Below are 57,671 nucleotides of genomic sequence, written 5' to 3' on the forward strand. Positions count from 1 at the left end.
TGCCGTGTCCTGGCGGCCTCCGTCCACGCGAGGCTCCGCCATCATCGCGTGGACTTTGGTCTAGCGCGGGTCGAGGCGGAAGACGCGCAGGACGCGGCCGCCGCCGAGCGAGGGGTCGTTCATCTTCGCGTAGGCGGCGTAGCCGGGCCAGAAGGTGGTCAGCCGAGGCCAGGCCTCGTCGCGCTCCGCGCCGTCGACGAGACGGGCCCGCAGCTCGCGCCGCTTCCCCTTGTGCACCACGGCGACATCCGGGTGCGCCAGCAGGTTCGCCGTCCAGGCCGGGTGCCCAGACCGGCCGTAGTTGCTGCCGACCAGCCAGAAGCCGTCGCCGTCGGGCATCGTCGCCAGCGGCGTGCGCCGAGGCTGACCGGTCCGCGCCCCGGTGTGTTCCAGCATCACCATCGGCAGCATCATCTGCCCGATCATCAGCCGTCCACCGCTGACCTTGTGCAGCGCCCGGTCGATCGGCGGCACGATCGACGGCCCGAACCGCTGAAACAGTGGATTCAGTGAAAACCGCTGCGCAAGACGTCCTGTCCGGGTTTCCGGCCCGATCTTCATAGCGCGAATGGTAACGACTCGGGTCCGGCTGGCGGCCGGGCAGCGGCCCCACCCCGCCAGTCGGCCTCCGGACAAGCGCCACACACGGGATCAGGCTCGCCGCCAGTCGTGCTGGCGGGGCCGCGATTCGACGATCGGCCGCTTGGAAGCAACACGGTTCGGCACACGGCGGCACTCACGTAGCCGGCCGGTACTAGCCTTGCCAGACGTGAAGGTGACGGCTCTGGCTGGGGGCATCGGCGGCGCGCGGTTCCTGCGTGGGGTGCAGGCGGCGCTCCCGGATGCGGACATAACCGTGATCGGCAACACCGGCGACGACATCATCCTGCATCGACTGAACATCAGCCCCGACCTCGACACGGTGATGTACACCCTCGGCGGCGGCATCTCGGCCGAACGGGGCTGGGGACGCGAGGACGAGACCTTCACCGTGCGGGCCGAGCTCGCCGAGTACGGCGTCGGCCCCGCCTGGTTCGGCCTCGGCGACCGGGACCTCGCCACCCATCTGGTCCGCACCCAGATGCTCGCCGCAGGCTTCCCGCTGTCCGACGTCACCGCGGCGCTCTGCCAGCGCTGGCGGCCCGGCGTCCGGCTGATACCCATGAGCGACGACCGGGTGGAGACGCACGTCGTCATCACCGACGAGGCGGGCCGACGAGCCATCCACTTCCAGGAGTGGTGGCTGCGGCTGCGCGCCGAGGTGCCGGCCGAGGCGATCGTCTCGGTGGGAGCGGCGGACGCGAAGCCGGCACCCGGCGTGCTCGACGCGCTGGCCGAGGCGGACGTCGTGCTGCTGCCGCCGTCGAACCCCGTGGTCTCGATCGGCTCGATCCTGTCGGTGCCCGGCATTCGGGACGCGCTGCGGGAGACGCCGGCCCCGGTCGTCGGGGTGTCGCCCATCATCGGCGGGAGCCCGGTGCGCGGGATGGCGGACGCCTGCCTGCGCGCGATCGGCGTCGAGACATCCGCCGAGGCCGTCGGGCGCCACTATGGGGCCCGGCGGGCCGGCGAGGGCACCCCACCGGGCTCGGCCGACGGCCTGCTCGACGGCTGGCTGGTCGACACCGTCGATGCCGGCGTGACCGTGCCGGGGGCCCGGGTGGCGGCGTACCCGCTGCTGATGACCGACCTGGACGCGACGGTCGCGATCGTGCGCGCCGCGCTGGAGCTGGCCGGTGTCTAGCACGCGGGCGGGCGCCGTCGACCCGGAGCGGAGCGGGTTGCGGATCATGCCGGTGCCGGGCATCGGCGAGATCCGCCCGGGTGACGACCTGGCGGCCGCGATCGCCACCGCCGTGGCCGCCGCCGGGATCGTGCTCGTCGACGGCGACGTGCTCGTCGTCACCTCGAAGATCGTCTCGAAGGCGGAGGGCCGGATCGTCCGGGTGACGGGTGACCGGGAGGCCGCTCGCCTCGCCGCCGTCGAGGCCGAGACCGTCCGCGACGTCGCCAGCCGCGGTCCCACCAGGATCGTCGAGACCAGCCATGGCTTCGTGCTGGCCGCGGCCGGGGTGGACGCCTCGAACATCTCCAAGGACAGCCTCGCCCTGCTGCCGCTCGACGCCGACGAGAGCGCGCGGCGGCTGCGCGCCGGGCTCGCCGCCCGTACCGGCGCCGAGGTGGCCGTCGTCGTGAGTGACACCGCCGGCCGGCCCTGGCGGCGTGGCGTGGTCGACCAGGCGATCGGGCTGGCCGGGATGGCGGCGCTGCGCAGCCACATCGGCGACGTCGACGGCTACGGCAACGAGCTCGGGATGACCGAGGTCGCCGAGGCCGACCAGCTCGCCGCGGCGGCGGAGCTGGTGAAGGGCAAGCTGACCGGCACCCCGGTCGCGCTGGTGCGTGGCTTCGCGGCCGTGCCGGACGACGGGCGGGGCGTGCGGTCGGTCGTCCGCCCGCCGGCCGAGGACCTGTTCCGGCTCGGCACCCTCGAGGCCCGGCGGGCGGCGCTGACCGAGCGGCGCACCGTCCGGGCGTTCACCGACGCCCCGGTGGACCCGGCGGCGATCGAGCGGGCCGTCGCGGCGGCCGTGACGGCCCCGGCGCCGCATCACACCACCCCGTGGCGGTTCGTCGTCGTGGCCGAGCGGCGGGCCGAGCTGCTCGCCGAGATGCGGGCCGCCTGGGCCGACGACCTGCGCCGCGACGGCTTCGACGAGGCGGCCGTCACCCGTCGGCTGCGCCGCGGCGACGTGCTGGCCGCCGCCCCGGTGCTGGTGGTGCCCCTGATCACCGACGATGGCGCGCACGCCTACCCGGATGCCCGCCGGGCCGGGGCGGAGGAACGGATGTTCACCGTCGCCGGCGGCGCCGGGGTGCAGAACTTCCTGGTGGCACTGGCGACGGAGGGGCTCGGCTCGGCGTGGGTGTCGAGCACGATCTTCTGCGCCGAGGTGGTCCGCCGGGTGCTCGACCTGCCGGCGGGCTGGTCTCCGCTGGGCGCCGTGGCCGTCGGGCACCCGGCCGCGCCGGCCGCGCCACGGCCGGCGCGAGACGCTGGAACCTTCCTCCTCCACCGCTGACATTTGGCAGTTCGTAGGATTCGACCGTGGCTAAGAAGACCGCCGAGCGCAACGCCCGCCTCGAGGCGCTGCGCCGCGAGCAGAAGCGCAAGGAACGCCGACGCGCCATCCTCATCTACGGCACGGCCGGCACCCTCGCGGTGGTGCTGCTTGCCGTGGTCCTCACCCTCACGATCTCGAGCAACCACAAGGCGGCGGCCACCCACAAGGTGGGCTACGTGGCCGCGGCCTCCGCGGCGGCGAAGGCGGCCAGCTGCACGGGCGTGCTCAACCAGGCCCAGCAGGGCCAGACGCACGTGACCGCCGACCAGACCGTCAACTACAAGCAGACCCCGCCGTCGTCCGGCAACCACGACGGTGACCCGCTGCCGGACGCGATCCGCTTCTACAACCCGAACTCGGGCATCCGCATCGAGCGGGCGGTGCACAACATGGAGCACGGCTTCGTGATCGGCTGGTACGACTCCAAGCTGCCGAGCGACCAGATCACCCAGCTGAAGAACATCGCGACCGCCGCCGGCAGCCGGTTCATCGCGGTCCCGTGGACCCGGTCGGTCTTCGCCGACAACCAGCACTTCGTGCTCACCGCCTGGGACCGCACCCAGCGCTGCGGCACGGTCTCCTCGGACGCCGTCTTCGAGTTCGTGAAGAAGTACTCCAACCCGGGCCTGGACGGCGCCACCTGGGACTCGCCGACAGCGCCCGAGTCCGGCGCCTCCGGCGGCACGCTCGACGTCACCGAGGACGGCCCCATCGCCGCCCTCAACGGTGCCAACACCCAGATCCCGTCGGCATCGCCGACGATGGGCGGCACCAGCCCCTGATCCAGATCGTTTCTCTGATCGTCTCGAAGCGCCTCGCGACCCTGGGTCGCGAGGCGCTTCTGGCTGTGGCGGCTGTGGCGCGTCCGTCGGTCATCCCGGGGACAACGGCCTCCGGGTGTGCGAAAGAAGATCATTTTCGCACGCCCTTTGGCCCTTTAGACGGCGAGCGCGGCTAGCAGGTAGCGGACGAGGAAGCTGGTCGGGCGGGTGGGCGCCGGGTTGGCGAGGCCGCCCTCGATCGTCGCGACGACGGCGTCGGCCGCGGTCTCCTGGTCGGGCGCCGGCACCAGATGGGCGACGGCGGCCAGCGCCAGCCCGTGCAGCCATTCGTGCAGCCGCTCGTGGTACTCCATCACCGGCGGGGCATGTGGTGCTCGCTCGGCCACGCAGGGGTGCAGCGTGCGGCGGCGCTCGACCGAGTCCAGCGCGGCGAACAGCCGGTCGGCCGGCTCGCCCGGCAGCTGGCCGATCCGGTCGATCTCCCMGTCGAGCAGCCGGTTGAGCACGGCCGCGAATGCGTGGTCCTTGGTGCGGAAGTACCAGTACACGGAGCCCGGCTCGATGCCGGCGGCACGCGCGATCTCCGCCACCGACGTTCCGGCGAAGCCGCGGGCGAGGAACTGTTCCTCAGCGACGGCGAGGAGCGCGTCAATCCGTTCCTCGCGCGGGACCTCCTGGCGGTTACGTGGCACCCGATCAGGGTAACGACACCCAGCCCGGGCAGAGGCCGTATATGGAGAGTGCCGCGTGCCTGTCCGTCCGGGCCTGCGCGAGTTGACGTGGACGCCGGAGGTCGGTTGTACGCGCTGGCTGGCGGCTCGACCCGGTTGGGCCGGTTGGGCTGCTTTGCCATTGTGGTCACAATCCTCTTGATTCTTCCCCGAGAGACCTGTGAAAGTGGAGCTGAATCCAACAGTCATGTCGGCGCGGCTCCACCGATCTCCACTGGAACGACCCGGGCCAGTGCCCGCCATGGGCCCACCCGGGCTCGGTGGGTGAGCGACACCATCACGACTCTTCGCGGCAGTGGGGCCGGCGCCGGGTTCGCTGAAGGGATTGCCATGTCCGAGAGCCGGAACGCCAGGACCAGTAACTCCAGCACCGCCAGTAGCTCCAGCACCGCCAACAGCGGCGCGAAGAGCCTCGACTCCCTGTCGGCATCCATGAACCGCGCCCTGGCTGGCGCCCGCGCCCCCCAGGTGGCCRCGGAGCGTCGGGAGCAGATCCACCGCGACCTTTCCGACGCCGGAGGCCGGCGCGCCGCGGCCCGCAGCGCCGCCGTGGCCGCGAGACGGCGGACCAACTTCCTGCTCGGCACCCTCGACGGCCTGCGCCGCGGTGCCGGCGCGCCCGCGAGAGCCCGCGACGCCGGCCGCTCGCCCGCCTAGCCCAGCACCGCGGCGCGTATGGGCTGCTCGCGCGCCGGGGTGTCCCGGTGCTGTTCTCTGGCGCGGGCGCCGGTGTGTGTTGCACAGTCCTGACCGCACCCGACGCCTCGGCGGCGCCCGCCCGGCCACCCGCCGGTGCTGGGCGCGGCCGACCGAGCGGGCCGTTCGATCATCAGGTGGACGCATTGACCAGTACCGGTTCCTCCTCTCGTACCGACGCCCTGCCGGCCCTCCATGTCGGCTCGCCGGAACCGCCGCCGCCCGCGTCCGCGCTGCGCCGGGCGCTGCGCCGGGCGCGGGACGGGGCGACGCTGGACGTCGTGGAGGCGGCGGTGCTACTCGCCGCCCGGGGGGAGGACCTGCGCGACCTGGCGGCCTCCGCGGCCCGGGTCCGCGACGCCGGGCTCGCGTCGGCCGGCCGTCCCGGGGTGGTCACGTACTCGCCGAAGGTGTTCATCCCGCTCACCCGGCTGTGTCGGGACCGTTGCCACTACTGCACGTTCGCGACGGTCCCGCACCGGCTTCCCGCGGCCTACCTCGAGATCGAGGAGGTCCTCGAGATCGCGCGCGCCGGCGCGGCGGCCGGCTGCGCCGAGGCGCTGTTCACGCTGGGCGACCGGCCGGAGGACCGCTGGCCGGCGGCCAGGGAGTGGCTCGACGAGCGGGGCTACGACTCCACCCTGGCCTACCTGCGGGCCGCCGCGGTCGCGGTGCTGGAGGAGACCGGCCTGCTGCCGCACCTGAACCCGGGGGTGCTCAGCTGGGCCGAGCTCGCCCGGCTCAAGCCGGTCGCCCCGTCGATGGGGATGATGCTCGAGACGACCGCCCGCCGGCTGTTCACCGAGCAGGGCGGCCCGCACTTCGGCTCCCCGGACAAGGACCCGGACGTCCGGCTGCGGGTGCTGGAGGATGCCGGGCGGCTCAACATCCCGTTCACCACCGGCCTGCTGCTCGGCATCGGCGAGAACAGGACCGAGCGGGCTGAGACGATCTTCGCGCTGCGCCGCGTCTCCCGGGCCTACGGCTCGATCCAGGAGGTGATCGTCCAGAACTTCCGGGCCAAGGACGACACCGCGATGCGTGGCGAGCCGGACGTGGGCGCCGAGGAGCTCGCCGCGGCGGTCGCCGTCACCCGGCTGGTGCTCGGCCCCGGCGCGCGGGTGCAGGCCCCGCCGAACCTGGTCGACCCGGACGAGTGCGCGTTGCTGCTCTCCGCCGGCATCGACGACTGGGGCGGTGTCTCGCCGGTCACCCCGGACCACGTGAACCCCGAGCGGCCCTGGCCGGCGCTCGACGTCCTGCGCGCGGCCACCGGCGCGGCCGGCTTCGAGCTGCGTCCCCGGCTGACCGTCTACCCGCCGTACCAGGCCGAGCCGTGGCTCGATCCGCGGCTGGCCGCGCACGTCGGGGCGCTCGCGGGGCCGGACGGGCTGCTCGCGCCCACGGCGGCGCCCGTCGGCCTGCCCTGGCAGGAGCCGGACGGTGGCTTCGCCGACAGCAGCGGGCGGGCCGACCTGCACACCGCGATCGACTCCGCCGGCCGGGAGACCGACCGGCGGGCCGACTTCGACAGCGTGTACGGCGACTGGGCCGCGCTGCGCGCCCAGGTCAGCGCCGCCGGCACCGGCGTGGACGGCGTCGTCGGCACCGGCTCGCGCGCCGCGCCGCCGAACGGCGAGGACGCGACGTGGGCGGCGGCGAGGCCGGCGGTGACCGCCGAGGTGGGGGCTCCCGAGGTGGGGGCCGCGACCGCCCTGGAGGGGCCGGCCAGGCCGACCTCCCGGCGGGGCGACCCGGAGGTGCTGGCCGCGCTGCGGCACGCCGCCGTCGACCCGGCCGGGATCTCCGACCCGGAGGCGCTGGCGCTGTTCGGCGCGGCCGGGCCGGAGCTGGACGCGCTGTGCGCGCTCGCCGACGACCTGCGCCGCGACACCGTCGGCGACGACGTCACCTACGTCGTCAACCGCAACATCAACTTCACCAACGTCTGTTACACCGGCTGCCGGTTCTGCGCGTTCGCGCAGCGCCGCGACGACGCCGACGCGTACACGCTCTCGTTCGCCGAGGTCGGCACCCGCGCCACCGAGGCCTGGGAGGTCGGCGCCACCGAGGTGTGCGTGCAGGGCGGCATCCACCCGGATCTGCCGGGGACGGCCTACTTCGACCTCGCCCGCGAGATCAAGCGGGCCGCGCCGGGGCTGCACCTGCACGCGTTCTCGCCGATGGAGGTGATGAACGGCGTCAGCAGGACCGGCCTGTCGGTGGCCGACTGGCTGACCGCGGCCAGGGAGGCCGGCCTTGACACGATCCCCGGCACCGCGGCCGAGATCCTCGACGACGAGGTCCGCTGGGTGCTGACCAAGGGCAAGCTGCCCACCTCCGCCTGGGTGGAGGTCGTGACGACGGCGCACCGGGTCGGGCTGCGCTCGTCGGCGACGATGATGTACGGCCACGTCGACACTCCGGCGCACTGGCTCGCGCACCTGCGGCTGCTGCGCTCGATCCAGGAGGAGACCGGCGGGTTCACCGAGTTCGTCGCGCTGCCGTTCGTCCACCACAGCGCGCCCATCTACCTGGCCGGCGTCGCCCGTCCGGGGCCGACCGTCCAGGAGAACCGGGCCGTGCACGCGATGGCCAGGATCCTGCTGCACGGCGCGATCGCCAACATCCAGTGCTCGTGGGTGAAGCTCGGCACCGAGGGTTGCCGTTCCGTGCTCGCCGGCGGCGTCAACGACATCGGCGGCACGTTGATGGAGGAGACGATCAGCCGGATGGCCGGCTCCCAGCACGGCTCCCGGCGTTCCATCGAGGAGCTCGAGGAGGTGGCGGCATTKGTTGGCCGCCCGGCCAGGCAGCGGACCACCACCTATGGGGAGGTCCCGCAGGAGCGTCTGGACACGGCCAGGGCGGAGCCACGCCGCACCGCCCTTCCCCTCGTCGTCTGACAGCGGGGAACCCGGGCGGGGGCGCTCCGCGCTCCCCCCTCTGGCCACCCACCGGAGTCACTACATCCCGTAACTGACTGCCGGCTGTGCCGTGTGGTTGCAAGGTGGTCCGGGAGGGTACGCGCCTGATGCCCGTCGCTGAACGAAGTCCGATTTCCCCGCGTATATGGGGAACTACGGCTCGGTGATGGCCTGGTGATCCTGAGTGGGTCGCCACTGCTGCGCGTAACGGGGTGCCCGGAAGAGGGGACCCTCCGTCACGGCGCCCAGTGACTGTGAGCTATGGTCATGTCGCTGGTTGTAGAAGATGTTGCGCCGGTAGGGTTGACGCGGGTCGACTTCGGCACGTGTAATTACCGGCGTGTCATTCCCMCCGCCGACGGGGTCGCTTTGGTAATGGCGGCCTGGTCGGTGTGGACACCAGTTACCTGCGCGCCGGCGCCCGGGGGGTGACCGACCGCACCGCGACGGGTCTGGAGGGGTCCCTGATGGAACACACCGACGCGGGTGTCCGTACGACGCCGCCCGTGGGCCTGCGGACGCGCGCCGACGAGCACGCGCCCGACCCTGTCTTCGCGGATGTCGCACGTCCCGTCGACCATCTGACTGGCGGCCACGACATCGTGGTCGCGCCGCCCGCGCCCTCGATGGCGCAGCGGTCCAGCGTCCCGGGCATGCCGCGCCCGCCGGCGCCCAGGCCGCCGGCGGACTCGCGTGCCCGCGCAGAGCTGCGCGTGCCGGCGGCCCCTGCGACGGCCTACACCGGACGGGTCGCGCCCGAGCCTCCGGACATCCCACGCGCGCCGGGCGGCGTTCCGCGGCCCGCCCCGGTCGGTCTCGCGTACGCGGCTCCCCGCCGCGTCGACGAGTCCGCCGCGCCCAGGGACTCGTCCGGGGCCGACGCCCTGGACGCTGACGACGAGAACGTGGAAGACGTGGACGGGGAAGCCGACATCGAGGACGACGACACCGACGACACCGACACCGACACCGACGACGTACTGACCGCGGTCGGTGGCGGCGAGGTCCAGAATCCGTTCGCCGCCACCGACGGCGCCGAGCGTCCGATTCTCGCCGAGGTGATCGACATCGGGCTGGGAGACCTGCTCGGTGAGGTCATGGAATGGCAGGAGCGCGCGCTGTGCGCCCAGACCGACCCGGAGGCGTTCTTCCCCGAGAAGGGCGGCTCGACGAGGGAGGCCAAGCGCATCTGCTCCGGCTGCGAGGTCCGCGCCGAGTGCCTGGAGTACGCGCTCGCCAACGATGAGCGGTTCGGCATCTGGGGCGGCATGTCCGAGCGCGAACGGCGCAAGCAGCGCCGCCGGGCCGTCTAGCGCGGTCGCGGGTACCCGGTGGAGACCGCGGTGGGCCAGACCGGCCCGACCGAGCCTCCACCGGGCGCGGCCCGTAAGGGCGATTCGTCGCCATCGCGCCGAACCGCACGCTCGGGCGGCTTGAGCCCCTCGACCGGTTTGGGCACCCCTGCCGGCACGGACGCCGCGACCGGCACGACCGGCTCGGAGGGCTTGGGGGAGCCCTCCGGAGGGCCGGGCACGCCGCCGGTCGTCGTCGCGGTCGTGACGGTGTCCGCCGCTTCCCGAGGGCGCGGCACCGTCCTGCCGGTCCAGCGCGGACCGGCCCAGGAACCCATCCCGGCGGCCGCCCTCGCGGCGGTCGCCGGCCAGGTCCGCCCGGTGGACCGCATCGTCGCCGTTCCGGTCGCCGGCCCCTCGCCTGCCGGCGCGATCGTCCAGGCGCTGCGCCACGGCGGCGCCGCACCGCCCGACAGCGGGTTCATCTGGCTGCTCGACGAGTCCACCCGGCCCGAGCCCGACGCGCTCGACCGTCTGCTCGCCTGCGCCGTGCTCGACCCGGGGGCCGCCGTGCTCGGCCCGGTCGGCGTCACCGTGGACCGCGCCGGGCGGCGCCGGCCCGCGCCGGGCGACGCGTTCGCGGTCCGCGACGTCCTCGCCGTCGAGCGGACCGGCGCGCTGGTCCGCGCGCACGCCTGGCGGCTGCTCGACGGGCCGAACCCGCTCGCCGGCCGCGCCGACGACCTCGACCTGTGCTGGCGCGCCTGGCGCGCCGGGATGCGCGTCGTCGCCGTCCCGTCAGCCCGTCTCCTTCCACCCGCACCCGCCATACCTCCCGCGCCGCCGGTAGCGCGCGCCGCCGCCCCCGCCCCCGACGGCTTCGACGGCTTCCACGGCGCGGCTGGCCCGCCGGCCCGCGCGCGCGGCGACCACGTCGAGCGGGCGGACGCCCTGCGGGTCCGGCTCGCGCAGTCCGGCGCGCTGGGTGTCCCGGCCGCGGTGGCCGGCCTGGTCGCCGCCGCCTGCGGCCGGGCCGCGCTCGCGCTCGCGCACGGCCGGGGACGCGCCGCGGTGACCGAGGTGCTCGTGCTCGCGAGCGTGCTCGCCGACCCGGTACGGCTGTGGCGGCTGGCTCGGCGCCGCGAGGCCCGCCAGGTGCCCGCCCGCGCGCTGCGCGGGCTGTTGCCCCGCCCCGGCGAGGACGGCAGAACGGGCGGGGCCGAGACGCGCCCGGCCGGGATGAGCCTTGCCGGGGCGCGCCTTGCCGGGACGGACCCGGGCGGGAGGGACCCGAGGCCGGCGGCGGCCGACCGCGCGCCTGGCCAGCCGGCGGTCTTGTTCGCGCTGCTCGCCGTCGCCGCGGGCTGGGCGCTCACCGGGATGGGCCGGATCGGCGGGCGGGGAGCGCCGCTGCCACCCGGCGCGGCCGACCTCTGGACGGCGGTGTGGTCCGGCTGGGTCGGCCCGGCCGGCGGGCTTCCCGGCGGACCGGGCCCCGCGCCCTCGTGGACCCCGCTGCTCGCCACCCTGTCGTCGGCGCTGGGTGGGCGTCCCGAGCTCGCCGCGCGTGCCCTGCTCGTCGCCGCGCCGGCGCTCGCCGGGCTCGCGGCCTACCGCGCCGCCCGCACTGTCGGCGTGCTGACCCCGTGGGCGCGGCTGGGCCTGGCCGCCTGCTACGCGTTCGCGCCCCCGGTCACCGCGGCGGCCCTGGCCGGCAACCTGGCGGCGCTGGGTGCGTCCGTGGCGGCTCCGCTCATCCTCGGGGGCGCCGTCCGGCTGCTCGCCCCGTCCTACGGTGCCGCCGCGGCGTCCGGAACCCGGAACGCCGGCGGGGCGGCCGGAGGCTGGTCAGGCGTGTGGGCGCTCGCCGCGGCGCTGCTCGTGGGCGTCGCCTGCTCGCCGCGGCTGCTGGTGGTCGCCGCCGTCGGGCTCGTCGCCGGCGCCCTGGCCGCGCGCCCACCCGCGGCCGCCGCCGGCGGCCGCGGGCCCATGGCTGTGGGCGCGACGACCGTGGGTGCGACGGCAGGGGGTGCGACGACAGGGGGCGCGCACCGCGCCTGGCGGCCCGCCGGGCGCGTCGCGGTCGTCGTCGCGGCTGGCTGCGTGCCGCTGCTGCCCGCTCTGTGGGTGGGTACGCGCACCGGGACGGTCGGCGCGCTGTCGGTGCTGGTCGACGAGCCGGCGCCGCGCGGCGGCGACGGGTACGCGCTCGCCGCGTTCGTGCTCGTCTGCGGGCTGGCCGCGGTCGCCGGCGGGCGCCCGGCGCGCCCCGCCGTCGGCGCCTGCTGGCTGGTCGCCGCCGCCGGCTGGGTCACCGGCCAGGACGGGCTCACCGCCGCCGCGCTGCTGGGGGCTGTCGCGGCCGCCTGGGCGGTGTTCCTGGGCCCGCGCACCCGGCGAATGGCCGCCCAGGCCGCCGGAGCCGCGCCGGCGGGGCGGCTCGCGGGGAGCCGCGCCGCGGCGTTCACCGCCCTTGTCGTCCTCGCGCCGGCCCTGCTGTTCGCGCGCGCCGCGGGTGCGCTCGGCACCCCACCCGACCCCGGCGGCTGGGTCGACGCCGGCGCGACCGGTCAGGTCGGCGCCCTCGCGGCCAGCGGCGACGCCATGGCCGCCGCGGCGGCTGGCGCGGGCCGCACCCTCGTGCTGCGCCCGTCGGCCAGCGGCGTGACGTACACGTTGACCGGCGGGCACGGCCCGACCATCGTCGACGCGGCGGGCGGTCCGTCCCGGCCGGCGGCCGAGTTCCTCGCCGCCGTCGTGGCGGACCTGACGGTCGGCGGCGGGTGGGGTGCCTCAGCGCTCCCGGCCCTCGGCGCCGGCGCCGTGTTCGTCCCGGCGGGCGCCGCCGCGTCCACGGACACGGCCCAGGCCTACGGGCCGGCTGGCGCGACCAGCCGGCTCACCCAGGCGCTCGACGCCTCCGACGGCCTCGAACGCGACCAGACCAGGCCCACCGGCTACTACTGGCGGCTCGCGCCAGGCGTCGGCGCCGCCGCGCGGGCGCGGCTGCTGCCTCCCGGGCTGGCCGTCACCGCCCGTTCCGGCACCGCCGGGCCATCCGGCCGCCAGGCGTTGGGCAGCGTCGCGGCGGCCCGCGCCGCGGCTGCCGGCCGGGCGGCGATGGGTCCCGGCGCGCCGCTCGCGCCCGCCCGGCCCGAGGTGACCACGGGTGCGCCGGCTGCGTCCTCCGGGACGTCGTCCGACGGGCTGCTGCCCGCGGGGCCGGCCGGCCGGCTGCTGGTGCTGGCCGAACCGGCGGACCCCGGCTGGCGGGCGACCCTGGCGGGCCGTCCGCTCACGCCCGTCGCCGCCTGGGGCTGGGCGCAGGCGTTCGAGGTGCCCGGGAGCCCGGCGGCCGAGGTCCGGGTGCGCTACGACCACACGCCGCACCGCGCGCTCGTGCTCGTCGAGGCGGCGGTCGTCGGTGCCCTGGCGCTGGCCGGGGTGTCGACCTGGGCCGGAGCCTGGTGGCGGCGCCGCCGGGGCGGCGCGGCGGTCTGGTGGGGGAGCCGATGAGCGGCGTGCGCACCCGGCGGCGCCGGTGGGGGCGGGTGCCGGCGGCGGTCACGGCTTCCGTCGCGGGGACGGCGGCGATCGTGACCGCGGCGGTGCTGGTGCCCGACAGACTGCCGACGCTGGTGCCTCCGGGGGAGCCGGTGACCGCCGCGACGGCCTACCGCGTCGGCGTCCCGCCGAGCAGCCGTGCCCTGATCTGCCCTGACCTCGGCTCGGCCGGCCGGGTGCCGACCCGGATCGACGTCGCCCGCTCCGGCACCGGTGGCCAGGTCGGCGCGATCCTCGTCAACGCGGACGGCGGCTCGCCCGGGCGGGGGGCGGACGAGGAGACGGCGGGGCACGGTGCCGCGGCAGGGGGCGGCTCGTCCGCGTGGCGCCCGCCGGCGACGGCTGTGCTGCGTGGCGACGCGCGCCGCGGCCACCTGGAGGTACCCGGCGCCCAGTCGCCGCCGGTCGCGGTCCCGCCGCCCGCTCCGTCGGACCTCTCCGGGCTCGCCGCCCTGTCGCCGGATGCCCGTGACGCGCTGTCGGTCCTGAAGTCGGAGGCCGACGCGAAGGCGCTGACGGCGCTCGCGGCGCTGTCACCCGAGGAACGGGCCGGGCTCGCGGCGGCGCCGGCCCAGCAGCCGCCGCCCGGCCTGGCGGCGCTCGCCCAGCTGTCGGCGACCGACCGGACCGGGCTGATGCGGCTGGCGGTCTCCTCCGGCCGCCCGGTGGCGTTGCGGGGCAGCGCCGTGGCGAACCTGTCGGCGACGGTGACGGCGCCCGGCGGCGTGGCCGGGCCCGCGCGGGACCGGTGCGGGCCGTCCGCCGGCTGGACGTGGTTCGCCGGCCCGGCGACGAAGGCCGGTCACGATCCGCTTCTGTTCCTGGCGAATCTGGGCTCGGCGCCCGCGCGGCTCGCCGTCCACGTCCTGGCACCCGGCCGGGCACCGGCCGTCACCGAGGTCGCGGTGCCGCCCGGCGAGACCACGAGCCAGCGGCTCGCGGCCGTCGCGCCCGAGGCGGCGTCGACCGTGGTCGGCGTCGAGGTCAGGGCCGGGCGGGTGTCGTCCTGGCTGGTCGACCGGCCGAGCGACGGCGAGGCCTGGGAGCTCGCCCCGGTTCCCAGCACGGCCGCGCCGGGGCGCGCGGTGCTGGTCGGCCCTGTGCTGGCGCCGCCGGGAGCCGGTGGGGCCGCCGCCACGCTGGTCGTCGCGGCTGCGTCCACGGATGCGCGGGTCCTCGTCCGGCTGGTGACGGCCAGCGGCCGGCCCACCAGTCCGGCGGGCCCGGGCGCCGTGACGGTGCCCGGCGGCGAGGCGGTCTCGATCCCGCTGACGCTTCCCCGCGGCGAGTCCGTCGGTGTGCTGGTCGAGGCGGCGGGGGCGGTACCGGTCGTCGCCGGCCTGCGCCTGCCGTCCGGTGCTCCGGACGGCGCGGTCTGGGTCGCGGGCACTCGGTTGCCCACGGACGGCTTGCCCGCGGACGGGTTGCCCGCGGACGGGCGGGCGCCGGACGCGGCGGCTGGCGTCAGGGCTGGCGGCCGCCCGCTGGCGGAGCCCTCTCCGGTGCCTTATCTGGATGTTCCGCCGCTCCCGCGGGGCGCGGCCGGGGCAGTGCTGTTCGCGGCGCCGGACGGCCCGGCGACGGCGCGGCTCGACGGCCGCGCGGTCACGGTTCCCGGCGGCGGCACGGTCGCGGTCGCGTTGCCGGCGGGCTACTCCGGCGGCACTCTGTCCGTCTCCGGCGGCCCGGTCGCGGTGACCGAGCTGCTCGGAAAGCCGGCCGGCCCGTCGTCGGGTGAGGACGCCGCGGACGACCAGCCGACCGCCGTCGGCCCGCGGCTGCGCACCGTCAGCTCCGTGCTGCCGCTCGTCCCGGCGGATCCGGCGGACCCCGCCGTCCTGGTCGCGGACCCGTCGGCGGCGAGGTAGGCCGGCCGGGGTTCAGGCCGGCCGGGGGGTGGGCCGGGTGCCGGGGCGGGCCCCGAAGACGCGACCGGTACCGCGCAGCGTGACGGTGGCCGGCGCGGTGAGCACCGCGGCCTGGCCGCGGGCCAGCCGGATCGACGCGCCGGTGGCGGCCTGGCCGTCGCCGTCGCCGTCATCGTCGCCGGCGATGTGGACGTCCACCGCGCCGTCGACGGCGAGCAGCACCGTCGGGCGGTTCAGCGTGACCTCGCCGCCGGCGCAGATGGCCTCGGCGAGCACGAAGTCGTCGACGGGCACCGGCCAGTAGCGCACCAGCCCGCCCGCGCCGGCGCGCAGGATCTTCGCGGTGAGGACGGGCGCGTCCGAGGGCGTCGGGTCCAGCAGGCGCAGCAGCTCGTCGACGTCGATGTGCTTGGGGGTGAGACCGCCGCGCAGCACGTTGTCCGAGGTCGCCATGATCTCGATGCCGACGCCGTGGACGTAGGCGTGCAGCAGCCTCGCTGGCTGGAACAGCGCCTCGCCCGGGTTGAGGGTGACGTCGTTGAGCAGCAGCGCGGCGACGATGCCGACGTCTCCGGGGTGCGCGGCGACGAGCCGGCCGACCAGGTCCGCCGCCCGGGTGACGTCCTCGTCGCCGTCGCCACGGGCCGCCACCGTCGCCGCCGCGCGGGCGAGCTCGCCGGCCAGTGCCCGGCCGCGCTCGCGGGGCAGGGTCAGCAGGGCGCGCAGGACGGTGGCCGCGCCGCGGGCCGGGTCGGCGGCGAGCGGCCGGAACGCGGCCGAGAGCTCCGCGACGCCGAACGCGCGAACGATGGCGAGCGTTCGCGCCGGCTCGCGGATGCCGGCCAGCGCCCGGAACGGGGTGAGCGCGACGATCAGCTCGGGCTTGTGGTTGGGGTCGCGGTAGCGGCGCCCCGGCGCGTCCAGCGGGATGCCGGCCCGTTCGTCCGCGTCGAAGCCGGCGCGGGCCTGCGCCCGGTCCGGGTGGACCTGGAGGGACAGTGCCTTCTCGGCCGCCAGCACCTTGAGCAGGAACGGCAGCGCGCCGAGCAGCTCGGCGGCCGGGCGGCGGCGGCCGGCGTCGTCGACCTCCGCCGGGGCGACCGGGTGGGTGCCGAGCCACAGCTCGGCGGCCGGCTGCCCGGTGGGCACCTCGCCGAGCAGGTCGTAGATCGCGGCCGGCGAGCCCCACGCGTAGTGCTGCACCTGTCCGTACACCGGCAGCAGCCGCGCGGCCGGCGCGGCGCCGCCCGCCGCGCCGCGGGATGCCGGGCCGGCGCCCGGGGTCCCTGCCGGATCCGGGGTTCCTGCACGGTCGGCGGAGCCGATCGGGGAGGTCTGGGAGCTCGCGGACGGGGTCCCTGCCGGATCGGCGAAGCCGATCTGGGAGGTCCGGGAGTCGCTCGCGGCCCTGGGCTCGGGTGACGCGGGAACGCGAGCCCCCGCCACGACGGCGCCTTGGGGGTGGGCGTCTGCGCTCATCGTGCTGGCTCTCCCGGAGGTCGGGTCGCCGCTACGTCGGCGAATGCGGGCGGATCCGCCGTCATCGTAGGTTGCCGCGCTTCTTGTTAGTCCTCTTCGCCCCAGCCGTGRCCCTCGGGGTCGATGACGGCCGGGTCGACGCCGAGCATGTCAGCGACCTCGTGGATGATCGCGTCGAGGACGAGCTCGGCGAGGTCCTCGGTGTCGACGGCACGGGCCTCCAGCGGGCGGCGGTAGACCACGATGCGCCGGGGTGTCGCGGACCGGCCGCGGCCGGTGGCCGGCTGGTAGAGGGCCAGCGGGACGACGTCGTCGGAGACGCCGACGGGCGGGACGTCCTCGACCGCGAACTCCACCCCGGCGAGCTGGTCGGACCAGCGAAGGTCGAGATGCTCGACCGCGTCGAGCACGAGGTCGTCGAACCGTTCGCCGCGGGTCGAGTACGCCGGCACGTCCGGCGGGAACAGGGTGCCCCGCATTCCGCGGCCTCGCCGGTCCCGCCGGCGGCGCGCGGGTATCGGCCGCCGCATGGCCGTCGGGAAATGCGCGACGGGCAACGGCTCGGACGCCGGCGCTTCGTCCACCATCGATCCAGCGTACGGCCCGGCGTAGTCGGGTCGGAACACGGAGCGCCACGCCCGGGGTCCCGCCGGATCGGTGCCAAAGTTCCGCCGGATCGGATCGAGACTCTGATCGGCACTCGTGGTGATGGGTTAAATACCTTCAGCTATTGCCCGAAGTTGCTGTTGGGCAACGGAAAGTGATGGACCGGGTCAGGTTAAGTCACAGTCCCGCCGTCTCGGGCGCGACACGGCGGGCGGTGGTGGCCGCCGCCCGTTCCGGGGTCTACCGTCCGGAACGTGAAGCCCCGGCGCTGCTCCCGCTCGGCCTGTTCCGCGGTCGCGGTTGCCACACTCACCTACGCTTACGCGGAGTCCACCGCGGTGCTCGGGCCGCTGTCGCCGTACGTGGAACCACACTCGTACGACCTGTGCGGCCCGCATGCCGACCGGCTGACCGTGCCGCGGGGCTGGGCGGTCGTGCGCATCGATCCGGAACCCCCGCGCAACCCGGCCACCGACGATCTGGAAGCGCTCGCGGACGTCGTCCGCGAGGTCGCCAGGCCCGGCCCGCTGCCTGGCGAGGCGCCGGGCTACGGCCCCGTTCCCGGGTACGGTCCCGTGCCCGGCCACGGCCCGGTGCAGGCCGGATCCGAGGAGCCCCCGCGTGAGGATCCCGGCGGGGGCCGCCGCGGCCACCTGCGAGCCGTACCGACGTCCTAGACGGCGGGTTGCCCGCCCGGCGGGAGCAGGCGCTCCGGCTGGCCACCCGTGCGACGAAAGGCACGTGGCCGTGGTCGGTCTGTGGGTGCCTGGCGGAGCGGCCGGGTGCGCCCGATAGGGTCGGTCGCGTTGCAGACAGGTACAGCCAGCCGCGGCGGAGCGCCGACCGCGAGACGGGGTGCGGAAGGTGGAGGGCAATGGGGCTTGACCTCGCCCGGATCTTCAAGGCGTATGACGTGCGCGGAGTCGTGCCGTCCGAGTTCGACGCCGACATCGCGCGCGCGACCGGCGCCGCGTTCGTTCGGCTGCTGGGCGCCACCGAGATCGTCATAGCCCATGACATGCGGGACTCGTCCGTCCCGTTGTCGGCCGCGTTCGCCGACGGCGCGACCAGCCAGGGCGCCGACGTCGTGCTCGCCGGCCTTGGCTCGACGGATCTGCTCTACTTCGCCGCCGGTTCGATGAACATCCCCGGCGCGATGTTCACGGCGTCGCACAACCCTGCCAAGTACAACGGCATCAAGATGTGTCGCGCCGGCGCCGCGCCGATCGGCCAGGAGACCGGCCTCGCCGAGATCCGCGACATGGTCGCGAACGGCGTTCCCGAGCCTGCCGGGCGCAGGGGCACGGTGCGGGAGGTCGACCTGCGCGACGCCTACGTCGCCCACCTGCACGGCCTCGTCGACCTGTCCGGCATCCGGCCGTTGAAGGTGGCCGTGGACGCGGGCAATGGCATGGGCGGTTTCACCGTCCCCGCCACCTTCGCCGGCCTGCCCATCGAGCTGGTCCCGATGTACTTCGAGCTGGACGGCAGCTTCCCCAACCACGAGGCGAACCCGATCGAGCCGGAGAACCTGCGCGACCTGCAGGCCGCCGTCCGGGAGAGCGGCGCGGACATCGGCCTCGCCTTCGACGGCGACGCCGACCGCTGCTTCGTCGTCGACGAGCGCGGCGAGCTGGTGTCCCCGTCGACGATCACCGGTCTGGTCGCCGAGCGGGAGCTCGCCCGTGACCCGGGTGGCACGATCATCTACAACGTGATCGTCAGCCGGGGTGTCCCCGAGCTGGTCACCAAGCTCGGCGGCACCCCGGTGCGCACCCGCGTCGGGCACTCGTACATCAAGGCCGAGATGGCCAGGACCGGTGCCGTCTTCGGCGGCGAGCACTCCGGGCACTTCTACTTCCGCGACTTCTGGCGGGCCGACTCGGGCATGCTCGCCGCGCTGCACGTGCTCGCCGCGCTCGGCGGCCAGGACCGGCCACTGTCGACGCTGCTGGACGGCTACGCCCGCTACGCCGCGTCCGGTGAGATCAACTCCGAGGTCGCGGACGCGACCGCGTCGATGAAGGCGATCGAAGCCGCCTATGCGGACAAGGCGACCGACATCGACCGCCTGGACGGGCTGACCATGTCGTTCGCGGACGGCTCCTGGTTCAACCTGCGGCCGTCCAACACCGAACCGCTGCTCCGCCTCAACGTAGAGGCGGAGGATGATGACACCATGAGCCGGCTCCGGGACGAGGTCCTGGCCAGCATCCGTGGTGGAAGGGACTAGTTGCCGAGATGAGCCTCGATCCGCTGCTCTTGGAGATCCTTGCGTGCCCGTGCCCGCAGCACGCGCCGTTGCGCCAGGACACCCTGGCCGGTGCCCCGGTGCTCGTTTGCACCGCCTGCAACCTGGCCTTCCCGGTGCGTGATGACATTCCGGTGATGCTCCTCGATGAGGCGACGCCGTTCCCCGAGCCCGCCACGCCAGCCTCGTCCTGACATGGGCGGCGAGGCCAGGTTCGCCGGGTCGCGGGTCTCCCCGGACTGTTGGGGACACGCGGGCGGTTGACGACCAACATGTACGTCGACGAGCGTGTCCTGGACGAACCGGAACGGCTGGCGGCCGCTGACCCGGGTGGCCTCCTGCGGGAGCTGGCGACCGGTGGGCGGCAGATCCGCGAGACCTGGCGGCTCGCCGAGGAGGCGGGTGCCGGCCGGCTGGGCGCCGACGGGCGGCCGCGGGCCGTGCTGGTCGTCGGCACGGGCGCGGCCGCCGGCGCGGCCGACGTGCTCACCGCCGCGGCCGGGTCGACCAGCCCGGTGCCGGTGATCGGCCATCACGACCACGGGCTGCCCGGCTGGGTCGGTGTCGCCGACGTGGTGCTCGCCGTCTCCGGTTCGGGGCGGTCCCCGCTGACGCTGAACGCCGTCGAGGAGGCCGACCGGCGCGGCTGCCGCATCGTGGCCGTCGGCCCGGCTGACACGCCACTGCAGTACCTCGCCGAGCGGGCGAGGGCCCCGTTCGTCGCGATCGACGGCACCAGGCCGGAACGGGCCAGCCTGTGGGCCCTGGCCACCCCGCTGCTGGTGGCCGCCGCGTCCCTAGGGGTCTGCCGGGACGCGGCCGTCGGTGTCGAGGCGGCGGCGGTCAGGCTCGAGGAGATCGCCACCCGCAGCCGCCCGTCCAGCGAGTCGTTCGTCAACCCGGCGAAGCTGCTCGCCCTGGAGCTCGCCGGCACGCTGCCGATGATCTGGGGCACGTCGCCAGCGACGGCCGCAGCGGCCAGCCGCGCGGCCACCCAGCTCGCCGTCACCGCCAAGTACCCCGTGCTGCACGGCGGCCTGCCGCACCCGGCGATCTACCAGATCGCCGCCTTCGACGGCGTTTTCGGCGCGCGCGCGGCCGCCGCGACGGGCGGCGACGACGAGCTCGACGACTTCTTCCGCGACCGGGTCGATGACGAGCTGGGCACCCGGCTGCGGCTGATCCTGCTGCGCGACCCGGGAAACGAGCATCCGGACGTGAGCCGCCGGGCCGACGCGGGAGTCCGGGTCGCAGCCGAGCGCGGGGTCGGCGTCACGGAGCTCTCGGCGGCCGGCTCCCACCCGGTGGAGCGGCTGGCGTCCCTGGTCGGCCTGCTCGACTACGCCGCGGTCTACCTGGCGATGCTGATCGGCATCGACCCGAGCCTCGAGCCCGCCATCCACGACCTCGACCGGGTCCGCTAACGGCTCGCTCGGCTGTTCGTCAGGGAGCGACGCTGTCCCGCGTGCCGTGCTGATCGAGCCTTCCGATTCAGGGAGAAGGTCCGCGACGTCGTCGGGGCCTGCCTCGACCCGGCCGAGACAGACGTCTTTTCCCTCGACAGTTCCAGTCTGAGTTCGTCAGCGAGTGGAACGAATCGCCGGGCCCCGCCTGTCCGGCGGGGGCCCGGCGCGTTTGAGTCAGTGGGTGGGACGCCCAGGCCTGGGCGACGGGGTCACTGGGGGCCCGGCCCCTGACCGTTGCCGTCCTGGTCCGGGTTCTGGTCGAAGGGGTTGGTCTGGCCGTCGCCGGGCTGACCCGGGAGCTGGGGGGTGATCGGGGTCTGGCCGGGGAGCGGCTGGCCGTCCGGGCCGAGGATGACCCCGGGGGTGACGGTGGGCGCCGGCACCTTGTCCGGGTTCTGCAGGCCGCTCTTCGTGCCCTGCGCGGTCTTCGGGTCCGCCTTCGGCAGTGGCACCACCGGTACGCCCTGCAGCGCCGGCTTCAGCGTGCGGCTGAAGATGATCGCCGGCAGGTCGCCGCCGTACACGTGCGTCCACGTCTTTCCATCCGCCTGGACGTTCGTGAGCGCGTAGTCGGAGGAGTTGCCCCGAGGGTCGCCGACCGCCACCGCGGAGGCCATCTGCGGGGTGAAGCCGATGAACCAGGCGCTGGTGAAGTCGTCGTTCGTTCCGGTCTTGCCAGCCGCGGGCCGACCGATCGCCGCCTTCGTGCCGGTGCCCCTGGTGACGACGCCGGCAAGCACGCTGGCGACGGTATCGGCGATCCTCTTGTCGATGGCCTGTGTGCAGTTCGGTGGCGGCGCGATGTCCACGTTCTTGTTGGACGAGTCGGTCGCCGACGTCACGAACCTGGGCGTGCAGTACTTCCCACCGGCGGCGAACGTCGCGTACGCGTTCGACATGACGAGCGGGGAGATCTTCATCTGCTGGCTGAGCGTCAGGCCGCCGAAGGACGGGCCCAGCCCGCTCTGCAGACCGTCATACGTGCTGTCCGGGATACCGAGGCGCTTCGCCAGCTCGGCTGTCGGCATGACGCCGACGTCCGCCAGCAGCTGGACGAAGTAGGTGTTGACCGACTTCCAGGTCGCCTCGCTCATGTCGAAGGTGCCGGCCTCGTTCGCCTCGGCGTTCGAGTAGCCCTCGTTCGCGCACTGGTCGCCGCCCTCCTCTCCGCGGCCCCCGAGTGGGAACTCCTCGACGATGACGCAGGCCGGCGAGTAGTACTGGGTCCCCAGGCCGTAGCCCTCCTCGAGCGCCTTGGCCATCGTGAATGCCTTGAAGGTCGATCCGGGCTCGAAGCCGGCGTGGGTCGCCAGATTGAGCTTGGTCTGGAACTTGGAAGCGTCGTCGCCGAAGTCCCGGTTGACCGCCATCGCGAGGATGTTGCCTGTGCCGGGCTGGACGATGACCTCGGTGGCCGAGACCCGGTTCCCCTTGCCGACGGTGGCGTCGACAGCGGCCTGCGCCGCCGCCTGGACCTTCGGGTCCAGGGTGGTGTGGATCTGCAGGCCGCCCTCGTAGACCTGGCGGTCGCGCTCGTCCTGGGTGTCACCAAGCGCCTTGCTCGCGAGGAGCTCCGTACGGACATAGTCGCAGAAGAACGGCGCGATCACGGACGCCTCGGCGCAGGAGTCGACGGAGCTGCCGCTGGTGATGTTCAGCGTGATCGGCATCTGCTTGGCGCCTTCGGCCTGCGTCGTGGAGATGAACTTCGACGTGACCATCCGGTCGAGGACGTCGTTGCGACGCTTCATCGCGTCCTTGGGGTTGAGCACCGGGTTGTAACGCGACGGGCTCTGTACCAGGCCCGCGAGCAGCGCCGCCTGCACCAGCGTCAGCTGGGAGACGTTGACGCCGAAGTAGTGCTGCGCGGCGGTGCCGACGCCGTAGGCGCCGTCGCCGAAGTAGGCGATGTTGAGGTAGCGGACGAGGATCTCGTCCTTCGACAGCTCCTTCTCCAGCGTGGTCGCGTAACGCAGCTCCTGGAGCTTGCGGGACACGGAGGTGTCGATCGCCGCCTCGCGCTCCTGGGGGGTGCGCGCGTTCTGGAGCAGCACGTTCTTGACGTACTGCTGGGTCAGCGTCGAGGCGCCCTGCTGTACGTCGCCGGACTCGCTGTTGCGGAGCAGCGCCCGCAGCATGCCCTTCGAGTCGTATCCGCCGTGCTCGTAGAACCGGGAGTCCTCGATCGCGACGATCGCCTGCCGCATGACCTGCGGGATCTCCTCGGGCTTGGCCAGGACCCGGTTCTGCTCGCCGTGCAGCGTGGCGATCACGCTCCCGTCGGCCGCGAGGATCTGCGAGTTCTGCGGCAGCGGCGGCGTCAGCAACTCGGCCGGCAGGCCCATGAAGTGGTCAGCCGACGCCTTCGCGAACAGCCCGGCGCCGGCGACCACGGGCAGCGCGAGCAGCGCCATGACCAGGCCGATCGACAGCGTAAGGACCRCGCCCCGCTTGGCGAACCATGCCCGGCTCCGGCGCGGTGGCTCCGGCGGGCCCGGATCCTCCAGCAGGCCGCTCAGGCTGCTCGACTCGCCCGCCGCGCCGCCCCGGGCCGCGGCCCGGGCGGGCCGGCCCTTCGGCCCGGTGTCGCCGTTCTGGGCGGAGTGGCCCGCGTGCCGCCGCGCTGGCGTCGTGCCCGCGGCGCGCCGCGCGGCCCGTCCAGTCGGCGTGACCGGAGTCTGCGTGTCCCGTCCGGCAGCCGTGGCCGTCACCCCCAGCAGGAGATCAGTGACGTCGGCCCGGCCGGGCGAGGCCGGGGACGTGTGGGTGGACCTGTCAAGCATGCGCGAGCCGCCGGAAGGTCGCCGTACGGCGTCCGGTCTGGTGGCCGTTGACCGGTCCGGCCTCGGCGGCTGGCCAGGTCCGCGGCCGGCCGACGCGTGGATGGGCTGGTGCCCGCTGACCGGTCCGCGCCCGCGCAAATGGTTCGTCGCGAGCAAGGACAACCGTACCGGACGGGCCTGTTGACTACGGAAGGCTGTACCCGTGTCACCATAAGTGCCTAGCCGCGAGTTGCGGGGTTGCCCACGCGATGATCCTCCATTGCTACCAGGCTGTTCGGTGTGTCTGCCGCCTCAGGGCAGGTCGAGGAGGCGGCGGGCCTTCTGGGCCTCGAAGTCGAGGGCGGCCATCGGTGGTGGCGAGCTGATACGGCGGGTGAGCTCGCCGAGGCGGCGCACGTCGGCCGCGACCGCCGGCTCGGCCAGCACGCGCACCGCGAACGCCAGGTCACTGGGACTGATCTGGTAACGGCGCTCCAGCTCGTCGGCGTAGGCGGCGGCGAGCAGCTCGCGCTCGCCGTACTCGCGGTGCCCACCTGGCGAGCGAGCCGGCGTCACCAGCCCAAGTGACTCGCGGTACCGCAGCATCCGTGGCGTCGTGTCCAGCACGTCGGCTGCCTTGGCGATCGGCAGCCGCTGCTCCGGCCGCAGCCGGATGCGCCCTCGTAGCCGATCGAGCACCTCGCGCACGAACCGTTCCTCCCGCACCTGGGCCTCCATGAAGGCCCGTCGCGGCCCGGCCAGCCACGAAGCTGTCCGATTTGCGCCGGCTTTGGGAGCGATCACGGGGAAAGCGTAGCCGGAGCGAGCCTTCGTTCGCACGGAAGCTTACAGCTCTCTGTCAGCTTCGTTGACAGTGCCCGCCTGCCGGCTGGATCGTCGTTCTCGGTACGGCGCCGCGCCACAACCCACCGTGCCCAGCCGTGCCAGCCGTGCCGGCGTGGCCGGCGCCGTACCTGACCCAGCCGTACCTCACCCACCGGTACCTGGCCCCACGACCGAGACCGACAGGCGGCAGCGCCATGACCGTGACCACCCCCACCCCGGCGGCGCCGGCAGCCGGCCTGCCCAGGCACGACGTCGCCGACCTCTCGCTGGCCGAGCAGGGCGTCGCCCGGATCGAGTGGGCCGACCGGGCCATGCCGGTGCTGCGCCAGGTGCGCGCCCGCTTCGCCCGCGAGCGGCCCTTCACCGGGGCCAGGATCGCCGCCTGCATGCACGTCACCACCGAGACCGCGAACCTGATGCGCGCCCTGGTCGCCGGCGGCGCCGAGGTCGTGCTGTGCGCGTCGAACCCGCTGTCCACCCAGGACGACACGGCCGCGGCGCTGGTCGCCGAGTACGGCGTGTCGACGTACGCCCGCAACGGGGTCGACCGCGACGGGTACTACGCGCACATCGACGCCGCTCTCGACCTTGCCCCGCACTACGTCTTCGACGACGGCTGCGACCTGGTCAACACCCTGCACACCGCCCGCCAGGACGTGCTCGACGGCGTGCTCGCCGGCTGTGAGGAGACCACGACCGGGGTGATCCGGCTGCGCCGGATGGCCGCCGAGGACGCCCTGCGCTTCCCGGTGGTCGCGGTCAACGACACCGACACCAAGCACATGTTCGACAACCGTTACGGCACCGGTCAGTCCACCCTGGACGCCATCTTCCGGGCCACGAACACGCTGCTCGCGGGCAAGACGGTGGTCGTCGCCGGCTACGGCTACTGCGGCCGGGGCGTGGCGTCACGGGCCAAGGGGATGGGCGCCAGCGTGGTCGTCACCGAGATCGACCCGACCAAGGCGCTCGACGCGGCCATGGACGGCTTCCGGGTGCTGCCGATGGCGAAGGCGGCGGCGGTGGGCGACGTGTTCATCACGGTCACCGGAAACCGGGACGTGATCCGGCCCGAGCACTTCGAGCTGATGCGTGACGGCGCGATCCTGGCCAACTCCGGGCACTTCGACGTGGAGATCGACGTCGTCGGGCTGGCCGCGCTCGCTACCCACGGGCCGCGCCGCGTCCGGCCGAGCACCGACGAGTACGTGCTCGCCGACGGCCGGCGGTTGCTGYTGCTGGCCGAGGGCCGGCTGGTCAATCTCGGCGCGGCCGAGGGCCACCCCGCGGCGGTGATGGACATGTCGTTCGCGGACCAGGCGCTGACCGCCGAGTGGCTGACCAAGGCCGCGCGGTCGCTCGCGCCGGGTGTCCACGACGTCCCGGTGGAGATCGACAAGCAGGTGGCCAGCCTCAAGATCGAGACGATGGGCCTCGAGATCGACACGCTCACGCCGACCCAGGTGCGGTATCTGAACTCCTGGCAGCAGGGTTCCTGACATCGACTCGTCAGGTTTGCCGCGCTCGCCGGCTCCGGGAGGACTGGAAACCTCACCTGACGATGTCAATGTTTCCAGTTCGGATCACTGGTAGCCGCCGGGAGCCTGGTAGCCGCCGGTCGGTGACGGCCCGACGTAGACGGGCGGGGGCGGGGCGAGGACCTCGGGCGTGAGCAGGTGCCTCGGGTAGTACTCGAGGGGCACGCCCGGGATCTCCCCTGGGCCGTACCGGGCCCGGGAGACCGTGCGTAGCCGCCGGTAGGACCGGCGGGTCCGCTCGGCCAGCACCGCCGACAGGTACGCCCACCCGGGGGTGCCCGGCGGAGGCGGCGGCGTGACGGCGGCGCGGACCTGGGCGACCAGCTCGGCGCCGATCCGCTGCTGGGCCTCGGGGGACAGCTCGTGCACCCGGCCGAGGAAGCCGCGCACGGTGCCGGTCAGCTCGTCGTCGAGGCCGGTGAGATCCAGCCTGGTGACCCAGGCCGCCAGCGGCATCGGCACCGCCGGCACCACCCCGGTCATCGTCGGCACCCCTTCGTGGATCACGACGGTGCCCGCGAACAGGTCGCCGAGCCGCTTGGCGCGCTGGGAGAACAGCATCGCCAGCACCGCCGGCAGCCCGAACAGGGCCCCCGGCCGCTCGACGACCGCCCCGATGAGCCCGCGCACGAACGCGTGCCGGAAGCGGACCGGGCCGCCGTCGTCGCGCACGACCCGCAGCTTCATCAGCATCTTGCCGGCGGTCCGGCCACGCAGGAACGTCTCGAAGATCACCGGGTAGCCGAGCATCGTCCCCACGTAGACGACGATGACGATCGCGACGGCCAGGGCGTCGTCCTGCGGGTTGACCGCCAGCACCGTGACCGCCAGCACGCTGTAGAGCACGAACAGCTGGATGAACAGGTCGACCAGCCCGGCGATCATGCGGGAGCCGAGCCTGGCCGGGCGCAGGTCGATCGCGACCGCCTCGCCGGTGACGACCTGGCTCATCCGGCCGCGTCCCGCGCGCCCCGGTGCTCACCCATCTGGGGTCCCCTCTACTGGGCCAATCGCCTACTTCGCCAACCGCCGTGTCGTTGGTGGTGCCCGTCCATCGTCGTCCATCTACGTCACCCGCGACCTCATGGGTCGGCTTCGCTACCGTCTTTCTGGCCTTCTACCGCCTTCCCGGCCTGGCCGCGCCGCCCGTGGGTCGGGTCTGCGACGGGGGACGTCGGGGGCGGCAAGCGGTCTGAGAGTATTTCGAGGAGTGGGGATGGAAAAGGCGCAGAGGTTGGGCTGGCAGAGGGCGGGCTGATGGACCTGGACGCGTACGTCGCTGTCCACCGGCCGGAGTGGTTTCGGCTTCGCTACCTCGTCGATCGGGCGAACCGGCCCCGCAAGATGCCGCGCGAGGAGCTGGAAGAGCTGGTCGAGCTCTACCAGCGGGTCGCCACCCAGCTGTCGGTGATCAGGAGTCGTTCCCGCGACCAGGCCATGGTCGACGACCTGTCCTCACTGGTGATCCGCGCCCGCGCGGCTGTCACCGGCACCGTCGACCCCGGCTGGCACGTGGTCGCCCACTATTTCACCGTCACCTTCCCCGCGGCGGTCTACGCGCGCCGGTGGTGGGCCATCGCGACGACCGTCCTCTGCGTGCTGTTCGCCCTGGCCTGCGCGCTGTGGGTCGTCTACGACCAGACGGCGCAGGCGAGGCTGGTCCCGCCGGACGACGTGGCCCAGCTGTGTCGCAGCGACTTCGCGTCCTACTACACCGAGAACCCGGCGGGCTCGTTCGCGAGCCAGATCTGGACGAACAACGCCTGGGTTTCGGCGCAGGCGATTGCCCTCGGGGCGCTGCTGGGCCTGCCGACACTGGTCGTCCTGCTGGAGAACTCGCTGAACCTCGGCGTGGTCGGCGGCTACATGTCGAGYTGCGGCGAGAGCGGCCAGTTCTTCTCGCTGATCCTGCCGCACGGGCTGCTGGAACTGACCGTGGTCTTCGTCGCCGGAGCGGTCGGCCTGCGACTCGGCTGGTCGATCATCGCGCCGGGTGGCCGACGCCGGTCGGAGGCGCTCGCGGCGGAGGGCCGCGCGGCGGTGTCGATCGCGATCGGGCTCGCGGTCGCGCTCGCCGTCTCCGGCGTGATCGAGGCGTTCGTGACGCCGTCCGGCCTGCCGACCGCGGTCCGGATCGGCATCGGCGTGCTCGCCTGGGCGCTGTTCGTGGCCTATATCTGGATCTACGGCTCCCGCGCCGCTTCCCATGGTGAGCAGGGCGACCTGGAGGCCTCCCTCCGCGCGGACCTCGCCCCCGTCACCTGACCTCGTCCTATCGCTGACCGGGCCTCAGCCGGCGCTCCTCCGCTCGAAGACCAGGGCGGCGACGGCGGGGAGGACGAGGTCCACCGTGCCATCGGCCGCCGGGGTGAGCGTCTCTTCGCCCGCCGGACCGCCGCGGCCGCCGTACGGCGCGGCATCCGTGTTCAGCCGCAGACGCCACGGGGCGGCGCCCGCCAGCGAAGGGTGCCGCAGCAGGTAACTCGGGAACGGGGCGTTGTTCAGGCTCACGACGACGAGCATCTCCTGGCCTGGGGCGTCACCGCCTTGGGCGTCACCGGCCGGGCCGGACCAGCGGCGAAAGGCGATCACCCGGGCCGGGTCGTTGGTGTGCAGGATCTCGACGTCGCGGGACTTCGCGGCGGCCGAGGCGAGCCGCAGCCGGGCGAGGTCGCGGTGGGCGGCGAACAGGCCGGCGCCGGTCCCCGCGCGCAGCCCGTACAGGTCCTCCTTGTCCTCCGTGAAATGGTTGTAGGTGTACGCCTTGGCGGCACCGACCTCGTCGCCCATCAGGAACATCGGCGTGCCCGGGGCGAGCAGGGCCAACGCGGTGACGCAGCGGATTCTCGCCTCGGCGTACCAGCGGGTCTCTCCGACGAGTGGCGCGTTGTTCACCGCGACCAGGATGTTGCGTTCCGAGTGCTCGGCGTTCCCCGCCTCGTCGTGGCTTTCCGGGTAGACGACCGTCCTGTTCGCGGCGCCGACCAGCGCCCCGGCGAATAGACCCATCGCCAGCGGGCCGGTGAGATCCCGGCCGGCGGTGTCGAGGAGCCGCGCGTACTCCGGCCCTTCGCCCTTGTCCCCGATCAGGTGATGGTAGAAGTCCACGTACCAGCTGGCATCGAAGCCGAGGCCGCCCGCGGGCGCCGGGCGGGTCACCGCGTCCCAGCCGGAATGGTCCTCGGCGACGAGGACGACGTCCGGCGCGATGGTCTTCAGCGTCTGGCAGAGCTCGCGCAGGAACTTGCGGCCGGCGACGTTGGCCGCCATGACCGGCTGGCCGTCCGCGTGCAGCGCGTTGTACAGGTGGATCGACGTCGTCTGGTCCAGCCGGAAACCGTCGACGTGGAACTCGTCAAGAAGCGCGACGGCACTCGCGACGAACAGCGCGCGTACCTGTTCCTCGAGGTAGCGCGGCGCGTAGCCGGAGGAGAGATTGTCGACGTAACCGCCGTCCGGGAAATCCGTGTGGTCGGCGTCCGAGCCCTCGTACCAGTAGTACGCGTTGTGGCTGGGCGTCGTGGTGTCATACATCCAGGCGGCCCGCTCGGCGTCCTGGGTGTAGTGGTTGAAGACGAGGTCCACGAGGACCGCGATGCCGCGGCGATGGCAGGCACGGACGAACTCGGCGAGCCCGTCGCGGCCGCCGGCGCTCTTCTCCACGGCGAGGAAATGCGACGTGCCGTATCCCCAGGAGCGGGTACCGCTGAACTCGAGCACCGGCAGCAGTTCGACGGCGTTGACCCCGAGGTCGGCGAGGTAGTCGACGAAGGCGATCGCGTCGGCGAACGTGCCCGCCCGCGTCTGGCCGAAGCCGAGGGCGCCGACGTGCAGCTCGTAGATGACCAGATCCTCGACGCGGCGCGGCACCGGGTGAGCCGGATCGAACTCGTCGGCCCAGAAGTCCCCCGACGGTGGCTGTGGGTCGACGACCACCGAGCAGCTGACCGTTCCGTCCAGGTCGGCCGCCGTCCCGTCGTAGTGCGCGCCGCGCGGGTTGACGTCGCCGCCACCGGACTGCTGCCGGGAGTACATGTCCGTGCGCCAGACAACCGAGCCGTCCTCCCGGGTGACCCGGTAGAGGTAGCGCCGTCCGGTCCAGCCGGCGAACCCCGCCGTCGAGGCCTCCCACACGCCGTCCGACCCTGGTCGCATCGGCAGGCGGGCGATGGTCGGGTCCTCGCCGTGGCCGTCGTCGGAGATATAGCCGCTCTCGCCGCCGAACGCGACCTCGACGGCCCGGGCACGTGGCGCCCAGACCCGGAACAGGATCCGCTCCGACTCCGACTCCGACTCCGGAACGGCGCCGAGGAAGTGATGGCTGCTGAGTGTGAAGGTGGTGCTCACCTCCGCCAGGGCGTCCGGCCCGAGAGCAAGCGTGCGGACCTGGTCCGTGGAGGCTGGGTCCGCTACTTCACCGGGGATTCCCCAGAATTGCGACCCGTCGTCGCGTACCAGCCACACACCCCAGCGGAAGGTGTTAGGCGTGTGGACATCGAGAGTCACACTGGCCCGGAACACCGCGGCGCCATCCGGGCCGACAGCCGCCGTCATCGGCACCGAGGCCCAGGTGTCGCTCGGCCGGCCGGCCGCGTCCCAGCTCCCGACCAGCCGAGCCCCCGCCGCGATCCGTCGGTGCACGCCGGTGCGGTACTCGACGTCGACGCGGGTCATCGGACCGTCGCGTCGTGYGCGCGGTCGCGGTCCGCGACAGATGCGTGGCTCATGGCCACCAGCGTAGGTCGCCTCGATTCGAGGCTTTTTGCAACCCTTCCGCGACCGGGCGGCCGTCTACCTACGGTTCGCGGCCGAGCAACCTAGGAGCACCGTGGCCGTCGACGATCGATCATCGACGGCGCGACGTCGCCTACCCCGCGGCACCGGCCGTCCGCCGGGCGGGCAGTGAGACAGGAGGACGCCGTGTACTACGAGACATCCGTAAGGATCGCCGCGTCCGCGGCGAAGGTCTGGGCGGTGCTACGGGACGTCGAGCGCTGGCCGGAATGGACTCCGACGGTCAGCCAGGTGCTGCGGGTGGAGTCCGCGCCCGAGTACGTCCCCGGCGCCGACGGCCCGGCCGGTGAGCTGACGAAGGGCGATGTCGTCAGCATCAAGCAGCCGAAGCTACCGACACTGACCTGGACCATCGTCGACTGGATCCCGGCCCGCTCGTTCACCTGGGCGTCCTCCAGCGGTGGCGTACGGACCGTCGCCGACCACCGCATCGAGGACGCCCCGGACGCCCCGGACGCCGAGAGCGAGACCCCCCGAATCGGAGCGGCCGAGCTGGGAGTGACCGTAACCCTCAGCATCCGCCAGTCGGGCCCGCTCGCCTCGGTGGTCGGCCTCCTCACCGCCCGTCAGACCCGCCGCTACGTCGACACCGAAGCCCAAAGCCTCAAGGCCCGCTGCGAGCAGGCGTAGCAAGGACCGGGTCGGCGCCTGCGCCCAGCCCGGCGTGGAGGCAGGCGATATTGGGGCCGAACCGGCAGTCCTGACCCAATATCGCCTGCCTCGCTGCGGCTTTCGGCGGCCTCGGGCGGCGAACGCGGCGAGTTACAGGCGGCCGAGGGCCTTGAGGGAGAGGTAGGCGTCGGTGACGGCGGGGGCGTAGCGGTCGGGGGCGGCGTCGACGACCTCGACGCCGCGGCTGCGCAGCTCCTCGGTGAGCTGGCGGCGGCGCAGCAGGGTCTGCTCGGCCGCGGCCGCCGCGTAGACGTCGCGGACGGTCTCCCGGCCGGCGGCGAGCTCAGCGAGCCTGGGGTCACGCAGCGCGGCCACCAGCACCGTGTGCCGGGCGGTCAGCGCGGGCAGCGCCGGCAGCAGCGACTCCTCGATCACCGCCGGCACCAGCTCGCTGAAGATGACCACGAGCGCGCGCCGGCGGGTCATCCGCAGCACCGTCGAGACGATGCCCTCGTGGTCGGCCTCGACGAGTGCCGGCTCCAGCGTCGCCATCGCCTCGCTCATCCGCGACAGCAGGTTTCCCTCGCTCGACTCCGGCAGCACCAGGCGCGCCTCGCTGTCGTGCGCGACGAGCCCCACCCGGTCGCCGGCGCGCAGCGCGACGGCGGTCAGCAGCAGCGCGGCGTCGAGCGCGTGGTCGAGCCGGGGCGCGTCGCCGACCCGGCCGGCCGACGTGCGGGCCGTGTCGAGCACGCAGACCACCCGGCGGTCGCGTTCCGGGCGGAACGTCTTCACGACGACCGCGCCGCGCCGGGCGGTGCCACGCCAGTCGATGTTGCGGACGTCGTCGCCGATCACGTAGTCGCGCAGGCTGTCGAACTCGGAGCCCGCCCCGCCGCCGCGGATGGCCACCTGGCCCTCGACCTCGCGCAGCCGGGCGAGCGCCGACGGCAGGTGCCGGCGGGAGTGGAACGGCGGCAGCACCCGTACCCGCCACGGGCAGTAGTGTCGGCCCTGCCGCCCGGCCAGGCCCAGCGGGCCGAGCGAGCGGACGGTGATCCGGAACGGCTCGCGGTCACCGCGTCGGGTCGGGTAGAGGGTCGCCTCCAGGAAGCGCCGCTCGCCGGCCGGGATGGTCACGCTGTAGGTCAGCGGCCGGGCGCCGGCCGACGGCGGCCACGCGTCCCTGATCCTGGCCCGTACCGCCCGGGGGCCGTTGTTGCTGACGGTGAGCACCAGCGGCACCGGCTGGCCGAGCCGGGCGCCGCGCGGCCCGCTCCGGGAGAACTCCAGCGCCCGGACCGAGCCGGCGAGCGCCAGGTCGAGCAGCACGAGCCCGACGATCAGCAGGTCGACGATCAGGATCACGACGCCGGGGACGGGCGCGAGTGCCACCGCCACCGCGCCGAGGAACGCGCATGCCGCCGCCCGCCCGGTTATCGCCATCGGCTGCTCAGCGGGGGACGGGAACGGTCGCGAGCACCTGCTCGAGCACCACGTCCGCGGTGACGCCGTCCAGCTCCGCCTCGGGGCGCAGGCTGATCCGGTGCCGCAGCGTCGCGCGGGCGAGCGCCTTCACGTCGTCCGGGGTGGCGTAGCCACGGCCGGACAGCCACGCCCATGCCTTCGACGTGGCGAGCAGCGCCGTCGCCCCGCGCGGCGAGACCCCGAGCAGGACCGACGGCGCCGAACGGGTCGCCCGGGCGAGGTCGACGATGTACGCGAGCACGTCGGGGCGGACCTGCACAGCGCGGGCACACGCCCGGGCGACGGCGAGCTCGGCCGGGCCGGCGACCGCCGTCACGCCCGCCGCGTCGAGGTCGCCGGGGTCGAAGCCCGCCGCGTGGTGGGCGAGTACCCGGACCTCGTCGTCGCGGGACGGCAGCGGCAGTGTCACCTTGACCAGGAACCGGTCGAGCTGGGCCTCGGGCAGCGGGTAGGTGCCCTCGTGCTCGACCGGGTTCTGCGTCGCCAGCACGGCGAACGGGCTGGGCAGCGGCCGAGGCTTGCCGTCGACGCTGACCTGGCGCTCCTCCATGACCTCCAGCAGCGCGGCCTGGGTCTTCGGCGGGGTGCGGTTGATCTCGTCGGCGAGCAGCAGGTTGGTGAAGACCGGGCCTTCGCGGAAGGCGAACTCGGAGCTGCGGTTGTCGTAGAACAGCGAGCCGGTCACGTCGCCGGGCATCAGGTCGGGGGTGAACTGCAGCCGCTTGGTCTCCAGCGCGAGCGTCCTCGCCAGGGTGCGCACCAGCAGGGTCTTCGCCACGCCGGGAACGCCCTCCAGCAGCGCGTGGCCGCGGCAGAGCAGCGCCACCACCAGGCCGCTGACGGCCGCGTCCTGGCCGATGACGGCCTTTCCCACCTCGGAACGCAGCCGGATCAGCGCGGCCCTCGCGGCCTCCTGCTCCTGCGCGGACGGCAGGCCGGGGGGCGCCGTGGCCACGGGCGTCGGCCACGCCGCCGGCTGGGGCTGCGGCACCGGCTGGGGCTGCGGCACCGGCTGGGGCTGCGGCACCGGCTGGGGCTGCGGCACAGGGGTCGGGGACGGTGGTGGTTGCGGTGGCGGGACGGACAGCGCCGGGCCCGAGGCCGGCACGGGCGTGGCCGGCCATCCCGGCGGGGTCGGGGGCGGCGGCACCGACGGCGGTGGCGGGGGTGACGGCGGCCCGGCCGGCCCGGCTGGCGGACCAGCGAGCGGACCGGAGGGCGGCCCGGCCAGCGGTGGGGACCCGAACGGTGCCTGGGGCGCGCGGCCCCCGACGATGGTGACCTCGCCTGCCGCCTCGTCCTCGGGCGCCGGGTCCTCGGATGGCCTGGTGGCGCCGGGGTAGCCCTGGTCGCCGGCCGTGCCAGGACCCGGCGTCGCAGCGCCGGGAGCAAAGGCGCCGGGGTACGGAGTTGTCACCTTCCACCCACCTGCCGATCGAGTTTGTCGAGTGACTTCGCGAGCCGGAGCAGCGCGGCGTCGTCCCGCGGTTCTGGTTGTCCGGAGTCCGAGTGTCCGGTGTCCGGTTGCCGGGTGTCCGGCATGGCGGACGCGCCGCCGGGTGCCGGCCAGGCCTGCGGCGGCGGTGCGCTCTGGGCCACGGGCGACCCGCCCGAACCGTACAGGAGCGCCCAGATCTTCCAGGCCGGGCGACCCGTCCGCTGCGCGACCGAGGCGACGAGGGTCGCCGGGTCCGGACCGCTGATCTCCTTCGCCACGGCGCCGGCCCGCACCGTGCCGCCGGCGCCGGGCGCGCCGTGCGGCGGCAGGCCGAGCCGGTCGGCGAGCCGGGCGCGCAGGCCCGCGCGCAACGCCTCGGCGGCGAGGTCGCGCGCCCTGGCCGCCGCGTAGAGCCGGCCGCGGCCCTCCGTGGTCTCGGCGGCGCGCACGACCACCGGCAGCGGCTCCGGCACCGGTGGGCCGAGCCGCCGTCCGCGCCAGAGCGCCAGCAGGACGAGCGCGATGAGGATCTGCAGGCAGGTCAGCCAGAAGCCGGGCCCGAGCAGGTCCGCGACACCGTCGCCGTCGGCCGGGTCGGTGAGGACCTGCTCCTGGATCACCCAGTCCAGGTGGGGGTGGCGGGCCAGCAGGCCGAGAGCGAGCGCGGCGTTGCCCTCGCGGTCGAGATCGGCGTTGGTGAGGAAACCCGCCCCGCCGAGCAGCACGAGCCGTCCGGCCCAGCCCGGCGCCGTCATCACGGCCAGCGGAGCACCGCCGGCGGAGGACGCGTAGCAGAACGTGGCCGCGACGCCGGCCGCGCGCCCGTCGGGAGCCTCCTTGGGCCGGTCGTAGAGGACCGAGCCGGAGATCGTCGCGCGGCCGGCGGTACGGGCCTCGGCGAGCTCGCAGGCCGGGGTCTTCGCGCCGGGCAGGGTGATCCCGTCGACGGTGTCGACGGGCACGTCCAGCGTGGCCAGCACGCCGGAGTCGGCCCCCACCAGCACCACGTCAGCGCCGTCCGCGGCGAGCCGACGCAGGTTCTCGAGGGTGAAACGATCGAGCCGGCCCGGCCTGATCACGACCATCGTCAGGTCGGCGGCCTCGCCGGGGGCGCTCAGCGCGTCGATCACGTCGTCGCGGGAGGTGACGTCGACCCCGCGGTGGCGCAGGATCTCGGCCAGCGCCATCGTGCCGGCGGGCGCCGGCGACCTGGCGTCGAGGGACTCCTTGCCGCCGGCCGGCCCGCCGATCGCCACGGCGATCAGGGAGTAGACGAGGACGACCACGCCGACCACGGCGAGCGCGATCGTCACCCGTCGCCGCGTGGCCGGGCGCGGCCCGGTCGGCTGGAACGTCGAGCCGGTAGCCGAGGGGCCGCCCGGCCCGCCGGCGCCAGGCGTCCCGTCCTGCTGGGCCCGCCGCGCCGGAGGCGAGGCGGGGGCGGTCGGGGCGGTCATGCGGGCACCGCGTGGGTGGGGCCGGAGGGGTGGTCGTCGTGGGCCGGGCGGCGGACGTTCGCGAGCGCGTCGTCGGCCCGGACGACGGCCTGGTACGACTCGGGGCCCGCCGGCCCGCCGCCGTACCAGACGTCGCTGAACACGGCCACCGCGACCCGCAGCTCGTCGATGCCGGTCGTCGTGACCGCGGTCATCTCCATGACCAGTTCGCCGGCGGTGCGGCTGGCTCTCGGGTCGAGCACACCCTTCTCCTCCAGCATCCGCACCACGGCGCGCAGCCGGGAGCGGACCGCCTCGGCGTGGCGGCCGGCACCGGCGTGCTCCTCGGCCTCGGCGCGCAGCGCCCGGGCGGTCAGCGTGCTCGCGAGATCGGTCTCGTCCGAGCGGTTCCTGGCCGCGCGGCGGACCGGGCCGAGCCACAGCCGCAGCACGACCGCCAGCGCGACCAGCACCAGCAGTACCGCGAAGATGCCGAGCCCGGTGTAGTTGCTACCGCCGGGCTGGTGGGCGGTGGGGTCGAGCCAGTCGAAGATCTGGCCCAGCTTGTGGTTGATCCAGTCGACGAGGCGGTGCAGCCAGTTCGGCGAGTGGCGGCCGTCCTGACGGCCGTAGATGTCGCGCGAGAGCTCCCGGCGCGCCTCGTCCTGGGCGCCCTCGCGGGTGACGGGGCCGCCGAGCGTCGCCATCAGGACCACCCACCGTGGTGCGGCCACCCGCTCTGGCCCGGCACCGGCGCCTGGGCCGGCGGCCAGGCACCGGCCGGCGGGAGGCCGGGAACCGGAACACCGGGAAATGGGGCACCGGGAACCGGGACGCTGGCGGTCGGGAAGCCGGCGGTCGGGAAGCCGGCGGCTGGCGGAGCGGCCGCCGCTGCGACGACGTCCGTGGCACCGGTGGCGGCGGCGCGCGCGAGGGCGACGTCGAGGGCCTCCCGGCGGATGCGCCGGTCGATGTAGAGGACCGCGATGACGCCGGCGAGCACGGGGGTGACGATCGTGACGACCAGGAGGCTCCCCAGGGCCTGGATGACGAGGCCGGCGACGCTTGGATGCCCGGAGGACTCGCCGAGCGACGACGACGCGGGCGCGGTGAACAGGGCGATCGGCACGCTCACGACGAGTACCAGCGTTCCGGCGATCACCCCGGCGAGTAGCAGGATGCCGAAGGTTCGCCACCAGGCGCCCCGGATCAGGTAGCGCGAGCGGCGCAGCGCCCCCGTGACCGTTCCGCCCTCCAGCGCGTACACCGGGGTGGCGAAGCAGAACAGCACCCCCAGCCAGACCGACACCACGCCGACCGTGGCCAGGCCGAGAATCATCAGCACCGTGACCAGCAGGGCCAGCCCCGCCAGCCCCGGCAACCGGGGCGCGACCCGACGGACCGCTGCCCCGAGGTTGATCCGGGACCCGCCGGCGGGTCCCGAGCCGAGGCTGGCCTCGGCGACGACGACCGCCAGCACCCCGGCCAGCAGGATCACCAGCATGACGTTGAGCCCACGCAGAACGACCTGAAGCAGCGCATAGAAGGCGAACGACGTGTCCTGGGCCAGGAGCTCCATGATCGCGCCGATGGTCTCGAACACCGCGCCGGTGACGAGGGTGAGCCCGAGCGTCGCGCCCGGGTTCGTCCGCATCGTCACGAACGCGCCGTCGAGGATCTCGCTGACGTTCAGCGGGCGCAGGGGCACCACGCCCGTGGCGGCGCTGGCCGGGCGCCCCGCCGGCCGGCGGAACGCGCCCCGGCGGGCGCCGTCCGCGCCGTCACCGCCGACGAGCTCGGAACCCGGCGCCGACCAGCCAGCTCCCGGGGCTCCCGGGGCGTTCTGCCCCCATCCGTCCGGGCCAGGGGCGGGCACTGGGCTCCAGCCCCCCGCTCCGGGTGGCGGGCCTGCCGGCGCGGTCGGGCCCCATGGACCGGGGCCCCACAGGCCGGGCCCCCACGGGCCGGGTACGGGCTGGCCGGGGCCGGGCGGGGGCGGCGGCGGATACGGGCCGGCGACCGGTCCACCTACGGCCATGCGCGCTCCCGTCGTCCCGGATGATCCGTCACATCCTTTCAGAGCCCGGTGCGGCCGGTATCGGCGCCGTCGGGCGGCCGACGTCGCGGGCCCTCCATGTTCGTCCACAGGAATCGGGCCGAGGCGGCCCGCCACCGTGGGTTGTCCACAGGGCGGGCACCGGGCCTGGCGCGGGACCGGGCGCTGGCCGATGCTGCGCGGGTGACCGGATCACAGCGCCGCGGCGGGTGGGCGTACTCGGCCGCTCGCGGGCGGGCACACGCCGCGTTCGGCACCCTGGCGGATCTGGTGCTGCCACGGGCCTGCGCCGGCTGCGGGCGCGCCGGCGCCGCCGTGTGCGCGGCGTGTGCCGTGGCGCTGACCGGTCCTCCGATCCTCGCCGCCCCGGGCAGTGCGGCCACTCCGGGGCGGCGAGGCCCGCCGCCGTGCGTCGCGGCCGCGCGTTACGCCGGCCCGGCCGGTTCGCTGGTGATCGCCTACAAGGAGCGTGGCCGCCTGGATCTCACCGGCCCGCTCGGCGGCGCGCTGGCGGCGGCGGTCAGCGCGGCCGTCGCCGTCGCCCGCCCGCCCGGCGGGCCGGGCGCCGGTGGGGTCCTGCTCGTACCGGTGCCGGCCAGCGGGGCGGCGCGGCGCCAGCGAGGGTTCGACCATGTCGGCAGGGTCGCGGCGGCCGCCGCCCGGATCGTGACGCGCGCCGGTACGCCGGCGTGGGTCGCGCCGCTGTTGCGCCAGGTCCGCCGGACGGCCGACCAGGCCGGGCTCGGCGCGCGCGAGCGGGCCGGCAACGTCGCCGGGGCGTTCGCGGCCCGCCCGGCCCCGGCGGCCCGGGTGGCGGCGGCGCTCCTGGAGCCCGGCCGCGAGCCGGGCCGCGGCGGCGGGATCGAGATCGTGGTGGTCGACGACGTGGCGACCACCGGCGCCACGCTCGCCGAGGCGGTGCGGGCGCTTCGCCGGGCAGGGGTACCGGTGCTGGCGACCGCCGTCATCGCGGCGGTCGACGGCACCTCGGCGCGCCCACGTGTCCGATTGCCCACCACGCGGGTACCGGAAGGGTGAAACTAGATGGCCTACCGGTGAACGGGCGGGTCGTCCGACCACCCGCTCCCCGGTGGGCGGGCGCCGACATCCGTGACACCCAAGCCAGAGGAGAGGACGGAACCGGCAGGCAGGACCGATCGAGATCACAAAGCGGCCGCAGGCGCGCGCGTTTTACGAGATGGGGGACAGCCAGTACTGACGACTAGACCCGGTTCGTTCGGGCCCGTCCGGGTTCGAGCCAGCACCGGGGCGCCGGGCTCCCGTCCGGATGCGGGCTAGGCCGCCGCACCACGAACCGGACACCCGGCCGGCGAACTGGAGGTGGATCGCGTGGAGATCGTGGTCAAGGGCCGGCACACGGCGGTTCCAGAACGGTTCCGTACGCACGTCCAGAGCAAGCTCGCGAAGCTCGAGCGGTATGACGGCAAGGTCATCCGGGTCGACGTCGAGCTTTCCAGGGAACGCAACCCCCGCCTGGCGGATGTCCGCGAGCGGGTCGAGCTCACCCTCTACAGCCGCGGGCCGGTGATCCGGGCCGAGGCCGCGGCCGCGGACCCCTACTCCGCGCTGGACGGCGCGACCAACAAGCTCGCCGAACGGCTGCGCCGGGCGGCCGAGCGTCGTGTCGACCACCAGCACGGCAACCACGGCCAGGGGCACGGGCACGCCTACGTCGGGCCACCGATCGTGGACCGTGGCGGCCCGACCCCCGCGGCGCCGGAGCAGAACGGGCGCTCGGCGGCGCCCGCCCCGCCCGAGCAGGGCCTGGCAGCGGCGGACGGGCTGGCCCCTTCGGGCGGTGGTGGCGTGGCCACTCCGGCGGACGTCGCGGCCGCCCTGGGGCGCCGAGGCACGACCGGCGCCGGCCAGCGGCCCGCGGGTGCCTCGAACGGCGCGCGGGTCATCGACGAGCCGGACCTCGATGGCCTCGACCTCGACCGCTACGAGCAGCCGGACCGTTCACCCATGGTCGTGCGTACCAAGACGCACCGGGCAGCGCCGATGACGCTCGACGACGCGCTGTCGAACATGGAGCTCGTCGGCCATGACTTCTACCTCTTCCAGGACGTGGCGACCGGCCGGGCGAGCGTCGTGTACCGCCGGCACGGCTACGACTACGGCGTCATCCACCTGATCGACCCGGACGACCCGGCGACAGCCTCGGACGAGGAGCGCGAACGGGTGGGAACGGCGTCATAGGAGGTCTCAGGGAACACCCGCGGTGAGAGCCGGCCTGTCCGGCCCACCGCGCCGGCCCCCTGGGAGCCCGACCGGGCTCCCAGGGGGCCGGCCGCTGTCCGACTCCCGGCGGCCCTCCAGCTTCGGCCGCTCGATGTACCTCTGACCACGTATCACAGCGATCCCCGTGGGCCCCCGCGCCGGGCCCGAATGAGGCCGAACCTGGAAATTGGTGCCTTGTCCGATGTTGGCCGATCGGTGGGGAACGCGGATCGGTGGGGGAAAGGCTCACCGACGTGGGATCATCGGCGTCGGGTGGCGGGCGCCATGGGCCGATGAGAGAAGTTCGGCCCTGTCTGGCTGCCGGGCCGGTGCGTGGACGGGCGGTGTCCGCGCGTGGGTCTGGCCGCGCCGCCATCCGTATATCGGGGCAGCGGTCAAGGGAGGCCAGATGACGGTGGACGAGCAGCGCTCGCCCGAGACGCCGCGGGCGCCATCGGAGGAGAACCCGATCCGGGTGCTGATCGTCGACGATCACGCGCTGTTTCGGCGTGGGCTGGAGATGGTGCTCGCGCAGGAGGTGGATATCGAGGTCGTCGGCGAGGCCGCCRACGGCTCCGAGGCGGTGACGATGGCCAGCGAGATGGCTCCGGACATCGTTCTGATGGACGTGCGGATGCCGCGGCGGGGCGGCATCGACGCGACCAGCGCCATCAAGCAGGCGGTGCCCAGCGCGAAGATCGTCATGTTGACGATCAGCGACGAGGAGGCCGACCTGTACGACGCCATCAAGGCCGGCGCGATGGGCTACCTGCTCAAGGAGATCTCGATCGACGAGGTCGCGGCGGACATCCGTGCGGTCTACAACGGGCAGAGCCTGATCAGCCCGTCGATGGCGTCGAAGCTGCTCAGCGAGTTCGCCTCGATGATCAAGAACAAGGACGACCGGCCGCAGCTGCCCACCCCACGGCTGACCGACCGGGAGATGGAGGTGCTTCGGCTCGTCGCGAAGGGCATGAACAACCGCGACATCGCCAAGCAGCTCTTCATCAGCGAGAACACGGTCAAGAACCACATCCGGAACATCCTGGAGAAGCTCCAGCTGCACTCCCGGATGGAGGCCGTCGTCTACGCCGTCCGCGAGAAGCTCCTCGAGATCACCTAGGCGGGGCACCGCGCGGCACCAGCCCTATGGCAGCAGCAGGCCCGTCCAGTGCTCGGCGGTGCCGGCGTCGCGGGGGTGCGGGAGCGGCCGGGGGGTCGGGTCGATCGCGAACCCGGCCTTGACCGCCACCCGTCGCGAGCCCTCGTTGCCCGTCAGCGCCATCCATCGGATCCTGGCCAGGCCCAGTCCGCCGAAACCCCAGCGGCACAACGCTCGCACGGCGCCCGTGGTGACGCCGCGTCCGCGCGCGTCCGGCGCGCACCAGTAGCCGACCTCGGCGTCCCCGCCCGGCGCGACGCCCGGCAGCCCGTCCGCGTCGCGCATGTCGGCTAGACCGACCGAGGCGAGCAGGCCACCGGTGGTCGCGTCGACGACCGCGAGGTGCGCGCCCGTGCCGGTGCGCCACCCGACCTGGGTGATCGCCGCGACGAACCCGACCGCGTCCTCGCGCCGGTAGGGCACCGGCACCCTCGTCCAGCGCTGGATCTCCGGGTCCTGGCAGACGGCGAACACGGCGTCCGCGTCGTCCGGCCGCCAGGGGCGCAGGTGCAGCGCGCCGGCGGTGATCTCTACCGGCTCCAGGACGGACATGGAGTGTTCCTCCGGAATTAGGGGGACGGGCGCGGACCGGCCGGTGYGTACCGTCGCCGCCCCGCGCCTCACACGATTGCAGGGTCCTGCGCGCAGGGCTTCCGGTTTTCCGCCCGTCGATCATGCGGCCGTTTGCCCGGCCGGTGAGGGACCGACACCCAACACATCTCGCGGAGTCGGCGCCAGGGAGTGTCGTGGGTTCCGATCGAGGGCCGTTGAAGGGCTAGCATCGTGGTGTCGGCCCGCCCGTCGACATGCCAGCCCGAGGAGTCTCGCCCGTGGTACTAGACAAGATCCTGCGCGCCGGCGAAGGACGGATTCTGCGCAAGCTCCATGCCATCGCCGAGCAGGTGAACCTCATCGAGGACGACTTCGTCGGCCTCTCGGACGCCGAGCTGCGCGGCATGACCGACGAGTTCCGCCAGCGCCTCGCGGACGATGAGGAGACGCTCGACTCGCTGCTGCCGGAGGCGTTCGCCACGGTGCGCGAGGCGGCCCGGCGCACCCTCGGCCAACGCCACTTCGACGTGCAGATCATGGGCGGGGCGGCACTGCACCTCGGCAACATCTCCGAGATGAAGACCGGTGAGGGAAAGACGCTGGTCTCCACGCTGCCGGCGTATCTGAACGCGCTCGCGGGCAAGGGCGTGCACGTGATCACGGTGAACGACTACCTGGCCCAGCGCGACGCCGAGAACATGGGCCGCGTCCACCGCTTCCTCGGCCTTTCGATCGGCGTGATCCACCCGCAGATGCCGCCCTCGGCGCGGCGCGAGCAGTACGCCTGCGACGTCACCTACGGCACCAACAACGAGTTCGGCTTCGACTACCTGCGCGACAACATGGCGTGGAGCGGCGAGGAGCTGGTCCAGCGCGGCCACAACTTCGCCATCATCGAYGAGGCCGACTCGATCCTCATCGACGAGGCGCGTACCMCGCTCATCATCAGCGGCCCGGCCGACCAGCCGACCCGTTGGTATACGGAGTTCGCGCGGATCGCCCCGCTGCTCATCCGTGACGTCGACTACGAGGTCGAAGAGGGCAAGCGGACCGTCGCCATCACGGAGTCCGGGGTCGAGAAGGTCGAGGACCAGCTCGGCATCGAGAACCTCTACGAGTCGGTGAACACCCCGCTGGTCGGCTACCTGAACAACTCGCTGAAGGCCAAGGAGCTCTACAAGCTGGACAAGGACTACATCGTCACCGACGGTGAGGTCCTGATCGTCGACGAGTTCACCGGCCGTATCCTGCACGGCCGGCGCTACAGCGAGGGCATGCACCAGGCGATCGAGGCCAAAGAGAAGGTCGAGATCAAGCAGGAGAACCAGACCCTCGCGACGATCACCCTGCAGAACTACTTCCGGCTGTACGACAAGCTGTCCGGGATGACCGGTACGGCCATGACCGAGGCCGCCGAGTTCCACCAGACCTACAAGCTGGGTGTGGTGCCGATCCCGACGAACAAGCCGATGATCCGGGCCGACCAGCCCGACGTCGTCTACAAGACCGAGGTCGCGAAGTTCTCCGCGGTCGTCGACGACATCGTGGCCAGGCACAAGAAGGGCCAGCCGGTCCTCGTCGGCACGACCAGCGTCGAGAAGTCCGAGTACCTGTCCAAGCAGCTCACCAAAGAGGGCGTCAAGCACGAGGTACTCAACGCCAAGCACCACGAGCGCGAGGCGATGATCATCGCGGAGGCCGGGCGGCGCGGCGCCGTCACGGTGGCGACGAACATGGCCGGCCGCGGTACGGACATCATGCTCGGCGGCAACCCCGAGTTCATCGCCCAGGGGGAGCTGCGTTCCCGCGGGCTGTCCCCGCTCGAGACGCCCGAGGACTACGAGGCCGCCTGGCCGGAGGCCCTGGAGAAGGCCAGGTCGTCGGTCGCCACCGAGCACGACGAGGTCCGCGAGCTCGGCGGGCTGTATGTGCTCGGCACTGAGCGGCACGAGTCCCGCCGGATCGACAACCAGCTGCGCGGCCGCGCCGGCCGCCAGGGCGACAGCGGCGAGTCCCGGTTCTACCTCTCGCTCGGCGACGACCTGATGCGGCTGTTCAACGCGTCCACGGTCGAGGGGATCATGGACCGGCTGCAGATCCCCGAGGACGTGCCGATCGAGTCGAAGATCGTCACTCGCGCGATCCGGTCGGCCCAGACCCAGGTCGAGGGCCAGAACTTCGAGATCCGCAAGAACGTCCTGAAGTACGACGAGGTCATGAACAAGCAGCGCACCGTCATCTACGAGGAGCGCCGCAAGGTTCTCGAGGGCGCCGACCTGCACGAGCAGGTCCGCCACTTCGTCGACGACACGATCGCCGGTTACGTGCAGGGCGCCACCGCCGAGGGCTTCGCGGAGGAGTGGGACCTCGACACGCTGTGGACCGGTCTCGGCCAGCTCTACCMGGTCGGGGTGGAGGCACCGTCGCCTGACGACCGCGACGGCCTGAGCACGGACATGCTCGTCGAGGACATCCAGACCGACGCGCAGGACGCGTACGACCGGCGGGAGACCGAGCTCGGCACGGGCCCCGACGGCGAACCCGTGATGCGTGAGCTCGAACGGCGGGTCGTGCTCGCCGTGCTGGACAAGAAGTGGCGCGAGCACCTCTACGAGATGGACTACCTGCAGGAGGGCATCGGCCTGCGGGCGATGGGGCAGCGTGACCCGCTGGTGGAGTACCAGCGCGAGGGCTACTCGATGTTCCAGACCATGATGGAAGGGATCAAGGAGGAGTCCGTCCGGCTGCTGTTCAACGTCGAGGTCCAGGTGACGGGTCGCGACGAGGAACAGGGCGGTCARCCGGCGGCGGGGGCAGCTCCCACGCTGGGCGCGCCGAAGCCGTTGGCCGCGGTGAACCCGCCGGCCGCGGAGCGCGACGTGCCGCCGGCCGCGCAGACCGCTCCGCTGGCACGGGGCGGCGCGCGCACCAACCGGCGGGCGCAGGGGGCTGGCCAGGCCCCGGCCCGCCAGGCCGCACCCGCGCCTACCCCGCCGGTACCCACGGCGCCCACGCCGCCGCCGGTGTTCGTCAAGGGCCTGGAGCCTCGCCGGCCAAGCACGGGCCTGCAGTACTCGGCACCGTCGGTCGACGGCGGCCCGGAGCCGGTGACGGCGTACGGGCGCGACGGAGCCGGCGGGGGTGCGGCGGCCGGCGGCCTGGGCGGCGAGCCGAAGGGCACCGCCCGCAACGCGCCGTGCCCGTGCGGGTCCGGCCGCAAGTACAAGCGCTGCCACGGCGACCCCGCCCGCCGGGGTTAGGCCCATTGTCAGGTAGTTAGCGGGATCAATGGGCCGTCAAGAGCCCTAAATTGGGAATTCCCTCGTAACCTGACACCTGACACCTGACACCTGACGGCTGACACCGAACTACGTCCGCCGCATTGCGGCGGACGTGCCGGCGTCGTCACGTTTCGCGCGGTATGGTCAGGCGGGCCGGATGATCCGGCGTTCGACGGTTCGTGGGAGACGTCGGTGCAGCGGGGGCCGCGTATGCGGAAACGAAACATGTCCGCATACGCGTGGGCGGGACCGCCATKGTGACKCCGACCGACGGCGAGTCTCTCCCGCGGTGGCGAACCCCCGCGCCGTCGGCACCGCTGGCGTCGCCGGTGTCGCGGGCACCCGGCTGGCTCAAGCCGCTTGCCGAGCACGATCCGGTTCAGGTAGGTGAGTACCGGGTCGAGGGAGTGCTCGGCCGGGGTGGGATGGGAAGCGTCTACCTTGCCCGCGCCCCATCGGGGCCAGCGGTCGCGATCAAAGTTGTCCGCCCAGACCTGGCCGCCGATCCTCAGTTCGTACGGCTCTTCCAGCGTGAAGCGCAACTCGCCCGCGGCGTCGCCCGATTCTGTACGGCGGACGTGATTGATGTCGGCACCGCCGACGGTGTTCCCTACATGGTCACCGAGTTCATCAACGGTCCCACGCTGGCGGAGGAAGTTCAGCTTAACGGGCCATTCGAGCTCCCACGGCTGGAGCGCCTGGCCATTGCGGTCGCCACCGCGTTGACCGCGATCCACGCGGCGGGGACCATCCACCGCGACCTGAAACCCTCCAACGTGCTGCTGTCCGCCGACGGCCCGCTCGTCATCGACTTCGGTATCGCCGTCGCGCTGGACGGCACCGCGGTTCCCGGCGAGCACGACGCGGGGACCCCCGGATACATGGCGCYGGAACAGGCCCGGGGGGAACGCGTAGGCCCCGCCGCGGACATCTTCGCCTGGGGCGGTGTCGTCGCCTTCGCCGCCTCGGGGCACCCGCCCTTTGGCATCGGACCGATCCATGCCCTGCTCTACCGCGTCGTCCACGAGAAGCCCGACCTGTCGGGCGTACCCGAGTCCCTACGGGCCCTCGTCACCGACGCGATGAACCCCGACCCGGACCGCCGCCCGACCGCCACCCAGCTCTACAACCTGCTCGTGCCCAACGCCTCGCCGGCCGCCGACGCGGCTCCGCCGGCGCCGTCCGAATCGGCGCTCGCGCTCTTGGGCCGGTCGGGTGGCGGCTCTGTCCAGCCGCTGGGGAGCGGCGGCCAACCCGCTCGCGCCGCCGGCCGTCGCGGCGCCGATCAGAACGCCGAACCGGCGGCCTCGCCAGCGCCCTCGCCGCCGGTCTCGCTGGTACCGGAAGCGCCACCGTGGCGGCAACCGGTTGACGTACCCGGCGACGGGCAGTTCGCGGCGTCCACAGTTACCCGGCTGGGCGGGGCACCCGACCGACGCGAGGCGACGGGGCGGCGACCGCGGCTGGGAACCCTCACCCGGCCGTGGTGGGTGGTGACCGGCGCCGTCGTGCTCGTGGCGGTCATGGCGGCCGTCATCCTGCTTCTGACGTCAACGGGTGACGACCCAGCGGGGCCGGACGGCGCGACGCCATCCGCGTCCCAGCCAGCCGGATCCACGTCACAGCCGACGACCCCCGGAACCCAGAGCACGCGGCCTTCTCCAAGCCAGCCGCCGGAGAAGGCCTGGGAGACGGTGCTCGCCGGTCTGGACGCGGCCAGGGGCCGCGCGTTCGAGCAGGTCGACGAGTCCGCGCTGGGGGACGTCTACGAGGCCGGCAGCGCGGTCTACGCCGCCGATCTTGCCCTGCTGCGGCAGGTCGCCCGTCAGGGCGGGCATGTCTCCGGGCTGTCGCTGCGTGTCCGGGACCTGCAGATCCGGGAACAGACCCAGGACCGGGTGGTGCTACGGGTCACCGAGCAGCTGGGCGCCTACGAGATCCTGGACGCGAGCGGCAAGGTGGTCCTGCGTAAGGAGCAGGGCGCCCCCGAGCGCAATGACGTCACGCTGGTCCGGACCGCGGCCGRCTGGCGCATCTCCGCTCGGCTTCCCGCCTCCTGACGTGGCCGTTGACGCCACGATCTACCTGGCCGGGCTTTTGTGGCCTCCAGCCCACCTCGGGTGGCGGCCCACCCTGGGCGTCAGCCGATCTGGAGGTTGGTCACCTGCCAGCGCCCGCCCGTCGACTCCATGCGCAGCGCGAGGGCGGCCACCCGGTCGCCACGGTTGACCACCGCGACGACCTCGGCGACGCCTGGCCGCGGCTCGCCGATCCGGATGCTGCGGACCGAGCCGCGGCCCGGGTACTGGCCACCGGCCTTCTCCAGCGCGGCCTGTAGCCGCGGGGTGGCCCAGCCGGCCAGGTGCGAGACCGGCCGCACGCCGGCGAGCACCTCCACGACGGCCCGGACGAAGATCGTCGCGGCCGGGCCCGGGTTCTCCCGGAAACGGCTGTCCCGGGCCTGCGCGGGTATCCGGAGTGGCGCCCGGCGCGCCGTCGGGTGCGCCGCCAGGTTCGACCGTCCGGAGGCGGTGCGCAGCGAGACGTCGTCCGTCGTCCGGGAGAGTTCGTGGGAGACCGTGACGGCCGGGGACGGTGTTGGCGGCGGAAGCCGAACGTCGCCAGGGCCACGATGGGCGACGGCGCCGTGCCGCGCGCTCCGGCCGTGGGACGAGCCGGCGGTGCCGGGGCCGCGTCGCCCGCCGGTCTGCAGAGCGCGTCGGCCGACGCGGGTCCGGGGCATCTCGTCGTCGCCGGTGCGCCGAACCTGGTCCTCACCGGCGCCGCCCGGCCTGTCGTCGCCGGTATGCCGCACCGCGTCGTCGGCGCCTCGGGTCTTGTCGCCCCGCACGGCTCGGGTCTCGTCGTCGTGCGCGCCGGAGGTCTTGTGATCGTCGGCGCTTCGCGCCTCATCGTCGTCGGCGTTTCGCGCCTCATCGTCATAGGGCGGCTCGGTCACGAACGCTCGGAGCCCGCGCAACGGGGCGGCCGGGCGCGACTCGGGCGGGTCAGGCCGCCCCGCGCGAGCGTTGGGAAGAGTCATCTGGCGTGCCTCCTTGGCCGGGCCGTATGGGCGGGGTCAGGGCCCGTCGGGCGGCCGGAGCCGCTGCCCCGGAAGGATCAGGCCGGGGTCAGGGCCGATCGCGTCCTGGTTGGCTGCCCACCACCGTGGCCATTCGGCCGCGATCTGGGCATCGGTGGCGCTGGGGCCGAGGTGGCGCGCGGCGATCGTCCACAGCGAGTCGCCCCGGTGGACAACCACCTCCGCCGACGAGCCGCTCCCGGGTGGCTCGCCGATCCCACGTGGCGCTGAGCCGCCCAGCGGATCGAGGCCCGGCGAGGGGGAGGGAATCGTCGGCGCCGTCAGGTCAGGAAAGCCCCCGGCCGGCATTCCGGCCGGGCGGACGGTGGACGGGGGTGGGGCGGTCGTGGGCATCGTCGGCGTCCAGGGCGTCGGGCTCATGGACGGCGTTGGTGTGGCCGCGGGCGTCCACGTCGGGTCGACCGGCTGGGACGGCGGGGCCGGGAGCGCCGTCGGCGAGGGCGAGGCCGCCGTCGGGCTGGGGGAGGACGACGGGGCGCCGGGGGCAGGGGCGCCCGTCTGAGGAGTGGCTGAGGGCGGGACGCCTTGGTCCCTGGGGGTGAGCACGACGATCGGGGTGCCCGCGGGCAGCCCGGGCTGTGGCCCCCCTGGGGAGGCGGACGCCGGGGCGGTGGGCGACCCGGACGGCTGGCCGGAGGCGTCGGGAGCACTCGGAGTGAGCGGGATTGCCGGTCCGGTCGTCGGGGCCGACGGGGCCGGCGTCGCGGTGACCGGTGCCAGGACCGGCGGGGTGACCGGAGCCGCTGGTGGGGTGGTGGCCGGTGCCGGAACCGCCGGCGGTGGCGTGGCCGGTGTCGTGGTGGCCGGAGCCGGAGCCGGAGCCGGTGGCGGTGCGGCGGGTGCGGTGGTGGCCGGCGCCGGCGCCGGAGCCGGGGGCTGGGTCGTCGGGGGGCGGGTCGCGGGCGCGGGTGGGTTGCGGGTGGGTGCGGCCGGTGCCCTGCTCGCGGCCGGCGGCGGCGCTGGCGCTGGCGCCGGACCTCCCCGGGTAGGCGAGCTCGTGCCCGGCCCCGAGCTGACGACCGGGGCCGAGAGATCTGGGGACCTCGGGTTGACGACCGGAGCCGACAGATCTGGGAAGGAGCCCGGGGCCCCGCTCTGCGCCGGCGCCGGGACGACGGGCGCGGAGACGTCGGGAAACGCGTGGGTCTGGGCGGCCGTCGGCGAGTCGCGGGGCACGCTCGCGGACGCGGGCGTCGCGGCGATCAGCCCACCCGCACTGCTCGCGACGATCGTCAGGCCGAGGCTGACCTCGAGCAGCCGGTGCAGCGCGCGCGGCAGCATCCAGCGTGACAGCCGTCCGGCGCCACGCCCGGCCGCCCCGGGCAGCGCCGCGAGCGACCCGATGACGACGCCCAGGCACAGCCACAGCAGGCAGGCCCACGCGGCCGCCGCCACCGCCGTGACCAGCGCCTGCTCGGGCGCGTCCGAGAACCAGCGCGGAACGTCGCCGACGCCCGTCGGCAGGTCCGCGAGCCCGGGGCCGGCGACGAGCAGGATCGCGGCGACGCCACCCGCCAACGCGATCGGGAGGACGGCCCGAAACACGCGCCGGATCGATCTCATCGCGCCTCGCTTCGCGCCGTGGGCCGTCGCGTGGCCGCCCTGTGGGCAGCGAACACGCTGGGCCCGCCCCGGATGGTTCGGGGGGTCATCCCCCCGAACGGGCACTCGCCTGTCAGCCCGCCGCCTCCGGCGCCACCCAGGGCGGGACCGTCTCCACGGCGGCGGGTCACCGGGAGACCACCCGAGGTGGCGGACAAGCTGCTTCGCCGAAGCCAGTTCCGTCGGGTCCGCTTGTGGTGGGCCCCGTTCGGTACGACCCCTTTCTGCTCGGCAGCGAAGCCATGGAGTACTTCGTTTGCTTCTGTTTGCTTGTGTAGCCCTCTGGCGGCAAAGTGTCAATCCTGGTTGTCTGGCCGGGTACGGGCTGACGGCGCTCGGCCCGCCCGGGCTTGCCTGGCGGCCGGCGGGTGTGCCCGGCGGTCTGGTGCCGGCTGCCTGGGCGGACCCGATCGGTCCGTATTGTCGGGACGGCCAAAGGGGGTGCCAGGTTGCGTTGGGAGGCGTTGTTCGCGGATCTTGAGGCGCAGTGGGACGCGGCCGAGGCCGCCGAGCTTGCCGCCGAGGTCGCGGACCGTAGTCGCCTGGAGATCGGTTACCTGAGGCTCGTCGACCGGCTACGCCCGGCCGTCGGGCACCGGATGCGCTTCGACATCCTCGGCCAGCCCGGTCCGGAACGAGGCGTGATCACCGGTCGGCTGCTCGCGCTGGGGGCGGACTGGCTGCTCGCCGAGGATGCCGGCGGGGGCGAGGCCCTGATCCCGGTGCGGTCCCTGCTCGCGGTGCGCGGGCTGCGTGGCGAGGCGGCGCACCCGGGGCACGAGGGCCGGGTGGGCGCCCGCCTCGACCTGCGGCATGCGTTGCGCGGCGTCGCCAGGGACCGGTCCGGCTGCCTGGTCATGCTGGCCGACGGACGGACGGTCAGCGGAACGATCGACCGGGTGGGCGCCGACTTCGTCGACCTCGCCGAGCATGCCCCGGGCGAGTTTCGCCGGCCGCGCGCCGTCGAGGGCTGCACCGTTCCGCTGGCCGCGATCGTCCTGCTGCGCCGGACCTGAGTCCTGCTCCGCGGGACCTGACCGCCGGGCGCTCCGCCGTCGCCGACCAGGCGCCCGCGGCGGTCAGTCGTCTGGCAGTGATTCGTGGCGGGTCAGCGGGTTGGCGAGCACGAATGCCCGGGTCTGCTCATAGGCGCGCTGGATGTAGGCCTCCAGCTCGCTGCGTTCCACCCGCCACTGGCCGCGCCCGCCGATCTTGATGGCGGGCAGCTCGCCGCTGCGGACCAACGCGTAGGTCTGTGACGCCGAGATGTTGAGGATCTCCGCAACGTCGGTGAGCTGCAGGAACCGTTCGTTCATCGAGCTGACCTCTATCCCCTCMGCCGCCCGTCCGACATCCGTTCGGCCGACCGCCCGCACGGCCCCCGTCGCGACCGCGTGTGCCCCTCGGCTCCATCCCAGCGACCAGCGTGCCCCGCCCCGGGTGTCGCCACCGCCCGGCCGCCCGCTGCCGGGAAGGCGCGCGGGCGGACAGGTGCGGCTGGCCGCCCCTGGAGCGGCTCAGAGGCTCTGTGGGCTCAGGGGCTCTGCAGGCTTAAGGGCTCTGAGCGCTTAAGGGCTCCGTGGAGGCCGACCGGTGTCTACGACGTGTGTACCAGGTTTTCTCGCCGGGATGCGCTCGGATGCCTTCGGTTGTGGATAACTGCCCTCGATCGCGCCCGGTCAGACCGCTAAGACCTCGGGCCGGCGACATTCCGGCCCCGTCCGTACGCGTCGGGTGACCGATTCGCGGATACCGCGCGCCAAGTCCAAGAACGCCGCGGGAACTGCTGCTCCGAGGACATCTCGTGGGCCTTCTGGAGCGTCCAACTCGGTGTCCAGTGGGAGATCCCCACAGGTGCCACGATGTGGTCCATCGGCGCGTACGCTGTGCAACGCCGCATATCCGTGCGCGTCGCCCGTCAAGCGCACGGCGCGACGGTCCGACCACGACCGGCGGTCGCTCGCCGGTCGGGCACGAGTCCCGTCGTGGGAACCGCCGCCACTCCGGGGCACCCGCCCGCGGGTGATCGAGCACGATGAGGAGACCACGGTGACCGACCTGGCGCCCGCCCTCGGCCCTGGGTCCCCGCCGGATGGACGTCGCCCATCCGGCAGGCGGGCGGACCCGATCACCCCGCCGTCACCGCCGGCCCGCCGGATCGGCCGCCGCGGCTGGCGCGACACCCGGTTGTTGTTCGGCGTGCTGCTCGTGCTGGTGTCCGTGGTGATCGGCGCCCGGCTGTTCGCGACGGCGGACCAGACRGCCTCCTGGGTGGCCGCCAGGGCCGATCTGCCCGCCGGTCACGTCGTCACCGCGGCGGATCTCGTCACGGTGCGCGCCCAGCTCGACGACGCCACGGCCGCCCGCTACTACCCGGGGCGACGGTCGAAGGAGGTCGTCGGCGGCACGCTCGCCCGCCCGGTAGGCAAGGGCGAGCTCCTCAGCGGAGGAGACTTCGCCGCCGCCGACGCCGCGGCGACCCGGATCGTGCCCGTGGTGGTCAAGGCCGGCAGGGTTCCCACCCTGGTTCCCGGTGACCACGTCGACGTGTACGTCTACCAGCCGGCCGGTGCCGTCGACGCGACGGTCACCTCCGGCGGGGCCGCCACCCCGGACGGGCAGGGACAGTCGGACGGCGTGGGCACCCCCGCGGCCGGCGGGGCCGGCGCCGAGGTGATGGTCCTGCACGACGTCGAGTTCCTCGGCGAGCTGCGGATCGCGACAGGCGACCGGTCGCTGACGCTGCGAGTGCCCGTGGACGCGGCGATCCGGGCGGTCGCCGCGTCGCAGAGCGAGCGCGTCGACATCGTGAAGCTGGAACGTGACGGTCGTGGTCAGGTGGGCGAGACCGGGCCGACGGCGGCGCCGGGGTACGGCCGGTGAGCCTGCCGATCCTGACCGCGGTCACGGACTCGGTCGTCGAGGCCGGACTGGTCTCCGCCTTCGACCGCAATGACCTCGGCGTCACCGTCGTCCGTCGCTGTGTCGACCTTCCGGACCTGCTCGCCGCCGCGACGACGGGCGCGGCGCGGGCCGCGTTGCTCTCGGCCGACCTGCGTCGCCTCGACCGGGAGGCACTCGCCCGGCTCGCGCAGGCGAACGTGGCCGTCGTCGGCCTGATCGCGCCCGGCGACGAGGCGGGTGACCGGCGGCTGCGCCAGCTCGGCGTCGTCGCCGTGATCACGGCCGACGCGACCGCCCACACGGTGGCCGCCGCCGTCGTGGAGGCCACCAAGGCGCTGACCACCCGCCCGGCCATCGGCCCGGTGTCGATCAGCCACGGTTTCAGCGAGCCGGTCGTCGGCTACGGCGCCATGCTGCCGCCCGTCCTCGACGAGACGAACGACMTCGACGACGAGCGTGCCCACGCGCCGGTGGGCCAGGGGCGGGTCGTCGCCGTCTGGGGCCCGACCGGCGCCCCCGGGCGCACGACGATCGCGCTGAGCCTCGCCGCCGAGCTCGCGGACCTCGGCGCGTCCACGCTGCTCATCGACGCGGACTCCTACGGTGGGTCCATCGGCCAGCTCGTCGGCCTGCTCGAGGAGGCGCCCGGCCTCGCCGCCGCCGCGCGGGCGGCCAACCAAGGCACGCTCGACGTGCCTCGGCTCGCCGTGCTGTGCCGCGACCTCGGCGGCGGCCTGCGGGTGCTGCCCGGCATCGCCAGGCCGTCGCGCTGGCCGGAGCTGCGGCCGTCCGCGCTGGAGAACGTGCTGGACCTTTCCCGGCGGCTCGCTCAGTTCGTCATCGTCGACTGCGGCTTCTGCCTCGAGGCCGACGAGGAGCTGAGCTTCGACACGTCGGCCCCGCGGCGCAACGGAGCCACGCTCACGGTGCTGGCGGACGCCGACACTGTGGTGGCGGTGACCTCCGCCGAGCCCGTCGCCCTGGTCCGGTTCGTCCGAGGGCTCTCGGACCTGCGCGAGCTGGTCCCCGGCGTGGAGCCGCTGGTCGTCGTCAACCGGCTGCGCGCCTCCGTGGCCGGCGGCGACCCGCGCCGCGAGATCGCCAGGGCGCTCAACCGGCACACCGGCACCGAGCCGATGGCGCTGGTCCCGTACGACCTGGCGTCGTTCGACGCGGCCCAGGCCGCCGGTCAGCTGTTGCGCGACATCGCCCCCGCGTCGCCCGCGCGAGCGGCGATCCGCGACCTCGCGACCCGCCTGACCGGCCGCACGCCCCGCGGCCAGCGCCAGCGCCGCCGCCTGCCGGCCCGCCGCTGAACGGCCGCCGGGGACCCCTCCCCGGCGGCCCGGTCAGCCGGCGAGACCGGGCTCCTCGCGGACCGTGAGCTCGGGCTCGTCCCGGAGGGTCGGGCGCCGCACCGGCCCGGTGCGGCGGGTGGGCGTCGCCGCGAGGCGCGCGGTGCTGGTGACCGTGGGCGCCACCGTCGGCACGGTGGGTCTCCTCGGCGTGGTCGGCCTCGTCGGCCTCGTCGGCTGGACCGTCACCGCGGCCGCGCGTTCCGGCACCGCCGCCGGCTCGGCCGCGCCGGCGGCCCGTTCGGCGAACGCGGCGGCACAGGTGCGCAGCGCGGTCTCGAACACCTCGGCGCGCCGGGTGATGTCCATGACGTTGCCGCCCATCACCTCGAGGTCCTCCCGGCCGGGGGCCAGCGCGCACACGCTCGTCCCGGTCGCCTCCGCCAGCGCGATCTCCCTGGCGAGCCGCCGGGTGGCGGCCCGGCGTAGCTGGCGCTCGGCGATGGCGACAGGGTGCCGCGGCCGGTCGCCGTCGAAGGCGCAGGCCGGCGCCAGCACCAGGATCTCGTCGAGCCCCGCGTCCACGCACAGGTCCAGCGACGTCGGCGAGCGGGTTCCGCCGTCGACGAACCGCCGGCCGCCGATCGTGACGGGGGCGTACCAGCCGGGGATGGCGCACGAGGCCATCACGGCCTGGGAAGCCATGGCCTTGGGGGCACCGCTCGCGCCGAACAGCACGCGTGCGCCGGTGTCGAAGTCCATCGCGACGACCCGAAGCGGGCGTGGCCAGGTGGTGGCACTCGCCGAGTGCCGCGCGGCGGCGCCCGCGATCAGGTCGCCGACGGCGGCGATCGTGCCACGGCCCTGTGGCAGCAGTGCGGCCAGCGCCACCATCGGCGTCGTCCGGCGGGGGTGCAGCACCGCGCTGGTCAGCAGGCGCGGCGAACCCATCCGCATTCTGGGCGGCGGCGGCAATGACGCCCCGAGGTCCCGGTAGTCCAGGATGGGCGCGCCCGGTCCGTACAGTCCTCGCTCGGAGTCAGCCATCGTGTCGACGTCGACACCCAGGCCGAGCAGCGTCGCGACCACCGAACCGGCCGACGTGCCCACGATCAGGTCGAAGGACCGGGCATCGTCGCCGGTCTGGGCCTGGTACGCCCGTAGAGCGCCGATTATCCAGGCAGAGCCGAGTATTCCACCGGCCCCGAGGACCAGCCCTCGGCGCGGAGCCTGTTTGCGTGGCATCGCCACCACCTCCCAGCGCGGCGACCGAAGCCCGCGCGACCGGCCTCGCGTCCGCCGCCGATGGCCTGGGCTGCTGGCGGGGTGTGCGTGGCGCGGCATCTCCGCGTCGATCTGCGGCGGCTCGCGACGGCTCCGATCGACGAAGATCGGGTCGTGCGGGTCGCGCGGGCCACGGCCACGTCCGCGTGGGCCGTTCACACGGGGTGTTCTCGAGCCGGCCACCCGCCGGGTGGCACCTTCCGGGGTCGGCTGAGGTCACCGAGGTTCCGGTCCACGGTCCGCATTGACCGCTCGTACCGCTCGGTATGTGTGTTCCTGGCCGGGCGTGCGGCGCCGACGGCGAGGGCGCCGTGGCGCCTTCGCCTCACTCGGGCTCGTCGGGCTCCGGGAAGGTGGTTTCCAGAACTCCCCAGGAACGCAGCCGGTCGGCGAACTCCTGCGGAGTGGTGTCGTGCAGCAGGGCGAGTGCGCGCAGGTCGCCGTCTCGGATGGACAGGACGTGGCCGGCGTAGTCGTCGCGCTGCCGCTGGATCTGCGCGACCCACCTGCGCACCAGGGCGGAGGTGTCTGTCGGGGCCGCGGCCAGTTTCTCGAGGTTGAGCACGGTCCTGGGCCGCCGCTCGCGCGGAGGCAGCTGATCCTCGTTCGGCAGCAGCGCCGAGACCGGTACCCCGTAGAAACCGGCCAGCTCTGAGAGCTGATGCACGCTGATCATCCGGTCGCCGCGCTCGTAGGAGCCGACCGCCGCGGTCTTCCACCGACCGCGTGACTTCTGCTCCACGCCTTGCAGCGAGAGGCCTTGCTGAATACGGATCGCCCTCAGGCGAGAACCAACGGCCTTCGCGTACTCCCGGCTCACCCGACTCACCCCCAGCCTCGAACGAGCATCCGAACCCTCCGTAACGTCGCCATGACCCCTCTTGATCGTCAGGCCTACCGTCGGCATCGTGCGGGATCACCAGACGCGGCAGCGGTAGTAACGCTGCCGAAAGAGTCCGTTTACCATCTTACCTAGATCGAAAATACTCTAGGTATCGATCTTGCGCTTAATATCGGACAAAACGCCATCAAAGGTGACACTGCTGACTACCCGTTGCCATCGGCGTGCCCCCCCTTTGGCGAGTGGTGGGCTCCCCTCGTTGTTTGCGAGCGGGTCGAGGGGAAACCCCGCTGGGCTGGCGGTGGCGAATGCCTCCGTCACTGCTCGTGTCGATGCCCGCGAATCGCTCCGCGTAACCCCCCGTCACGCGCTGCTATCGACCCCCGTTCACGGGTTCGCGACGGAAGGGGCAGACTGACGGCGTGCGTGTCTACCTGCCGTCAACGCCGACGGCTGCGCGAGCAGTGATCGACGAACGTGCCGTGCCCGCCGGACTGGGATTCGCGGTCACCCCGGCTGTCCGGGAGTGGTACGCCTGGTCGGACACGGAGGAGATGGAGTACGCGGCGCTGCTCGCCGCCGCGCGGGCCTGCCTCCGCCTGCTCGACGCCGACGCCGATGCGCCCAGACGCCGGGTGGTGTTCGCCGTCGACGTCGACGACGCGGGTGTCCGGGTCAGGGATGACCTCGACCGGGGTGTCGTCGAGGTCACCGCGGCCGTGCCGCTGGCCAGGGTCCGCGCGGTGCACGCGGACGCCGCCGACGCCGAGCCCGCCGTGGCCGCCGCGGCCGACTCGGTCATGGCGGCCGATCTGGGCAGCGAGGACGCCGCGTTCATCGTCGACGGCGCGGACGGCCACGAGCTCCTCTGGTACGCCACCCAGGAGATCGCAGACCTGTTCTGACGGCGCGCGGCTCGGGTCGTCCCTGTTCGTCGGACGCTCCGCCGGCCCGCCCGGCCCGCCCGGCCCGCCCGGCCCGGCCCGGCGTGGCCCTTGCCGCCGGCCCGGGCCTTGCCGTGGGCGCGGGTTGTCGCCAGGATCGGCTCGTCCTCGCCGCCGACCCCGCTCCCGCCCTCCGGCCCGCGAGGTGATTGGGGCGGTGTGTCCGGGCTGTGTCGCTCGGCGGGTCGCTGTCTGGTCTGGCGTGGCTGGCGCGCTATTGTCCCGTGCCAGACGAGCACGTATCGGACAACGCAACGCGGGGCCGGAGTCGGTCGTCGTGGCGCGTTGCCCGACCAGAGGTTTTTCTCAACAAGCGATCATCGCCTCGCCCGCACGTGGGCCGAGGCTGGTGGTCGGTGGTCCGTGGCTCCAGATTCACCGGCCCGTGACGATCTTGTGCTGATGGTCGCTCACTCCGGTCACTCATCGATCGATGTCCGTGTTCGACCGCCCTCGCCCGGGATCCGGGCGAGGGAKGGAGGCTGGTTCCCGTGCTCTACCTCGCCGAGCAGATCCTGGCGTTCATGCTGGTGGCGCTGGTTCTCGGTGCCGCGCTGGCATGGGTCTTCCTGATCGGGCCGATCCGGCGGCAGCGGCCGGCGCTCGCCGGCATGGGTGCCGCCGCGGCGATGCCCGCCTCCGGCCGGCCGCGTGGCCCGGCGGTGCTGGCCGCGACCACCAACGTGTCGGTTCTTGGCGGAACCG

At 73.9% G+C, this 57,671-nt stretch carries 45 protein-coding genes (1 of these 45 running past the window's edge); 26 read left to right on the forward strand and 19 right to left on the reverse strand.

Annotated features, from left to right (window positions below):
• Positions 1 to 60: 60 nt before the first annotated feature.
• On the reverse strand, positions 61 to 474 hold the full coding sequence (locus BCD49_RS13085) for a nitroreductase family deazaflavin-dependent oxidoreductase (RefSeq protein ID WP_241832318.1): 414 nt from the start codon (positions 472 to 474) through the stop codon (positions 61 to 63).
• Positions 475 to 769: 295 nt separating this feature from the next.
• Here BCD49_RS13085 and cofD point away from each other — a divergent pair, with 295 nt between their 5' ends.
• The 3 genes from cofD to BCD49_RS13100 are packed head-to-tail and all read left to right on the forward strand — an operon-like array spanning position 770 to position 3,907.
• Entirely contained in the window at positions 770 to 1,744 is a 975-nt protein-coding gene (cofD, locus tag BCD49_RS13090; RefSeq protein ID WP_007518594.1) for a 2-phospho-L-lactate transferase, read from the forward strand.
• Positions 1,737 to 3,083, forward strand: coding sequence for a coenzyme F420-0:L-glutamate ligase (locus BCD49_RS13095; protein WP_007518596.1), 1,347 nt, complete (start codon positions 1,737 to 1,739; stop codon positions 3,081 to 3,083). The genes cofD and BCD49_RS13095 overlap by 8 nt, the downstream gene beginning before the upstream one ends.
• A 26-nt stretch (positions 3,084 to 3,109) precedes the next feature.
• On the forward strand, positions 3,110 to 3,907 hold the full coding sequence (locus BCD49_RS13100) for a DUF3105 domain-containing protein (RefSeq protein ID WP_007518598.1): 798 nt from the start codon (positions 3,110 to 3,112) through the stop codon (positions 3,905 to 3,907).
• A gap of 155 nt (positions 3,908 to 4,062) precedes the next feature.
• On the opposite strand, the gene BCD49_RS13105 is transcribed toward BCD49_RS13100, so the two are convergent.
• On the reverse strand, positions 4,063 to 4,599 hold the full coding sequence (locus tag BCD49_RS13105) for a TetR/AcrR family transcriptional regulator (protein WP_071041522.1): 537 nt from the start codon (positions 4,597 to 4,599) through the stop codon (positions 4,063 to 4,065).
• A 369-nt stretch (positions 4,600 to 4,968) separates the two neighbouring features.
• Between BCD49_RS13105 and BCD49_RS13110 the strand changes: the two genes are divergently transcribed.
• The 5 genes from BCD49_RS13110 to BCD49_RS13135 all read left to right on the forward strand — a co-directional run bounded on the left by BCD49_RS13110 (position 4,969) and on the right by BCD49_RS13135 (position 14,985).
• Positions 4,969 to 5,295 carry a hypothetical protein gene (locus tag BCD49_RS13110; protein ID WP_198939435.1) on the forward strand — a complete coding sequence of 109 codons (327 nt, stop codon included), beginning with the start codon at positions 4,969 to 4,971 and terminating at the stop codon, positions 5,293 to 5,295.
• A 185-nt stretch (positions 5,296 to 5,480) separates the two neighbouring features.
• A complete protein-coding gene (locus BCD49_RS13115) occupies positions 5,481 to 8,240 on the forward strand; it encodes a bifunctional FO biosynthesis protein CofGH (protein ID WP_083401439.1) in 2,760 nt (919 codons plus the stop codon).
• A 1,118-nt stretch (positions 8,241 to 9,358) separates the two neighbouring features.
• Positions 9,359 to 9,574, forward strand: coding sequence for a WhiB family transcriptional regulator (locus tag BCD49_RS46125; RefSeq protein ID WP_198536074.1), 216 nt, complete (start codon positions 9,359 to 9,361; stop codon positions 9,572 to 9,574).
• A 120-nt stretch (positions 9,575 to 9,694) separates the two neighbouring features.
• Positions 9,695 to 13,069, forward strand: coding sequence for a glycosyltransferase (locus BCD49_RS13130; protein ID WP_158072942.1), 3,375 nt, complete (start codon positions 9,695 to 9,697; stop codon positions 13,067 to 13,069).
• Complete coding sequence (locus tag BCD49_RS13135; protein WP_007518839.1) at positions 13,066 to 14,985, forward strand: DUF5719 family protein; 1,920 nt, start codon at positions 13,066 to 13,068, stop codon at positions 14,983 to 14,985. Before BCD49_RS13130 ends, BCD49_RS13135 begins: the two co-directional genes overlap by 4 nt.
• A 12-nt stretch (positions 14,986 to 14,997) precedes the next feature.
• Here BCD49_RS13135 and manA read toward each other — a convergent pair whose 3' ends face one another.
• Both manA and BCD49_RS13145 read right to left on the reverse strand, forming a co-directional pair.
• Complete coding sequence (manA, locus tag BCD49_RS13140) at positions 14,998 to 16,464, reverse strand: mannose-6-phosphate isomerase, class I (protein ID WP_007518837.1); 1,467 nt, start codon at positions 16,462 to 16,464, stop codon at positions 14,998 to 15,000.
• Between the two features lie 86 nt (positions 16,465 to 16,550).
• The gene (locus tag BCD49_RS13145; RefSeq protein WP_007518835.1) at positions 16,551 to 16,943 is read right to left on the reverse strand and encodes a metallopeptidase family protein; all 393 of its coding nucleotides are present in this window, start codon (positions 16,941 to 16,943) and stop codon (positions 16,551 to 16,553) included.
• A gap of 381 nt (positions 16,944 to 17,324) precedes the next feature.
• Between BCD49_RS13145 and BCD49_RS13150 the strand changes: the two genes are divergently transcribed.
• From BCD49_RS13150 to BCD49_RS13165, 4 genes are all read left to right on the forward strand, one after another.
• Entirely contained in the window at positions 17,325 to 17,747 is a 423-nt protein-coding gene (locus BCD49_RS13150) for a DUF3499 domain-containing protein (RefSeq protein ID WP_027140122.1), read from the forward strand.
• A gap of 197 nt (positions 17,748 to 17,944) precedes the next feature.
• Positions 17,945 to 19,303 carry a phosphomannomutase/phosphoglucomutase gene (locus BCD49_RS13155; protein ID WP_007518831.1) on the forward strand — a complete coding sequence of 453 codons (1,359 nt, stop codon included), beginning with the start codon at positions 17,945 to 17,947 and terminating at the stop codon, positions 19,301 to 19,303.
• 8 nt (positions 19,304 to 19,311) lie between these two features.
• A complete protein-coding gene (locus BCD49_RS13160; protein ID WP_007518827.1) occupies positions 19,312 to 19,515 on the forward strand; it encodes a Trm112 family protein in 204 nt (67 codons plus the stop codon).
• A gap of 78 nt (positions 19,516 to 19,593) precedes the next feature.
• Entirely contained in the window at positions 19,594 to 20,745 is a 1,152-nt protein-coding gene (locus tag BCD49_RS13165) for an SIS domain-containing protein (protein ID WP_007518825.1), read from the forward strand.
• Between the two features lie 251 nt (positions 20,746 to 20,996).
• Here BCD49_RS13165 and BCD49_RS13170 read toward each other — a convergent pair whose 3' ends face one another.
• Both BCD49_RS13170 and BCD49_RS13180 read right to left on the reverse strand, forming a co-directional pair.
• Complete coding sequence (locus BCD49_RS13170; protein ID WP_071041524.1) at positions 20,997 to 23,570, reverse strand: transglycosylase domain-containing protein; 2,574 nt, start codon at positions 23,568 to 23,570, stop codon at positions 20,997 to 20,999.
• 291 nt (positions 23,571 to 23,861) lie between these two features.
• Complete coding sequence (locus tag BCD49_RS13180) at positions 23,862 to 24,275, reverse strand: MerR family transcriptional regulator (RefSeq protein WP_007518821.1); 414 nt, start codon at positions 24,273 to 24,275, stop codon at positions 23,862 to 23,864.
• A gap of 314 nt (positions 24,276 to 24,589) precedes the next feature.
• Here BCD49_RS13180 and ahcY point away from each other — a divergent pair, with 314 nt between their 5' ends.
• Positions 24,590 to 25,894: an adenosylhomocysteinase gene (ahcY, locus tag BCD49_RS13185; protein ID WP_007518819.1), complete on the forward strand. Its 1,305-nt coding sequence runs from the start codon at positions 24,590 to 24,592 to the stop codon at positions 25,892 to 25,894.
• Between the two features lie 84 nt (positions 25,895 to 25,978).
• On the opposite strand, the gene BCD49_RS13190 is transcribed toward ahcY, so the two are convergent.
• Positions 25,979 to 26,884, reverse strand: a complete 906-nt coding sequence (locus BCD49_RS13190; protein ID WP_007518818.1) for an RDD family protein — start codon at positions 26,882 to 26,884, stop codon at positions 25,979 to 25,981.
• 306 nt (positions 26,885 to 27,190) lie between these two features.
• On the opposite strand from BCD49_RS13190, the gene BCD49_RS13195 reads away from it, so the two are divergent.
• The gene (locus tag BCD49_RS13195) at positions 27,191 to 28,198 is read left to right on the forward strand and encodes a stage II sporulation protein M (RefSeq protein ID WP_007518816.1); all 1,008 of its coding nucleotides are present in this window, start codon (positions 27,191 to 27,193) and stop codon (positions 28,196 to 28,198) included.
• Positions 28,199 to 28,222: 24 nt separating this feature from the next.
• Here BCD49_RS13195 and BCD49_RS13200 read toward each other — a convergent pair whose 3' ends face one another.
• Positions 28,223 to 30,607, reverse strand: a complete 2,385-nt coding sequence (locus tag BCD49_RS13200; RefSeq protein ID WP_007518814.1) for an alpha-amylase family glycosyl hydrolase — start codon at positions 30,605 to 30,607, stop codon at positions 28,223 to 28,225.
• A 246-nt stretch (positions 30,608 to 30,853) separates the two neighbouring features.
• On the opposite strand from BCD49_RS13200, the gene BCD49_RS13205 reads away from it, so the two are divergent.
• Entirely contained in the window at positions 30,854 to 31,357 is a 504-nt protein-coding gene (locus BCD49_RS13205) for an SRPBCC family protein (protein ID WP_007518812.1), read from the forward strand.
• Between the two features lie 132 nt (positions 31,358 to 31,489).
• Here the strand turns inward: BCD49_RS13205 and BCD49_RS13210 are convergent, their stop codons facing one another.
• Together BCD49_RS13210 and BCD49_RS13215 are read right to left on the reverse strand one after the other, a co-directional pair.
• Entirely contained in the window at positions 31,490 to 32,785 is a 1,296-nt protein-coding gene (locus BCD49_RS13210; RefSeq protein WP_007518811.1) for a DUF58 domain-containing protein, read from the reverse strand.
• 7 nt (positions 32,786 to 32,792) lie between these two features.
• Positions 32,793 to 33,782, reverse strand: a complete 990-nt coding sequence (locus BCD49_RS13215; RefSeq protein ID WP_051466097.1) for an AAA family ATPase — start codon at positions 33,780 to 33,782, stop codon at positions 32,793 to 32,795.
• On the opposite strand from BCD49_RS13215, the gene BCD49_RS44065 reads away from it, so the two are divergent.
• Positions 33,775 to 34,170, forward strand: coding sequence for a hypothetical protein (locus BCD49_RS44065; RefSeq protein ID WP_071041526.1), 396 nt, complete (start codon positions 33,775 to 33,777; stop codon positions 34,168 to 34,170). The genes BCD49_RS13215 and BCD49_RS44065 overlap by 8 nt on opposite strands.
• Positions 34,171 to 34,240: 70 nt before the next feature.
• Here the strand turns inward: BCD49_RS44065 and BCD49_RS13225 are convergent, their stop codons facing one another.
• From BCD49_RS13225 to BCD49_RS13235, 3 genes are read right to left on the reverse strand one after another with little or no spacing between them, the layout of a single operon-like run.
• A complete protein-coding gene (locus tag BCD49_RS13225) occupies positions 34,241 to 35,722 on the reverse strand; it encodes a DUF4350 domain-containing protein (RefSeq protein WP_071041527.1) in 1,482 nt (493 codons plus the stop codon).
• Entirely contained in the window at positions 35,719 to 36,408 is a 690-nt protein-coding gene (locus tag BCD49_RS13230; RefSeq protein ID WP_007520628.1) for a DUF4129 domain-containing protein, read from the reverse strand. The genes BCD49_RS13225 and BCD49_RS13230 overlap by 4 nt, the downstream gene beginning before the upstream one ends.
• A complete protein-coding gene (locus BCD49_RS13235) occupies positions 36,408 to 37,577 on the reverse strand; it encodes a hypothetical protein (RefSeq protein WP_051466095.1) in 1,170 nt (389 codons plus the stop codon). Before BCD49_RS13235 ends, BCD49_RS13230 begins: the two co-directional genes overlap by 1 nt.
• Before the next feature lie 363 nt (positions 37,578 to 37,940).
• Here BCD49_RS13235 and BCD49_RS13240 point away from each other — a divergent pair, with 363 nt between their 5' ends.
• The 3 genes from BCD49_RS13240 to BCD49_RS13250 all read left to right on the forward strand — a co-directional run bounded on the left by BCD49_RS13240 (position 37,941) and on the right by BCD49_RS13250 (position 41,121).
• Complete coding sequence (locus tag BCD49_RS13240; protein WP_241832319.1) at positions 37,941 to 38,795, forward strand: ComF family protein; 855 nt, start codon at positions 37,941 to 37,943, stop codon at positions 38,793 to 38,795.
• Positions 38,796 to 39,107: 312 nt separating this feature from the next.
• Entirely contained in the window at positions 39,108 to 39,977 is an 870-nt protein-coding gene (gene hpf / locus BCD49_RS13245; RefSeq protein WP_007512785.1) for a ribosome hibernation-promoting factor, HPF/YfiA family, read from the forward strand.
• Between the two features lie 430 nt (positions 39,978 to 40,407).
• Complete coding sequence (locus tag BCD49_RS13250) at positions 40,408 to 41,121, forward strand: response regulator (protein ID WP_071041528.1); 714 nt, start codon at positions 40,408 to 40,410, stop codon at positions 41,119 to 41,121.
• Between the two features lie 24 nt (positions 41,122 to 41,145).
• Here BCD49_RS13250 and BCD49_RS13255 read toward each other — a convergent pair whose 3' ends face one another.
• A complete protein-coding gene (locus BCD49_RS13255) occupies positions 41,146 to 41,712 on the reverse strand; it encodes a GNAT family N-acetyltransferase (RefSeq protein ID WP_007512787.1) in 567 nt (188 codons plus the stop codon).
• A 278-nt stretch (positions 41,713 to 41,990) separates the two neighbouring features.
• Between BCD49_RS13255 and secA the strand changes: the two genes are divergently transcribed.
• Both secA and BCD49_RS13265 read left to right on the forward strand, forming a co-directional pair.
• Positions 41,991 to 44,972, forward strand: a complete 2,982-nt coding sequence (gene secA, locus BCD49_RS13260; protein WP_071041529.1) for a preprotein translocase subunit SecA — start codon at positions 41,991 to 41,993, stop codon at positions 44,970 to 44,972.
• A 350-nt stretch (positions 44,973 to 45,322) separates the two neighbouring features.
• Positions 45,323 to 47,053: a serine/threonine-protein kinase gene (locus BCD49_RS13265; protein WP_158072943.1), complete on the forward strand. Its 1,731-nt coding sequence runs from the start codon at positions 45,323 to 45,325 to the stop codon at positions 47,051 to 47,053.
• Positions 47,054 to 47,133: 80 nt separating this feature from the next.
• Here BCD49_RS13265 and BCD49_RS13270 read toward each other — a convergent pair whose 3' ends face one another.
• Positions 47,134 to 48,036: an Rv3235 family protein gene (locus BCD49_RS13270; RefSeq protein ID WP_007512790.1), complete on the reverse strand. Its 903-nt coding sequence runs from the start codon at positions 48,034 to 48,036 to the stop codon at positions 47,134 to 47,136.
• Positions 48,037 to 48,072: 36 nt separating this feature from the next.
• Positions 48,073 to 49,641 carry a LysM peptidoglycan-binding domain-containing protein gene (locus tag BCD49_RS13275; RefSeq protein WP_051466094.1) on the reverse strand — a complete coding sequence of 523 codons (1,569 nt, stop codon included), beginning with the start codon at positions 49,639 to 49,641 and terminating at the stop codon, positions 48,073 to 48,075.
• Between the two features lie 506 nt (positions 49,642 to 50,147).
• Between BCD49_RS13275 and BCD49_RS13280 the strand changes: the two genes are divergently transcribed.
• Positions 50,148 to 50,714 (forward strand): hypothetical protein, encoded by a 567-nt coding sequence (locus BCD49_RS13280; RefSeq protein WP_007512792.1) that lies wholly within the window; start codon positions 50,148 to 50,150, stop codon positions 50,712 to 50,714.
• Between the two features lie 63 nt (positions 50,715 to 50,777).
• Here the strand turns inward: BCD49_RS13280 and BCD49_RS13285 are convergent, their stop codons facing one another.
• The gene (locus tag BCD49_RS13285) at positions 50,778 to 51,014 is read right to left on the reverse strand and encodes a helix-turn-helix domain-containing protein (protein WP_007512793.1); all 237 of its coding nucleotides are present in this window, start codon (positions 51,012 to 51,014) and stop codon (positions 50,778 to 50,780) included.
• A gap of 733 nt (positions 51,015 to 51,747) precedes the next feature.
• Between BCD49_RS13285 and BCD49_RS13290 the strand changes: the two genes are divergently transcribed.
• Together BCD49_RS13290 and BCD49_RS13295 are read left to right on the forward strand one after the other, a co-directional pair.
• Complete coding sequence (locus tag BCD49_RS13290; protein ID WP_007512794.1) at positions 51,748 to 52,581, forward strand: SAF domain-containing protein; 834 nt, start codon at positions 51,748 to 51,750, stop codon at positions 52,579 to 52,581.
• On the forward strand, positions 52,578 to 53,918 hold the full coding sequence (locus tag BCD49_RS13295) for an AAA family ATPase (protein ID WP_071041531.1): 1,341 nt from the start codon (positions 52,578 to 52,580) through the stop codon (positions 53,916 to 53,918). The genes BCD49_RS13290 and BCD49_RS13295 overlap by 4 nt, the downstream gene beginning before the upstream one ends.
• A 33-nt stretch (positions 53,919 to 53,951) precedes the next feature.
• Here BCD49_RS13295 and BCD49_RS13300 read toward each other — a convergent pair whose 3' ends face one another.
• Together BCD49_RS13300 and BCD49_RS13305 are read right to left on the reverse strand one after the other, a co-directional pair.
• Complete coding sequence (locus tag BCD49_RS13300; RefSeq protein WP_007512797.1) at positions 53,952 to 55,142, reverse strand: patatin-like phospholipase family protein; 1,191 nt, start codon at positions 55,140 to 55,142, stop codon at positions 53,952 to 53,954.
• 364 nt (positions 55,143 to 55,506) lie between these two features.
• Positions 55,507 to 56,001 carry a transcriptional regulator gene (locus BCD49_RS13305; protein ID WP_027140116.1) on the reverse strand — a complete coding sequence of 165 codons (495 nt, stop codon included), beginning with the start codon at positions 55,999 to 56,001 and terminating at the stop codon, positions 55,507 to 55,509.
• Between the two features lie 443 nt (positions 56,002 to 56,444).
• Between BCD49_RS13305 and BCD49_RS13310 the strand changes: the two genes are divergently transcribed.
• Both BCD49_RS13310 and BCD49_RS13315 read left to right on the forward strand, forming a co-directional pair.
• A complete protein-coding gene (locus tag BCD49_RS13310) occupies positions 56,445 to 56,927 on the forward strand; it encodes a DUF6912 family protein (RefSeq protein ID WP_027140115.1) in 483 nt (160 codons plus the stop codon).
• A gap of 530 nt (positions 56,928 to 57,457) precedes the next feature.
• Positions 57,458 to 57,671 carry the 5' end (the start) of a hypothetical protein gene (locus tag BCD49_RS13315; protein WP_071041532.1) on the forward strand. The gene runs 1,391 nt beyond the window's last position, so only the first 214 of its 1,605 coding nucleotides appear in the window; it begins with the start codon at positions 57,458 to 57,460; its stop codon lies beyond the right edge, outside the window.

It is taken from the genome of Pseudofrankia sp. EUN1h, assembly GCF_001854645.1.
GTDB classification, from domain to species: Bacteria; Actinomycetota; Actinomycetes; order Frankiales; family Frankiaceae; genus Pseudofrankia; species Pseudofrankia saprophytica.

Bases quoted from the DNA above. Each gene is read 5' to 3' on its own strand.
- BCD49_RS13200 (WP_007518814.1), bottom strand. From the start codon at position 30,607: ATGACCCGCGTCGACGTCGAGTACCGCACCGGCGTGCACCGACGGATC.
- BCD49_RS13160 (WP_007518827.1), top strand. From the start codon at position 19,312: ATGAGCCTCGATCCGCTGCTCTTGGAGATCCTTGCGTGCCCGTGCCCG.
- BCD49_RS46125 (WP_198536074.1), top strand. From the start codon at position 9,359: ATGGAATGGCAGGAGCGCGCGCTGTGCGCCCAGACCGACCCGGAGGCG.
- BCD49_RS13300 (WP_007512797.1), bottom strand. From the start codon at position 55,142: ATGCCACGCAAACAGGCTCCGCGCCGAGGGCTGGTCCTCGGGGCCGGT.
- BCD49_RS13225 (WP_071041527.1), bottom strand. From the start codon at position 35,722: ATGACCGCCCCGACCGCCCCCGCCTCGCCTCCGGCGCGGCGGGCCCAG.
- BCD49_RS13285 (WP_007512793.1), bottom strand. From the start codon at position 51,014: ATGAACGAACGGTTCCTGCAGCTCACCGACGTTGCGGAGATCCTCAAC.
- BCD49_RS13230 (WP_007520628.1), bottom strand. From the start codon at position 36,408: ATGGCGACGCTCGGCGGCCCCGTCACCCGCGAGGGCGCCCAGGACGAG.
- BCD49_RS13255 (WP_007512787.1), bottom strand. From the start codon at position 41,712: ATGTCCGTCCTGGAGCCGGTAGAGATCACCGCCGGCGCGCTGCACCTG.
- manA (WP_007518837.1), bottom strand. From the start codon at position 16,464: ATGAGCGCAGACGCCCACCCCCAAGGCGCCGTCGTGGCGGGGGCTCGC.
- BCD49_RS13210 (WP_007518811.1), bottom strand. From the start codon at position 32,785: ATGGCGATAACCGGGCGGGCGGCGGCATGCGCGTTCCTCGGCGCGGTG.
- BCD49_RS13155 (WP_007518831.1), top strand. From the start codon at position 17,945: ATGGGGCTTGACCTCGCCCGGATCTTCAAGGCGTATGACGTGCGCGGA.
- BCD49_RS13270 (WP_007512790.1), bottom strand. From the start codon at position 48,036: ATGACTCTTCCCAACGCTCGCGCGGGGCGGCCTGACCCGCCCGAGTCG.
- BCD49_RS13135 (WP_007518839.1), top strand. From the start codon at position 13,066: ATGAGCGGCGTGCGCACCCGGCGGCGCCGGTGGGGGCGGGTGCCGGCG.
- BCD49_RS13190 (WP_007518818.1), bottom strand. From the start codon at position 26,884: ATGAGCCAGGTCGTCACCGGCGAGGCGGTCGCGATCGACCTGCGCCCG.
- BCD49_RS13165 (WP_007518825.1), top strand. From the start codon at position 19,594: ATGTACGTCGACGAGCGTGTCCTGGACGAACCGGAACGGCTGGCGGCC.